Source organism: Pseudomonas gessardii, assembly GCF_001983165.1.
GTDB classification, from domain to species: Bacteria; Pseudomonadota; Gammaproteobacteria; order Pseudomonadales; family Pseudomonadaceae; genus Aquipseudomonas; species Aquipseudomonas gessardii.
The window spans coordinates 55,644-106,031 of the sequence record NZ_MNPU01000019.1 but is presented as its reverse complement, the minus strand read 5'-3'; the positions used below and the strand labels follow the sequence as shown (position 1 = coordinate 106,031).

Here is a 50,388-nt window from a genome sequence, read left to right as displayed (position 1 = left end):
CCTCTGGCTAACACTTCCCCTTGCCGGGTGTGTAGAGGACTTTCACCTCCCAGTCACCAGCGTGGCCACCACAGCCAAGCTGGTTGCGCTTGCGCGCAACGCGCCATGCCTGGCGCACCAAAAAAAAGCCCGCTGGGGCGGCGGGCTTGATATGCAACGTTTGTAACGGATGAGGCTTCACCCTACGTCTGTGGATGTGAATAAATCGTGAAAAAACTGTAAGAAAAATAGGGTATCCGTGTTTTTGTGTAAAACGCTTCAGATCTTCCACGCCTTGGCGCTGTTCGCCAATCGTGCGTGCATCGCGTCGACGTTTGCCGCCAGTTGCGCGGTCAATAACCGATAGCCGTCCAGCGCACTGTGTACCGGGGCCTCCAGCGGGGCCTGGGGCTCAGGCGCAGCAATACGGGTGCGCTCCAACCGCTGCGTGGCACCCGATTGCAGGGCGCGCGCCATCCCGATCAACTGCACGTGAATCTGCCGATGCTGGGTCTTGAGCGCCAATTGCAAGCGCGCCATGGCTTGTTCATCCCGTGGATCAGGGCGGGTATTGCCGAGAATTTCCAGGGTGCTGATGCACATGCGCAGATGGCGTTGGATCGCATCCAGCTCGGTCATGGAAATCCGCACCTCCTTGGACACCGAAGGCATCAGCGAACGCAGTTGCAACATGGCCGCATTCAAGCGATTGAGCCGCTTGAGATGTTCATCATCGGTGACTGACTGGCCGCTGATGATCCGGCTGTAGATAGCGGCGCAGTCGCGCAGCGCACTGGCCAGGTTGTAGCGCCAGGAGTACACCGCATACAGCGGCAGGGCGAAGGAAAACGCCAGGGCCAGGGCGATGCCGATCAGAATGTCGACGGTACGCCACAGGCCATCGGACAGCGGGTTATCGCCGTGGCCGGCGACGATAAACACGGTGATCCCCGACAGCAGCGCGGTGTACCCACCCTTGCCGATGGCGTGATAGGAAAAGAAGCCGCACACCACTGACATCAACAGGTAGGTCAGCAAGGGTTGGCCGAGGTAAGCCTGTTGCGCCACCAGCAACAGGCCGACACTGGCCCCGATCAGCGTACCGTAGGCCCGCTCCACGGCTTTCTTGCCGATATTGCCGTGGTGCTGCAGGCCACCAATCACCACCAGCATGGTCACCGACGCCCATTCGCCATGGGGTAGGTTGAGACCGGTGGTGAGCAGGATGGTCGCGAGCAGGCCGATGGAAACCCGTATGGCGTGGATCAGTTTGGCATGGCGATAGCGGCGATAGGGGTCGAGCAGTGGCCGCAACAGGCGACGGGCGAAGGGCGGCAGATTCATCGGGATTAAGAAGGCCTCATCTTTAGATGTTATGCGGGTCCAGTGTGGGAGCGGGCTTGCTCGCGATCGCGGAGTGTCAGCCAACAAATCTGGTGCTGATACACCGCGATCGCGAGCAAGCCCGCTCCCACACAGCCCGTTCCTACATGGGAGCAGTTTAGAAAATATAGTCGGTGGTCAGGAAGCTCGACGCCCGGTCCCGAATGATATCGCTGATCAGCGCTTTGTTGCTGTCCTGGAACTTGGTGGCCACCAGGGTGCGGATCGAGAACACCCGCAGGGCGTCATGCACCGACAAGGTGCCCTCGGCCGAGTTCTTGCGGCCATTGAACGGGAAGGTGTCGGGGCCGCGCTGGCATTGGGCGTTGATATTGATTCGGCCCACCTGGTTGGCAAAGGTGTCCACCAGGCGCCCGATTTGCGCCGGGTCAGTGCCGAAGAGGCTCAACTGTTGGCCGAAATCCGACTCCAGGACGTAGTCGATCACCGTGTCCAGGTCGCGGTAGGGCACGATGGGGACCACCGGGCCGAACTGTTCCTCGTGATACACGCGCATCTGCGGGTTCACCGGGTACAGCACCGCCGGGTAGAAGAAGGAGCCACGGCTGGCGCCGCCATTGGCATTCACCACCTTGGCCCCCTGTTGTTCGGCATCGGCCACCAGGCCGTTGAGGTAGTCCACCTTGCCCACTTCCGGCAACGGCGTCAGCGCCACACCGTCTTCCCAGGGCATGCCCGGCTTGAGGGTGGCCAGTTTGTGGTTGAATTTCTCGATGAAACGCTCGACCACGGCCTCATGCACAAACAGGATTTTCAACGCGGTGCAGCGCTGGCCGTTGAAGGACAGCGAGCCGGTGAGGGCCTCGTTGACGGCGTTATCCAGGTCGACCTCAGGCAGTACGATGCCGGGGTTTTTCGCATCCAGCCCCAGGGCCGCACGCAGGCGATGGGGGCGCGGGTGCAGCTTTTTCAAATCACTGGCCGCCTTGTTGGTGCCGATAAACGCAAAGATATCCACCTTGCCGCTGGCCATCAGCGCGCTGACGGTCTCGCGGCCACTGCCATAGATCACGTTGATAACCCCGGCTGGGAAGCTGTCGCGGAAGGCTTCCAGCAGCGGGCGGATCAACAGCACGCCGAGCTTGGCCGGCTTGAACACCACGGTGTTGCCCATGATCAGCGCCGGGATCAGTGTGGTGAAGGTTTCGTTGAGCGGGTAATTGTAGGGGCCCATGCACAGCGCCACGCCCATGGGCACACGACGGATCTGCCCCAGGGTGTCCTGTTCCAGCTCGAAGCGGCTGGAGCGGCGGTCCAGTTCCTTGAGGGCATTGATGGTGTCGGTGATGTAGTCGCAGGTGCGGTCGAATTCTTTCTGCGAGTCCTTGAGGTTCTTGCCGATTTCCCACATCAGCAGTTTCACCACGGCATCGCGCTGTTCGCGCATGCGCCGCAAAAACGCCTCGACATGTTGGATCCGCTCGACCACCCGCATCGTAGGCCACTGGCCCTGGCCCCGATCATAGGCCCGCACCGCGGCATCGAGGGCGAGCAGGGCGGTTTCGGCATCCAGCAGGGGCGTGCTGCCGATTATCACTGGCGTGTCGCCGTCAGCGCCCGCCAACTGGACCGGGCTGCGCACCTGGGCCAAGGGGCCGTTCCAGGTGCGCAACTGGCCATCGACCAGATAGTCGCGCTGTTCGATGGGGGCGGCGAGGCGAAATTGCTCGGGAATGTCGTTGGCGGTGGGAAACAGATTGGCAAGCAGGTGAGTGGTGGTCATGTCGCTACCCCTGGAGTGGTTGCACAGCGTGGGTCAGAGATTCCCCCATCCGAGGGCTCTGTTGCAAGGCTTACACGTATTTCCCTACGCACCGTGGGGCTGTGCCGGGTAAACTACGCGGCTTTCTTGAAGGAGTTCATATGAGTCAGTACCAGCCGGGCATTCTTGCCGCACCGGTGCCGTTGCAGGCACGCCATCTGTTTTTTGCCATCGAATCCATTGACGCCGTGCCGGCAGCGCTGGATGCGCTGGTGCAACTGGTCGACTCGGCAGGGGTGGTGGGCTTGGGTGAACCGCTGGTCAAGGCCCTTGGCGCGCAGGTCGACGGGCTGCGCAGTTTCCCGCCTATCTCGGCGCCTGGTGCCGACAACCCATCCACCCAGCAGGCGTTGTGGTGCTGGCTGCATGGCGCAGACCGTGGTGAATTGCTGCTGCGCAGCCGGGCTTTTGAGAAAGCCCTGGCGCCGGCTTTTCGCCTGGTGCAGATGACCGAAGGTTTCCGCTACAAGAGCGGCTTTGACCTGACCGACTACGAAGACGGCACCGAAAACCCCCGCGACGATGCCGCCGTCCAAGCCGCCGTTGCCGACAGCGGCGCCAGCTTTGCCGCGATCCAGCAATGGCAGCACGACCTGGACGGTTTCGCCGCCTTGCCGGCCCAGGAGCGCGACCACATCATCGGGCGTCGCCATGGCGATAACGAAGAGCTGGAGGACGCCCCCGAGTCTGCCCACGTCAAGCGCACCGCCCAGGAGAGCTTCGCCCCCGAAGCCTTTGTGGTGCGCCGCTCGATGCCCTGGGCCGAAAATGGCCAGGCGGGGTTGATGTTCCTCGCATTCGGCCATTCCTTTGATGCCTTCGAGGCCCAGTTGCGCCGCATGAGTGGCCTGGAAGACGGGATTGTCGATGGCCTGTACCGCATCAGCACGCCGCTGACCGGTGGTTACTACTGGTGCCCGCCGCTCAAGGACGGGCATCTGGACCTGGGCGTGCTCTTCGCCGCCTGAGCCCTTTGCCGGAGCCCGCAAGCGGGCTCCTGTCACCTCAGGTGTCGCTCATGGCCTTCAACCACGCCGGGTCCAGGCGCGTTTGCTCAGTTTCGATTCCCTGCGCCTTCATCTGTGCCTGGTGTTCTTGGATTTCCCTGACCAGTTGCGCCTGTGCGCTGGAATTGGCATCCAACTCGTGCATCTGCGTCAGCCCCAGGTGGTAGAACCGCAGCAGCTTCAGCGCCGCCGGATTGTTGGCCTGTACCCGCTCGGTGACCTTGTGCATGACGTTGGTCACCCGCATCAGGTTGCGCTTGAGCTGCCAGCCATAGACCGCGGGGGCCAGCCAGGCTTGTGACCAGAACGGGCCGCGGACCAGGGCGATGGTCAGGACCACGCCCGCCACCACACCGCCGATATTGAAGCGAAAGTTGTCGCCGCCGGGCTCGCCAAACAGCATCACCGCCAGGCTCGACAGCAGCATGGCCAGGGCGATGAAGATCACCGCGACGATCAGCGTGCTGCGGCGTGTCTGCTGGCGATAGGTTTGCGGATCGACAGGTTTGATCTCGAACATGCGGGATGCAGTCTCCATAAGCCAAGTAGGGGTATTGCGCGGCGCGGCATCTTCTCATGATTTGTGGCGGGGGGTGAGAAGAAACCAGGCCGCCAATGCCTACAAGTGCTTGGGGGCGATCCAGGTAACGTCAGTGATGCCGTATTTCTCCGCCCATGGCCGGGTGGTTTTTTTGGTGCGCTCATGACCAGGACGCCCAATGCGCCCGACGTGGGCCACCCCGGCGTCACAGCTAGCCCAGTGCCATGCCTCTGCGTTATTCATGACCTCCGCCCGCACCACAAAGGACTTGGGTTGGCCATGCAGCCTGTAGTGGATGGTGTAGATCGTTGCCGTGCCCATATTGCCTCCCTGTTTTGTTATGGAATGGATGCGGATTGATTCAGAAAGGTTCAGAAAGTTTGTGCTGCATTCTTGCAATCTATTGCCACAGATCAGTATTGGCAGCGACGACGGTTACAGGTATTAGTGAAGCCTTCGCCCTGCGCCCAAGGATCGCGTCATGCTCAAGGATTCTTCCCGCCTGACCCACAGCCGCCTGTACCTGCAACGCCTGGGTTACGACACGCCGCCAGCACCAACCCTGGAGACCCTGGCGCAGTTGCAGTTGCGTCATGTCTGTACCTTCGCCTTTGAAAACCTCTCGGTCCTGTCACAGTTGCCGGTGCCCCTGGACTTGGCCAGCATCGAGCAGAAAGTCCTGTTCGATGGGCGGGGCGGCTATTGCTACGAACTGAACCAGATGTTCCTGGCGTTGTTGCAAGAGCTGGGCTTTGATGCCCGCGGCATCACCGGCCGCGTGGTGATCGGTGGGCCGCCCGATGCGCATACCTCACGCACCCATCGCCTGGCCCTGGTGACCCTGGCGGGTGTGCGCTACATCAGCGATGTCGCCTTTGGTGGTATGGTGCCAAGCAGCCCATTGCAACTGGATAACCTGGCGCCCCAGGCCACGGCCCATGAACCCTATCGCCTGACCTTGAACGACGCCAGCTACACCCTGTGGGCCCAGGTCGGCGAGGAGTGGCGCGGGCTGTACGTGTTCGACCTGCAGTCGCAGTCGCACTTCGACTATGAAGTCGGCAACTGGTATGTCTCCACGCATCCCGACTCGCCATTTGTGAACCACTTGAAAGTGGCGCTGGTCGGGCCTGGGCTGCGGCGTACCCTGAACAACGGCCACTATGCGATTCATTACCTGGGCCGCGACAGCGAGAAGCACAGGATTACGGACGTGGATGAGCTGTTGGCCTTGCTGCGCGAAGCCTTTGCTTTACGTGTCCCCGATTACCCGCCACTGCGCGCGAAACTGGCGCAACTGTTGGCCGATAGCTGATGGACCGGCTCCAGGAGGCTTGATCCAGAGCCTTCACTGAAGCGTTTTACCTCCGTTTGACCGAGCAAATTAAATCGAACCTTTCGCAAAACGGGGGGCTCGAACCGATTCCTGAATAATTTGCCCACCCAAGAAGGAGATGTAAGACGATGTCCAAGCAATTCGGAAAATTCCTCAAGAGTTCCTCGCTCCTGGCCCTGGTTGCCGCACCGGCCATGGTATTTGCTGCACCGCCCACCGATCCGATTTCCACGTTCGGTATCCTGGGCAGCTACAACGACTTCAAGCTCGAAGGCGGCAGTGAAAGCGACAAGGACCAGATGCCGCAAGCGGGCCTGTTCTATAACTTCGGCAACAAGCTGACCGCCGAATCCGGCTTTATCTACCAGGCTGGCGTGGACGCCAAGTTCGGCAAGAAAAGCGACAACAAGCTCAAGGAAGGCCAGGCCGACCTCGACCTGGGTTGGCGCGCCGCGCTGGATGCGCGCAATTTTGTCGATGTACTGGTCGGTGGTGGCTACAACTGGACCCGCTACGAGCCGGAGTCCGGCGACTACGACATGCAACTCACCAGCAAGTCGCCGTTTGCCAAGGCCGCCCTGGGTTACAACCATCAGTTCGACAGCATGACCCTGCGCGTCGAAGCAGGCGCCCGCTATACCCTCGATGGCCGCGCCAAGCTCAAGGTCGACGGCATTGGCAGCGACACCGTGGACCTCAAGGACCGCACCAACCCCTACGCCGAAGTCAGCCTGCTGATGAACCAGAACGGCGACCTGCCGGTGATGGCGGGCCTGTATTACACCCGTACCGAATACAAGCTTGATGCGGACTCCGAAGTGGCCGATAACACCAAGCTCAAGCGCGACGAGTACGGCTTCAAGGTCGGCCTGGCGTTCTAAGCCGCCTGCTGCAGGCGCCGGCGTTCTGTCATGGATCGCCGGTCGTCCAACCCTGTCCGCCCAAGCCCCCCTTTGTGTCCCCCAATACCCTCAACGCCGCGGCCCTGCTGACTTAGTGTGAACCCAGCTGTTCACACCACAAGAGAGGCTGGCTATGTGGTCTATGACCCCCCGCCGCATGGGTTTGCTCCTGGCCTTGCCGGGCCTGCTGGCAGCCTGTGACGACAAACTGCAACATCCCCCGCAGCCTGCCACGGCAAGCCGTGCCATGCCTGGCGACCCGGCACTGGCCCGGGTCTACGACACCAGTTGCAAACTGTGTCACGCCAACCCGGCATCCGGCGCACCACTGACCGGCGATAGCCAGGCCTGGCGCCCCCGCGTTGCCCAGGGCGCGGACACGCTGCTGGACCATACCCTCAACGGCTACAACGGCATGCCGCCGATGGGCCTGTGCATGCAGTGCTCCGAGGAGCAATTCCTGGGGCTGATCAGTTTTATGGCCGGTACTCACATCCAATAACAACAATGGAGTAGGTGATGGTGCTTTCACGCAGGCAACTGTTGCAGCGCTCGGCCGCAGCCGGCGCATTTCTGGCAATCAGCAGCACCCCGGCGCTGGCCCAGTTGGCCCGGGCGCCGCGCTTGATCCCCTGGCGCAACTGGTCGGGTGCACAACAGTGCCTGCCCCTTGAACGGTTGGCACCCAGGGACCTGGATGAGTTGGTGCAGGTCATTCGCCAGGCGCCGGGCAAGATCCGCCCGGTGGGGGCGGGCCATTCGTTCAGTGCCTTGGTCCCGACCGATGGCACGCTACTGTCGCTGAGTTTTTTCAATGGTTTGCTCGATCACGACCCCGGCAGCCTGCAAGCCACCTTCGCCGCCGGTACGCCCATGTCCCGCATGGGGCCGGCGCTCAAGGCGATCGGCCAGGCACTGCCGAACATGGCAGACATCGACTACCAGACCCTGGCCGGTGCCATTTCCACCTCGACCCATGGCACCGGAGTCGGCTTTACCTCGTATTCGGCCGGTGTCACCGGCCTGCAACTGGTGACGGCCCAGGGCGAAGTGCTCGATTGCGATGCCGAGCGTGAGCGCGAGGTGTTCAACGCCGCAAGGGTGTCGCTGGGTGCGCTCGGCGTGAGTACCCGCGTGCGTCTGCAAAACCGCACGCCTTACCGCCTGCGGGAGCGCCAATGGATTGCCCGCACCGAGGAATTGTTGGAGGACGTGGCGAACACCACCCGGGAGAACCAGCACTGGGAGATGCTGGTGGTGACCCATTCCGACTATGCCTTGTCCATCGCCCTTAACGAAACCACCGATGCCCCGACCCCGCCAATCGACCCGGCAGAGGCGGGGGGCAATGAGTTCGTGTCGATTATCGAAAACCTCGATAAGTATGCCAGCGACTTTCCCGAAACGCGCCGCACGCTGCTCAACAGCCTGCGCTATTTCGCCCGTTTCCAGGATCGGGTGGCCGAATCGTTCGAGGTCTACGCCAACGTGCGCAATGTGCGTTTCAACGAGATGGAGTATTCGCTGCCCGCCGAACATGGCCCGGCCTGCCTGCGGGAAATCCTCAAGCTGATCCGCGACCAGGGTTTGCGCACCTGGTTTCCCATCGAGTATCGCTACGTCAAGGCTGACGATATTCCCCTGAGCATGTTTGAAGGCCGCGACAGCTGTTCGATCTCGGTGCACCAGCACTACACCATGGACCATCACAACGTCTTCGCCGCCGTCGAGCCGATCTTCTGGAAATACGCCGGTCGGCCGCACTGGGGCAAACTGCATAGCCTCAATGCCCGCGCCTTGCAGGCCCTGTATCCACGCTGGCAGGAGTTCGCGCGGGTGCGCCAGGCCCTGGACCCCGGCGGCAAATTCCTCAATGCACACCTGTCATCAATCCTGGGAGTTGCCTGATGAACCGCAGACACTTCATGGCCGGCACCCTCGGCGCCGGTGCCTTGCTGGTGGCGGGCGCGGCGCTGTTGCGTCCGGCTGACCGGGGCTTGCCCTACAGCGAGTATTTTCGCCAGTTGAACCAGCAGCTCAAAGCCCATGGGCCGATGCGTCCGGTGTTGCTGATTGATCTGGATCGCCTGGATCACAACATCGACATCGTGATGCAGTCGGTCCAGCGCGCTGGCAAGCACCTACGGCTGGTGGAAAAATCCCTGCCTGCGCCGGGCCTGTTGGCCTACATCGCCAAGCGCGCCGGCACTCAGCGTCTGATGTCGTTTCACCAACCCTTTCTCAACCACGATGCCCGAGTGTTTCCCGACGCCGATATCCTGCTGGGCAAGCCGTTGCCGGTGCGTTCTGCCGAGCTGTTCTATCAAGGCCACCAAGGGCCATTCGACCCCGCCCGACAATTGCAGTGGCTGTTGGATACACCGCAGCGCCTGCAGCAATACCTGGCGCTGGCCCAGGGCCTGGGTACACGGCTGCGGATCAATATCGAACTGGATGTGGGCCTGCATCGCGGCGGTATCAGCGATAACGCGGGGTTGGGGCAAATGCTCGGGCTGATCAGCGCACATCCGCAGCACCTGGAGTTTGCGGGCTTCATGGGCTATGACCCGTTTGTCGGCATGGGCGTGCCGGGCATCCTTGGCTCGCCCCAGGCGTTGTTCGACAAGGTCATGCAGCGTTACAACGGCTTTGTTGACTTCACCTGCCAGCAATTTGCGCCCCTGTGGCGTGATGGCCTGACGCTCAATACCGCTGGCAGTCCCAGCTATCGGATGCATGAGCAGGAGCGGTTGAGTAGCGAAGTCTCGGTGGGCACGGCCATGCTCAAACCTACGCACTATGATTTGCCATCCCTCAGCGAGCATGTACCGGCGGCCTATATCGCCACGCCAGTGCTCAAAAGCACCGGCGTGGTCAATATCCCGGCGCTGGATGACAAGTCCCGGTTGCTGTCCTGGTGGGATCGCAACCAGCGCGCCACGTTCTTTATTTATGGCGGTCATTGGCTGGCCGATTTCGAGTCGCCCTCGGGGCTGCAAAGTAATGGCTTGTATGGTCGCAGCTCCAATCAGGAGATGGTCAATGGCTCGCCGGGGGTTGGCCTGGACGTCGACGACCAGGTGTTCTTGCGCCCGAGCCAGACGGAGTCGGTGCTTCTGCAATTTGGCGATTTGCTGGCGGTGCGCGGCGCCAGCATTGTCGAGCGCTGGCCGGTCTACACCGGCTGAAATAACGCCCCCCCTACAACGCAAACGGAATCGTCAGCTTGGCCCACACCATATCGCCTTGCGGCCGGTTCTCTACCTCAAACTCCTTGGCCCAGCGGATCTCTGCACTGGCGTACTTAAGAAAGGTGAAATACACCGCCGGACCAATCGCCAACACCTGGCCCCGCACACCGTCATCGACGTCTTCGCCATAAATATTGGTGACGGTGCGCCCGTATTGCCTATCGTCAGTCGTCTGCTTGAGGTAGTAGCCATTGATGCCCAGGCTTAAGTGGTCGGGGGGCAAGCGCACGGGTCGGATTCATGTCTGGGCTCATTATTATTGTTGGAGGGGGGCCTTCATCGGGGCCTTGCCCATAGAAATAAGCCCTTGGCGCCCCAGAGGGCAGGGTATTGGCGGCCACAGAGGGGGGCTTTGCCGGACACTGTTCATTCAGAGTGCGGCGAGCCTTGCAAGCACCTATGATTGTCGGGATGTTTCTAAAACAAGAACCGGGCAGACAGTCGGGAATCGCAGATCCATGCACCGCAAAACCGTTGATCCACACTATGAGCTGGCGCGGGTGTCGCCTTTTCTCCTGCAAACCCTGGGGCAGGTTGTGACGCAAAAAGGTGCGAATGCCGGGCATCTGTGTCGTGGCCTGGGGTTTACCCTGGCGGACCTGGACGACCCGGCGCTGCGCATCTCCTATCGCCAGGCCGTGGCGATGATCCAGCGTGCGCTCAAGGCCTTGCCGGACCAGGGGCTGGGCCTGTGTGTCGGCAATCAGAATGTGCTGGGCACCCTGGGCCTGCTGGGGCATGTCATCTCGTTGTGCAAGACCCTGCGCGATGCCTTTGCCGTGGGCGAGCGGCACCAACACACCTCTGGCGGCATCGCCACCTCACGCACCCATGAAGGTGCGCAGGAGGTCATGGTCGATGTCGAATGCCTGTTGCCCTATGCCGAAGTCCAGGTGTTTGCCGCCGAGGAGTTCTTTGCCAGCCTCATGGTCTACGGGCGGACCCTGGTGGGCAGCGAATTCAAGCCATTGCGCATGGAGTTCATGCACGCACCGCCGGTGTATGCCGCCGAGTACCCGCGCTTGTTCGGTGACGATGTGCGCTTTGGCTGCCTGCACAATCGCATGGTCCTGGAGGCCCGCTGGCTGGACGTGCAGTTGCCAAATCATCATGCCCTGGCCTTGCGCCAGGCCCTTGGCCTGCTGGAACTGGAAAGTGCCCAGCTGCACCGGAAAATGGACCTGATCCAGGCCGTGGAGCGGGCTATTTCCCGTGATTTACAGGGCAGTCAACTGGAAAAGGTCGCCAGTGACCTGAACATGAGCGGGCGCACCCTGCGCCGGCGCCTGACCGATCATGGGCTGACTTTTGAAGCGTTGCTGGAACAGGTACGTCGCGCCCGGACCATGGGGTTGCTGGGCAACCCTGGCCTGTCCATCGAGCGTATTACCCAAGAGGTGGGCTACAGTGACGTACGCAGCTTTCGCCGGGCGTTCAAGCGCTGGACGGGGCTCAGCCCCAGTGCGTTTCGGGGGGTGGCCACGGATTGGCATTGAACCCCGCTGCCCGTGGATCAAACGCTATCGCTGGTGGCGATGTCGTTTGATCCACGGCCGGGTTCAGCCGGCTACCGGGCTGCGCCAGTCGTCAGAGCCGGACGTGCCCGAGACCTCATGGGTCCAGACGATTTTACGGTAGGTGAAGTGCACATCCTCCAGGTGGGTGAAGTGTGCATTTGCCGGGTCCTGGCAATTGGGCATCCGTGACTGGATGTCCACGATGATCGCGTCTTCCAGTTCAATGGTGAAGTAATGCTCCTGGGTCCCGGCGGATGACGTGCGATACCACTCAAGGCGGCACTTGACCATTTCCCCCGATGTCAGCGCGCTGAACAACAGCGGTGAGGATTTATCGAACACCTTGCTGATCATCAGCGGCTTGTGTACCCGCTGGCCGGTGGGCTGGCCCGACTGTGGATCCCGGGGAATGATGACCTGGTGCTGGAATGCCTCGACCAGGATCTGGTCCTCGTGGCCTTCCTGATAGATATTGCCTACCGAATCCTGGGTGAATGTGCCTGCCGTGATCAGACCCTGCTTGGTGCCGGTGATCGAGAGGTATGCGGGTGTTGGCATGACGGGTTTCCTTGCCTGATAGATAAGTTTGCGCTGTTGGGCGCCATGGCTCACTAACAAAAAGTGTGCCGGATAACCGTCGCCTAATAAAATAAGGGCGTTGTTTAAGCGTGGGCGTGCAATGGCGCCTCGGTTGTATGTTTTTTTGCTCTTGAAGTTGAGTTTGTTTGCGCAGTAGTGCGCAATTAATTGCCCAGTGCGTATGTGTCGCGGTATTGAGAGCTCAGTATTTAGTTTAAGTGCAGCGTAATTGAAAAGACTGGGCAATTTTTTGCGCACGCCTGAATGAAGCCTCTTGTCTGCGGATGCGAGCGGCCTTGCGTGTTTCAAGGGCGCCCGTTGAGTAGGCTGACAAACAATGAATCAGCATTGTTTTTGTAGGAATCTCCTTAACTAGATCTGGGTGGCTTGCCCAATAAAATATTGCTGGCTATGGTTTGCACTTATCGCTACACGGAAATGGAATTCACTCAGTATAAGCTCGGTGTTTATATAGGTGTTCGCCATACTTTAATTGAGCATAACCAGCACAGTACGGCCCACCATGGTTTATCCAGACAAGCTTTCGGCTTATTACCTGGAACTTGCCCAGTCACCGATCTCGGCTGGCGGTTTTGCAGGGGAGGACATACGTTTTTCGGCGGGGTATGAAGCGCTGGAAAATGAGCTGGACAAGGCCCGGTCGATCCATGGCAACAGCCAGCCGGACTGGCAGGGTGTGAGGGACAAAAGCGAAGCCTTGTTGCGTCACGAGTCCAAGGATCTGCGGGTGGTTGCCTGGTTGACCTGGGCTTTGTATCAACGTGAATCCTTTCCTGGCCTGCTCGCCGGGCTCGGCATGTTGCGTGAACTCTGTGAGCACCACTGGGCGACGGTACACCCCATCAAGCTGCGTACCCGTATTGCGGCTTTTGCTTGGCTGGTGCAGCGTATTGAGCCGGCGCTGGCGCAGAGCTTTGCGCTCAAAGACCAGCGTTCCCTGTTCCAAGGCATGGCAGGGCACTTGGCACGCCTTGATGAGCTGTGGGTCGGGCACCTGGGGGATGATGCCCCGTTGCTACTGGCCGTTCGCAGGCAGCTCGAGGACAAGCTGCAACAGGCCCTGGAGAGTGACCCGCCGCCATCAGGCGTGAGCGGTGTGCTCGCCCAGGTCAAGCAGGTGGCAACCCAACTGCTGGCGCCTGAGCCGGTGGTGAACAATGAGAAAGACGTGCACAAGCTCTTGCGCACGCTGCAGGACAACGCTCGCCCCCTGTGCGCCTGGTGGTTGCGCCAGAACACCACTGACCTGCGGGCCTTGCGCTTGAACCGGACACTGACGTGGCTGGGGATCACCGCTCTTCCCGATAGCAACAGCGAACAGATAACGCCGTTGCGAGGGTTGGCGCCCGACAAGCTCAAGCGCTATCAGGAGCGTTTTGCCCAGGGGCATTACGCCGACCTGTTGCTGGAGCTTGAAGCCAGCCTGGCGAGCGCGCCTTTCTGGTTTGACGGTGTGCGCATGGTCTGGGAGTGCCTCCAGGCGCTACAGGCCGAGCTGGCGATGGTCGAGGTTGAGATTCAGTTCGCCTTGTTGTTGCAACGACTGCCCGGGGTTGCCCAGTTGCGTTTCCATGATGGCGCGCCCTTTGCCGATGCTGCCACCCGTGGGTGGATCGACACCCAAGTTAGCCACCACCTGCAAATCCGGGTGCCGGTCAGCACCCGTGCCAGTGCCGGCCCGGCGCCATGGGAGGAGGCCTTGCAGGCGATTGCTCCGCTGCTGCGCAAGGAAGGATTGAAGGCCGCTGTCCAGGCCTACAAAAACGCCATGCAGGCCGCTCGGGGGGAGCGCGCCCGGTTTTACTGGCGCCTTGGCCTGGCTCGGTTGTGTGTCCAGGGGGCCAAGCATGACTTGGCCAGGGTCCAGCTTGAACAGCTCGAACAGGAGCTTCAGCACTGCGGCCTGTATCGCTGGGAGCCTGACCTGACCCTTGAGGTGTTGCAACTGCTGTACGCCTGTTACGACGTATTGCCCCAGGGCCATGGCCTGCGCGAGCGCAAGGATGAGATCCATCGCAAGTTGTGCCAGGTCGATCTTGAAGCGGTACTCGAATAGGTTTTCCGTCATCACGCAAAGGAGAAACACCATGGCCAAAGAAGGTTCGGTCGCCCCCAAGGAACGTATCAACATCACGTTCAAGCCGGCCATAGGCGGTGCCCAGGAAGAGGTCGAGCTGCCCCTGAAGCTGCTGGTCCTGGGTGACTTCACTCAGCGCGAAGATACGCGCAAGGTTGAAGACCGCAAGCCCATCAGTATCGACAAGAACACCCTGGACGAGGTGCTGGCCAAGCAGGCCTTGAGCCTGTTGCTGAGTGTGCCCAATCGACTGCAGGAAACGGATGAAGCCGAGGAGTTGGCCGTCCAGGTGCGTATCAACGCCATGAAGGACTTCAATCCGGCGCATCTGGTCGAGCAGGTTCCGCAGTTGAAAAAACTGATGGCGCTGCGCGAGGCGCTGGTCGCGCTCAAAGGCCCCCTGGGTAACGCGCCGAGTTTTCGCAAGGCCATAGAAAACGCCCTGGCCGATGAGCAGTCCCGTGCGCGGGTATTGGCCGAACTGGGGCTGAACAGCCCTGCCGCATGATCTTCTCAGTAAAAGGACACTGATCGCATGACCACGAGCCCGACCGCCCACGCAACCCCCCTGGATACCGAATACAGCATTCTCGACGACATCATCGCCCAGACCCGCCTGACGGCCGATGATGAAACCTACGGCATCGCCCGGCGCGGTGTCTCGGCCTTTATCGAGGAATTGATCAAGCCCCAAAACCGAGGCGAGCCCGTCAAGAAGCAACTGGTGGACCGGATGATCGCCGAGATCGATACCAAGCTCAGCCGGCAAATGGATGAAATCCTCCATCATCCTGAATTCCAGGCACTGGAGTCGGCGTGGCGTGGCCTGCAACTGCTGGTGGACCGCACCGACTTCCGGGAAAACATCAAGATCGAGCTGCTCAACGTCTCACGCCAAGACCTGCTGGATGATTTCGAGGACTCGCCGGAGGTCGTCCAGTCCGGGCTCTACAAACATACCTACAGTGCCGAATACGGTCAGTTCGGCGGTCAGCCCGTCGGCGCGATCATTGCCAATTACTTCCTTTCACCCAGCGCACCCGACGTCAAGCTGATGCAGTACGTGTCCAGCGTCGCCTGCATGGCCCATGCGCCGTTCATTGCCGCCGCCGGGCCTGGTTTTTTCGGGCTGGAGAGCTTTACCGGCCTGCCAGACCTGAAGGACCTGAAAGACCACTTTGAAGGGCCGCAATTTGCCAAGTGGCAGAGCTTCCGCCAGAGCGAAGATGCCCGCTACGTTGCCTTGACGGTGCCACGCTTTCTCCTGCGAACGCCCTACGACCCGGTGGATTGCCCGGTCAAGACCTTCTCCTATAGCGAACATGTGGTCAGCAGCCACGAACATTATCTGTGGGGCAACACCGCCTATGCCTTTGCCACGCGCTTGACTGACAGCTTTGCGCGCTTTCGTTGGTGCCCCAACATCATCGGCCCGCAAAGCGGGGGCACGGTGGAAGACCTGCCGCTGCACCATTTCCAGAGCATGGGCGAAATCGAAACCAAGATCCCCACCGAAGTGCTGGTCTCCGATCGGCGCGAATACGAGTTGGCGCAGGAGGGCTTTATCGCCCTGACGATGCGCAAGGGCAGCGACAATGCCGCGTTCTTTTCCGCCAGTTCCGTGCAGAAACCCAAGCGCTTCGGGATCAGCGCCGAGGGCAAGGCGGCCGAGTTGAATTACCGGCTCGGCACACAACTGCCCTACATGATGATCGTCAACCGCCTGGCGCACTACTTGAAAGTCCTGCAACGCGAGCAACTGGGTTCGTGGAAGGAGCGCACCGACCTGGAACTGGAACTCAACAAATGGATTCGCCAGTACGTGGCCGACCAGGAGAACCCCAGCGCCGAGGTGCGGGGGCGGCGTCCGCTACGCTCGGCACGGGTTGTCGTCAGTGATGTAGACGGCGAGCCAGGCTGGTATCGCATCAGCCTCAGCGTCCGCCCTCATTTCAAGTACATGGGGGCGGATTTCACCCTGTTCCTGGTTGGCAAGCTCGATAAAGAATGAGCCGGGGGCTTGAGATGAGTCACTACAGCGGTTTCCTTGAGCGCCTTGCAGGCACTGCGCCGCTGTTGGCGGGGCGCACGCCACTGGCCTGCGTCGCGGCGTCGGTGGCCACCCACCTGGGCAACATGCTCAGCACCCGGGCGGGTAGCGTGCAGACGCTGCCCGACTATGGCTTGCCGGATCTCAATGACATGCGCCTGAGCCTGCACGAATCCCTCAGCCAGGCCCGTTTTCTGATCGAGCGGTTCATCACGGCCTACGAGCCGCGCTTGAGCCATGTGCGGGTCACGGCGCTGCCACAGGGTCGCGATCCGCTGGCCCTGGCCTTTGATATCCAGGGGGCGTTGCATATCGACGGGGTCGTGCAGGTGGTGGTGTTCAGCGCAAGCCTGGCTGGCAATGGGCGAGTAGAGGTCACCCCAGGTGTCTGTTAACCGCTATTACCAGAGCGAACTCAACGCCTTGCGACACTTGGGGCGGCGCTTCTGTGAGCGTAATCCGGCACTTGCCCCATTCCTCGGGGACAGTGGCCGGGACCCGGATGTCGAGCGGCTGCTTGAGGGCTTTGCGTTCCTGACGGGCCGCTTGCGGCAGAAACTCGACGACCAGTTGCCGGAGCTCAGCCATTCGCTGATGCACCTGTTGTGGCCCAACTACATGCGACCGTTACCCGCGTTCAGCATGTTGCAGTTCGCGCCGTTGCTGCGTGCCGGGCCCGCGATCACCGTCGAGCGGGATACGCCAGTGGAAAGTGTGGCGATTGACGGTGAGCGTTGTCGCTTTCGCACCTGCTATGCAACGGATGTGCTGCCCCTGCAAATAAGTGCGCTGGATTACTCGGCCCAGGGCGAGGGCGCCTTGCTGAACCTGCGCCTGGAGATGACCGCCGAAGGGCATATGGGCGAACTGGTGCTTGAGCACCTGCGCTTGCATTTTGCCGGGGAGCGCTATGTCAGCCAGATGCTGTACGTGAGTCTGCTGCGCCACCTGCAAGGCATTGACTTGCTGCTGCTCGATGGCGAGTGCAAACCGCTGCTTGCGCGCAATGGGCAAGTGTTGTCATTGCCATTACCGGCATCGGTGGTCCGGCCAGCAGGTTTTTCGGCAGACGAGGCGCTGCTTCCCTATCCGCCGAATGCCTTCACTGGGTATCGGCATCTACAGGAATATTTCGCCTTTCCTGACAAGTACCTGTTTGTCGACGTCGGTGGCCTGGATATTCTGCAAACCTTGCCGCATGACCTGCTCAAGCAGGCCCGGGGGTTTGAGTTGCGCTTCAAGCTTCGCCAGCGCAATCCCGGGCAGGTGCTCCCCACGGCGGACAACGTAAAGCTGTTTTGCACGCCGGTCGTCAACCTGTTCAAGCACGACGGGGTGCCGATCCGATTGGATGGCAAGCAGGATGAATATCTGCTGCTGGGAACCGACTATGCGCCAGGCCATTGCGGGGTTTTTTCCGTGGATCAGGTCACCGGATGGCGCCCGGGTGGCCTGGGCTACCAGGCGTATGTGCCATTCGAGTCGTTCGAGCACGACCAGCAGACCGCGTGCTACAGCATTCGCCAGCGGCCGTCCCTGCAACACAGCGGCCTGGATACCTACCTGAGCTTCGGCATTCGCCAGTTCGGGGATCAGGAAACCCTGTCCATCGAGCTGACCTGCACCAACCACGACTTGCCACGCAAATTGCGTATCGGTGACATCAATCAAGCCTGCGAGCAAACACCCGAGTTCCTGTCCTTCAACAACATCACTGCCGCCACCCCCGGTATCGCGCCCCCGCTGGACAGCGGCTTTTTGTGGAAGCTGATCAGCAATATGTCGCTCAACTACCTGTCCCTGAGCGATATCAATGCGCTGAAAGTGGTGCTCAAAACCTATGACTTGCCGCGCTACCACGATCGCCAGGCCGAAAAAATCAGCCTTCGACGGCTGGACGGGTTGCGTTCGATAAGCCAGCGCCCGATCGACAGGTTGCATGGCGGCTTGCCGATTCGAGGGGTAGCAATCGATCTGACCCTTGACCCCCAGCACTTCCTCGGAGAGGGCGACCTGTTTGTCTTTGCCTCGGTCCTCAATGAGTTTTTTGCGCTGTACGCGAGCCTCAACTCGTACCACGAACTGCGCGTTACCAGCACACAAGGAGAGGTGTACCTATGGCCATCCCGGATGGGCCAGCAGGCCCTGCTTTAACCGAGTTGTCCCGGACCATCCGTGAGTATTCGCTGTTCCAGGCGGTCTTGCAGGTGATTGAGCGTTTGCGTGAGGCCCACCCATCCCTTGGTGATGAGGCGCTGTATGACCTCCTGGAGTTCCAGGCCAATCCGGGGTTGGGGTTTCCCGGCAACGATATTGACCGCGTGACGTTCTTTATCGAGCGTGGGCAATTGCGGGCACGTTTGCGCCTCAATGTATTGGGCCTGGTGGGGGCGAATTCGCCACTGCCGGCATTTTATGCTGAGCACGCCTTGGCCGAGCGGGCGGGGGGGAATCCGGTCGCCGACTTTCTTGACCTGTTCCACCACCGTTTGCATCGGCTGATGCTGCCTCTGTGGCGCAAGTACCGTTACCCGGCACGCTTTCGAGCGGGCGCCAGCGATGCGTTTTCCGCGCAGATGTTCGCCCTGATAGGCCTGGGCGGCCGGGCCATCCGGGGGGCGACGCCATTGGACTGGAAACGCCTGTTGCCCTACCTGGGGTTGCTGGGCATGCGCGCCCATTCGGCGGCGCTTATCGAAACGGTGCTGCGTTACTACTTCAAACACCCATCGTTGCTGATCGAGCAATGCGTCCAGCGCAAGGTGGTGATTGCCCGTGGGCAGCGCAACCAACTGGCACATGCCAGCAGTTTGCTGGGGCGGGACCTGGTCCTTGGGCGACAGGTCGTCGACCGTGCCGGCAAATTCAGGGTGCATCTCCAGGACCTCGACTGGCAGCGTTTTCATGAGTTTTTACCCGACGGCGCGAACCACTCGCCGCTCTGCGCGCTGATTCGCTTCGCCGTGCGAGACCCTCTGGACTATGACCTGCGCCTGGTCCTGCGCCCCGGGGAGATACGGGCGCTGCACATAGGCCAACGCAATGTGTGCCGGCTGGGCTGGACCAGTTGGATGGGGCCGGCGCGCGCGGACGGTGTGCTCACACTGGCCAGTAAAACTCACTAGGGACAGATGACTATGATGAATGTGGACTTGCAGCAATTGATTCGTGTGCTGGCGACACAAACTCGCCATGACCTGGAGCGCGCCGCAGAACGCTGTGTGGCCCGGGGTGGCTCGCAAGTCCTGGTGGAGGACGTCTTGCTGGCGCTGCTGGAGCACCCACAAGGGTTGCTGGTGCGTGCGCTGCAAGAGGCCGGCATCGAACAGGGCGAACTGCAAGCCACGCTTGTGCCCAGGATGGGGCAGGGCACTTCGCGCAATCCGGTGTTTGCGCCGTTGCTGGTGCAATGGTTGCAACAAGCGCTGGTTGTTGCCCAGCTGGAGTTGGCGCACTCCCAGGTCAGTGAGGCGGCCTTGATCCTCGCCTTGCTGCGTAACCCGTTGCACCACGCTGGTAGTCGTTATCAGGTGCTGCTGGCCCGTCTCGATGCGCAGCGCCTGCTTGAGTTCGCCTTGGGCGAGGAGGCCGAGGTTTCCCGGGTGTACGCCTGTGGCAACCCTGAAGCGTTGTTGCCGCGTTTCACCCATGACCTGACCCAGCAGGCCCTGGATGGGCGGGTCGACCCGGTCTTGTGTCGAGACGCCGAGATCCGGCAGTTGATCGATATCCTGGCGCGTCGGCGCAAGAACAATCCGATCATTGTGGGTGAAGCCGGTGTCGGCAAGACCGCGCTGGTCGAGGGTTTGGCCAGGCAGATTGCCCAGGGGCAGGTGCCGCCGGTGCTCCAGGATACGCGCCTGCTGATCCTCGACATGGGGCTGCTGCAGGCCGGTGCCAGCATCAAGGGCGAGTTCGAGCGGCGGCTCAAGGGCGTTATCGAGGAAGTGAATGCTTCCGCGGTGCCGGTGATCCTGTTCATTGACGAGGCGCACACCCTGATCGGGGCCGGTGGTTCGCCGGGCAGCGGCGACGCGGCAAACCTGCTCAAGCCGGCGCTGGCCCGTGGCGAACTGCGCACCATCGCGGCCACCACCTGGTCAGAGTACAAGAAGTACTTTGAAAAGGATCCGGCACTGGCCCGGCGCTTTCAGCCGGTGCATGTCCAGGAACCCAGTGTCGATGATGCGGTGACGATCCTGCGTGGTCTCACCTCGGTGTATGAAACCAGCCATGGTGTGTACGTGCGTGATGACGCCGTGGTTGCCGCCGCGCAGCTATCGGCACGCTACCTGGCGGGGCGACAGTTGCCCGACAAGGCTGTGGATGTGCTCGACACGGCCTGCGCGCGTGTGCGCATCAGCCTGGTGACCGCTCCGCCGGCGTTACAGGCCGTGGCTGCCCAACTGGCGGAAAGTACCCGCCAGCACCAGGCACTTTGCCGCGACCGGGACGCCGGGCTGCCGATTGACCCTGGCGCACTGCAGGTACTGGCCGCGCGCCTGGAAACCGTCGGTGGCGAACATGAACACCTCAAGCAATGCTGGACACGCCAGCGTGAGATGGCCGAGCGGGTACTGGCCTTGCGCCTACAGTTGAGCCAGGCCCGCCAGTCCGGGCAGGCCATCGAGCTGCTTGAGCAGCAACTGTGCCAAGCCCACGGCAGCCTGCTGGCAGAGCAATCACAGCAGCGCCTGGTCAATTTTGAAGTATGCCCGCGGCTGGTGGCGCAAGTGATCAGTGCCTGGACCGGCATTCCGCTCAGCCAGGTAGCCTGCGAGCACAGCGTCAAGGTCCTCGACTTCGCCACCGATCTGCGCACGCGCATTCTCGGCCAGGAGCAGGCCGTGCAGAGGCTGGACCGCTCGATGCGTGCCGCCGCCGCCGGGGTGAACCGGCCCGATGCGCCCGTGGGCGTCTTTCTGCTGGTCGGTCCCAGTGGCGTTGGCAAGACGCAGACGGCGTTGGCGTTGGCCGACCTGTTGTATGGCGGCGAACGGTTCATGACCACCATCAACATGTCCGAATACCAGGAGAAACATTCACTGTCACGCCTGATGGGGGCTCCGCCCGGCTATGTCGGTTATGGCGAAGGCGGCGTGCTGACCGAAGCGGTCAGGCAAAAGCCCTATTCGGTGGTGCTGCTCGATGAGGTCGAGAAGGCGCACCTTGGGGTCATGAACCTGTTCTACCAGATCTTCGACAAAGGCTGGGCCCATGATGGCGAGGGGCGTGAGATCGATTTTCGCAACACGCTGATCCTGATGACCTCCAACCTCGGCAGCGAACACATCATCGAGCTGTGTGGCGCTGCGCAGCGCCCCAGCCCGCAAGCCTTGCAAGCAGCACTTGCGCCGCTGCTCAACCAACACTTCAAGCCGGCGCTGCTGGCCCGCATGTGCGTAGTGCCGTACTACCCGATCAACGGTGCGGTGCTGCGGGAGTTGGTAGAAAGCAAGTTGCAGCGCCTGGGCCAACGTCTGCTGCAGCGGCATCTGGCATTCAGCCATTGCCCGCGATTGGTCGATTACCTGGCAGAGCGCTGTACCCGCAGCGAGAGCGGGGCGCGGTATGTCGATCAGTGGATCGACGCCAATCTATTGCCCCAGATCGTCGATCGCCTGCTGGAGGCAATGGCCAGGGACGAACATGTGCAGCGCGCCCACGGGACGCTGGATGGCGACGGTCACGTCATCTGCGAGTTTGCATGATGAGGGCAGCCCCGTTGTCACAGTCGCCGGACTATACCGAACAACTGGTGCAGTGGCTCTTGCGCCTGGGCCTCGATAGCGATCGGGCAAGTGTGCCTGGCAACCTTGCCCAGGCCGCGGTGCAGTTGAGCCAGTGCACGCTCAGCCAGGTGTACCTGTCAGATGAGGCCGGCCATGGCCTGCTCCTGGCTGCCGAATACCGGCGGGAAGAAGGGCCCTGGGATATCGGTGTGGGCGCAGAGGTGGACCAGCAGGGCCAGCAATTGCTGCAGTTCGCCCTGGAACATCAGCGGCCCCTGAGTATCCGTGGCCTGCAAGACAGCATTTATGACACCGCCTTCATTCCCAGAGGCCTGGCGCCCTGGCAGTCGCTGCTGTGCGTGCCTATCACCCATCGACACCTTCCCGCGAGGGGCGTGCTGCTATGCGTGACTGAACACTCCCGGGATCTGCTGGGGTACGCCACAACACTGGGGCCGTTGGGGGCTTTTGCCCTGCGCCAGCGGGCGCTGCTGCCGGAAGCCAGCCCGCCATCGCCGGCCCGTCCGGGGCTCGCTCGCGTGCTCCGTCCCGCAGGTCTTGGCCTGATAGGCAACAGCGCGGTGATGGACGAGACCTGCCGCCTGATCGGCAAGGTGCTGGACAGCACCTATACCGTGCTTTTGCACGGCGAGACCGGTACGGGCAAGGAGGTGGTCGCCCGGGCGATCCATGCCATGGGCCCGCGTCGATCCAAGGCCTTTGTCGTACAGAACTGTGCCGCATTCCCGGAAGGGTTGCTGGAAAGCGAACTGTTTGGCTATCGCAAGGGCGCCTTTACCGGTGCCGACCGGGATCGTCCCGGTCTGTTCGATACCGCCGATGGCGGCACGTTGCTACTCGATGAAATCGGCGATATGCCGATGTCGCTGCAAGCCAAATTGTTGCGGGTCTTGCAGGAGGGCGAAATACGTCCGCTGGGTGCCAGTACCGCCCATAAAGTGAATGTGCGGATCATTGCGGCCACTCACCGTGACCTTGGCGCAATGGTCGCCCAGGGGAGTTTCCGTGAGGACCTCTACTATCGATTGGCCCAGTTCCCGATCGAACTGCCGGCCCTGCGCCAACGCGAGGGCGATGTACGGGCGCTGGCTCGGCATTTCGCAGGCAAGGCCTGCGCCGCCCAGGGGCGAGCGCCGGTGTCCTGGTCGAACCAGGCCCTGGATCAGCTGTCCAGCCACAGTTTTCCCGGCAACGTGCGCGAGCTCAAATGCCTGGTGGAACGTGCCGTGTTGTTGTGCGACGACGGGGTGATCCTGCCGCAACACCTCTTGTTGCCACTGGCGTCACCTGCACAGGCCAGCGACGCAACGTTGCGCCAACGCCTGGAACGCGTCGAGCGGGGCTTGCTGATTGATTGCCTGCACAAGAACCGTGGCAATCGCACCCGCACCGCCCGTGAGCTGGGGGTCGCCCGGCGCACCCTGTTGTATCGCCTGGCACGGCTGAATATCCCCTGCGGTGACGTCAAGGGCGAGTGCTGAATGTTCCGCGCGCGAATTTATTTCAATGGGAGAGGCGTGATGAGTGTTTTTCGATGGCCGGCAGTGGGGATGGTTTTACTGATGTGGGCGCTGAGTGGTTGCGCGGCGAACTACGTGTTTGACGACGATGACTATCGGCCGCTGGGTGACCCGCGGTCCAACCAGCGCGGGCAATAAGCCAGGAGTCCCTGTATGCAGTTGGTATTTGAGGTCTGTGGCAATGGGCAAGACATGCCCGGCTCGACCCGCAGCAAAATCTTTGATGGCGCTGGAGGGGTGATCGGCCGTGGTGCCGATTGCGATTGGGTGATTCCCGATCCCAGTCGCCAACTGTCCAATCATCATGCCTTGGTCAGCTTTCGTGACGATCAGTACTTTCTGACTGACATCAGCACTAATGGCATTCGCCTGGGAGACGGCACCGTGCGCTTGCGCAAGGGCCAGGCCCGGCCGATCAGCCAAGGCATGGTGTTGCGGATGGGGCCGTTTGATCTGCGCACGCAGTTGCTGGAGGCCGCTGACACGTCGAATCATCACGACAACCTGATCCCCGATGACGCGTTCCTGCAGTTGGATCCTGTGCGTGCCCTGGATGACCAACAGGCCCGGCCACTACCGGAACCGAGCAGCACGCCCTCGAACTGGGCGGACACCAGCACGGTGGAACGCCACCATGTGCCTGTGCCGACCCTGGTCGAGCCTGCTGTGCAGGTGTCTGCGCCTGTAGAAACTACCCCGCCAGCCCATGACCATGGGCTGTTCTGGGAGGCGTTTGCCCAGGCGCTGGGCGTGCGCCTGGACCCTCTTGACGAGCCTGGGCGGCAAGCGCTGGCCATCAAGGTCGCAGACTTGCTCAAGCAGGCCATCGAAGGGCTGCAACAGAACCTGCACACCCATGCAGAGCTGAAAAGTGCGCTGGGCGCCTCGCTCGGTCAGACGCCAGCCCGCGACCTGGGGCTGTTGAGCGAGGGAGGGCAAGCGCTGGAGGCCATGTTGCAGGGGGCTGGCGAACTGACGATTACCCAGGCATATCGCGATTTACAGGTGCACCAGGTTGCACTGCTCGCCGGCTGTCGGGCGGCCATGCGCGGCGCCCTGGCGGCGTTTGCACCTGGCCAGTTGCTGGTCCGTTTTGAACAGCAGGGCAACACCCCGCGGATCCCCACCAGCGGTGCTTATTGGCGGGCTTACCTGCGCCATTATCAACGCCTGGTCGAGGACGACGATTGGGAAGAGCGCCTACTGAACGAGGACTTTGCCAACGCCTACAGGGAACAGGTGCGCCTGGTTTCCACCCTTTATAGCCCTTGTTCTGGATGAGCCCCATGCCACGTGCCACCTCTGTTCTGTTATTGGCTGTGATGGGGCTGTTGCCCGGTTGCAGCAACCTGTCTCCCTATTCGACGCTGACCAAGCTGGACCTGACGCTGACCGCCAGTGATCGGGTCAACCCGGATGTGAATGGCCGGCCGTCACCGATCGTGGTGCGCCTGCTGGAACTCAGAAACCCCGTGGCCTTCGAGAATGCCGATTTCTTCAGCCTGTATGGGCGTGCCGAAAACACCTTGCCCAAGGACCTGGTCAGCAGCGAGGAGTGGGAATTACGCCCTGGCGAGCAGGTCGCGATGAAGCTCCGTGCAACGCCAGGCAGCCGTTACCTCGGCGTGCTGGCGGCCTACCGGGATTTGCCCCAGGCGCGATGGCGCCATGTGGTGCCGCTGGCCGTCGAGTCGCGGACCCAGGTCGATCTGCTGCTCGACGAAGCCGGCGTGCGCGCAACGGCTTTACAGACCGCCAAGGCAGGTGACTGACATGCTGATCGATAAAGTGATCTGGCAGGAGGGCATGTTGTTGCGCCCTCAGCATCTGCAGCACAACGACCGCTACTACCACCAGCAACTGGCCCGCCGCAGCCAATTGGCACAGGGCTATGCCTGGGGCTTCCTGACGCTGGAAATCGACCCGCAATACCTCGATATGGGCAAGGTAGTGGTCAGCCAGGCCAGTGGTGTACTGCCTGACGGCACCCTGTTTGAACTGCGTGAGCCGGCCTCGCCGCTGGTACTGGAAATCCCTGCCAATAGCGGCAGCCAGGCGGTGTACCTGGCTTTGCCGATGGTCGCCGGCAATGCTGTCGAGGTGCGCCAGCCGGCGCAGGCTGACGTCGTGGCACGCTATACCGCGTACGAAGCCGAAGTGGGAGACGCCAATGCCGGCGAAGACACGCGCTGTACCATCACCTGCGCCCGCCCGGACTTCCGCTTGCTGCTTGGCGATGATCCTGGGGGGCAGACCTGCGTCAAACTCAAGGTCGCACAGGTCCAGGATTGCAGCGCCCAAGGCGTTGTTGCGCTTGATAGCGTGTTCTCCCCGACGTTCATGCACCTGCACGGCTCGCCGTTTTTGTTGTCTTGCCTCAAGGAGGTGATCAGCCTGTTGGCGTTTCGCGGTGACGCGATTGCCGAACGCTTGCAGGATGCTGGCCAGGCGGCCGGTGCGCAGATGGGGGATTTCCTGATGCTGCAGTTGATCAACCGGACCGAGTTGATCCTGCGTCACGACCTGGACCAGGCCCGCCTGGGCCCTGACCAGTTGTACCAGGCCCTGCTTGGGTTGTTGGGGGAGCTTTCGACATTTTCCAGCGATACCAAGCGCGCCAGTTTTGAAGGGCGCTACCGGCATAGCGACCAGGGGGCGAGCTTTCGGGAACTGATGGCGGCCATTCGTTCGGTCCTGTCGATGGTGCTGGAGCAACACGCCATTGAACTGGTATTGCAGCCCCGTCAATACGGTGTGCTGGTGTGCCCGGTCAATGACCTGAACCTGCTGGGCTCTGCCACCTTCATTTTGGCCGCCAGTGCCCGCTGCGATTCGGAGGTACTGCGCCTGCGGCTGCCGGCGCACCTCAAGGTCGGGCCGGTGGAGCGGATTCGCGAGTTGGTCAACCTGCACCTGGCGGGTATTAGCGTCAAACCGCTGCCCGTGGCGCCACGGCAGATTCCGTTCCATGCCAGCAAAACCTATTTCATGCTCGAACTCAGTGCCCGTGACCTGGAGCAGTTGGAGCATTCAGGCGGATTCGCCTTCCATGTCAGCGGCGAGTTTGCCGATCTTGAATTGAAATTCTGGGCTATCAGGAACTGAACCTATGACGATGGACAAGGCATACCCACAGGATGACAAGACGGTCCTGCTGGATCGGCATGGATTCGGCCCGGCACAGGGCGCCATGACCGATTTCGAGACACCACCGCGCTTTGAACAGCTTGAAGACCGGATGATCCATGCCGCCCATTTGCAGGGCACGCAGCCCTTCAGGCTTGGCCTCAACCCCCTGGTGACGGCGGCCTGGGACCTGTTGTCGGAGGTGGTCCGGCTCAAGGGCGGCTCGGCCCGTGAAGGCCTGCACTCGCTCAATGACCGACTGTCCTCGGGCATCACGCTTTTTGAACAGCGGGCCCGCCACGACGCAATCCCCGACAGCCAGATCATGGCGGCCCGCTACGTGTTGTGCAGCGTCATTGACGAGGCCGTGGGCACCACGGCGTGGGGGCGCCAGAGCGACTGGTCGCAAATGAGCCTGTTGAGCAGCTTTCACAACGAAACCTTTGGTGGCGAAAAATTTTTTGAGCTGCTGGAGCGACTGTCCAGGGACCCGTTCAAGCACCTGGCGATGCTGGAGTTGATGTACCTGTGCCTGGCACTGGGCTTTGAAGGCAAGTACCGGGTGATGGAACGCGGGTTGCTGCAGTTGGAGGGCATTCGTGACGCCTTGTACCGGCAGATCATCCATGTGCGTGGGGACGCGCCGCCGGCCACGGATCCCCGGCCACCGTCCAGCCGCAAGCCGGGGCCGGCGCTGCGTATTGTTCCGGCCACCTGGGTCTGGGTATTTGTCGGGGTGGGCCTGGGCATGATGTATGCGGGGTTCGCCTGGGTGCTTGGGGAGCAACGCGAGAGCGTGCTCCAACCCTATCTTCAGACCACCCCAGACATCACCCGGACACCGAAGTAACGCAGGGAGCGAATCATGAAACCTCTATTCAAAACGCTGGTTGCAGCCCTGGCGCTGACCTGGGTCTGGAGCCTGCTGCTGGTGCTGTTACTGGCCTGGGCCGTGTGGTGGTTCGGGCCGCTCCTGGCGGTCGACGACAAGCGTTTCTGGCTCGGTGCGACTTCGCGCTTACTGACCATCAGTGGCTTGTTCCTGGCCTGGGGCCTGTTGATGGTCTTCGTCAATCGGCGTAACCCTGGGCAACTGCCTGGCGATGATGGCGGCCCGGAGCAGGTACCGCCAAAACAGCGCAAGGGGCTGGTCGAGCATGAGCAGAACAACGTGCGTGGCCGCTTCAAGGAGGCGCTGCAAGCCCTCAAGACATCGCGCCGCTATGGCAAGCGCAGCGAACGCTGGCGCAGTGAGTTGCCCTGGCACCTGGTGATGGGATGCAGCGCCAGTGGCAAGACCCGTCTGTTGCAGGCCGGCGGGCTACAACTGCCATTGGACCGCACGGATGCCGGCGACCCACACGCAGCTGGCGGCATACGTCATTGCGAGTGGTATTTTGCCGAGGAAGGGGTACTGGTCGAAACCCCGGCGCGCTACCTGGCGCACACCGACAGTGAGGTCGACAGCAGTGGCTGGGCGACGCTGTTGAACCTGTTGAAAGCCCGTCGCCGTGCGCGCCCGCTCAGCGGCGTACTGCTGACAGTTTCGGTGGACACCTTGCTCAATGGCAGCGAGCAGGCACTGAGCGTTATGGCGCGCCAGTTCAACAGTCGCCTTCACGACCTGCAGCAGACCTTACATGTGCAGTTGCCGGTCTACCTGGTACTGACGCAGGCGGATCATTTGCCCGGGTTTGTCGAGTTCTTCGAGCGAACGGAGGGCCAGGCCAGTGATGGCCTGTTGGGCGAGCACATCGTACCTGGCCAGGCGGGAACCGATGTTGGCGAAGTGCGCCAGGCCTTTGAAGCCTTGCTGCAGCGTTTGAGTGGGGAATTGATACAACGCCTGCATCTGGAGCGCAGTGGTGAGCGCCGGGGGCGTATGTTGGATTTCCCCCGGCAGGTGGCGCTGATCGGGGAGCGGTTGTGCCTGTTTATTGAACTGGCGTTTTCTGCCCATCGTTACCAGCGCGTCAACGCCTTGCGCGGTTTTTACCTGACCAGCTCCGGCAGTGAGTCGGGCGCCGGGCAAAGCCGCCCACGGTTTATCCAGGGGCTGTTCAGCCGGGTGGTGTTCGGTGAGGTCGACCTGGCCGGCCTGGACCACCGGGAACGGGTGCGCATCCGTCGGCGTCAGCGCGGCTTGGCGCTGGCGGCCTTACTGGTACTCGGCGCTGCAGGTTCACTGTGGATGTACAGCTATTCGCAGAACCATCAACGCCTGGAGCAACTGCGTGAATTGGCGCGCACGCCTGTCCGTGGCCACGCTGCAGCAGACCAGACCCTGGCGATCGTGCCGCTCCTGGATAGCCGACTGGCAGCCACCCAGGTTTTTGCGTCACCGCAGGGCGCGGGTTGGATGCCGTTCACGGGGTTGTATCAAGGCGACAGGAGCCGCCCGGTGCTGGACACGGCCTACCAACAGGCATTGCTACAACACTTGATGGCCCGGGTCCGCGAGCTGTTGGAGCAGCAGGTGCGCAGCAGCTTGCACGACCGCCAGCAGCTACTCCTCAGCCTGCGCGCCTACCTGATGCTCAACCTGCCAGAGCGCCGGGACAAGCAATGGTTGGCGGATCGGGTCGCCGAATTGTGGTCGCTGCGTTACCCCACAGACCCGTCGCTGCAGAAGCGTTTGAACCTACATTTTGCCCAAGTGCTCGAGCAGCCCTTTGCAATGCCGCTCGACGAAACGCTGGTCGCCCAGGCTCGCCAGGTGTTGAAAGCACAGCCCCTGGCTGGCGTGGTCTACCGTCTGTTGCGTGAGCAGGGCAGCGAGCTTGAACCCTATCGCTTCACTCAACACCTGGACCCGCAGGAGCAAGTGTTCACCGGCATCGACCAGGCCATTCCGGGCTTTTTTACCCAGCAGGGCTACCGTCAGTTCTTTGCGGTGCAGGGTAGCCGGATGGTCGATAGCATCGTGCGCGACAACTGGGTGCTGGGGGAGGGCACGGAACTCAATGCCCTGGGCCTGCGCCAACTGCTGGTCGAACTGGAGCAACGCTATTTCAGTGACTATGCCCAGGCCTGGAGTGCCGCATTGGCCCAGGTGCGCTTACAGGACAGTGAGACGTCGCGGCAAATGGCCGAGCAACTGGCGAGCCTGACATCACCCCGTTCGCCGTTATTGCAGTTATTGCAGCAAATCAGGGAAAACACCCGTTTCTCAAGCCCTGTCGAGCGCCTGGACGCACTCCAGCCGGGTTCGCCAGTGGCCCAGGCCGCCTTGGACAATGCCACGCAACGGATGCCTGACACCGCACAGCGCGCTTTGCAGCGTCGGTTTGAAGCCCTGCATCAATTGCTCGATGAACAGGACAACCCAGGGCCTGAGTTGTCGCAGGTGCTGCAAACCCTCAACCCGTTGCAACTGCAATTGGCCACCCTTGGCCGGGATAACCAGCCTGACCGGGCGGCCTTTGAGATGGTCAAGCGGCGCATGCAGGGGCAACGGGACGCCCTGGGTAACCTGCGCAATGCCACGGAGCGCCTGCCGACGCCCCTCAACGGCTGGTTGGCGGGCGTAGCGGATGACAGTTGGCGCCTGGTGCTCGACGCGGCCTACCGGCACCTGAACCGGCGCTATCAGAGTGAGGTGTATGGGTTCTATTCCTCGGCGATCAAGCAGCGCTATCCGTTCAGCGCCCATGCCAGCAGCGATGTCGCGCTCAATGATTTTCGCGAGTTCTTCAAGCCGCAAGGGTTGATGGCGCGGTTCCTTGACGATGACCTGCGGCCCTTTGTCATCGGCGATGGCAACCGTTATCGGTTGCGCAGCCTGGATGGCCGCAGCCTGCCGATGTCACGGGCGTTGCTGGACCAACTGGCCAAGGCACGCACCATACGCGAGGCGTTCTTTGCCGATGACCCGGGGGAGCCGGGGGTGCGCTTCACCCTGGCGCCCTACAGCCTGGACCCCACGGTCAGTCGGGCGATCCTGCGGTTCGGCGACCAGCAGATGGAATACCGCCATGGGCCGATTGTACCGATGCTGTTCCAGTGGCCCACCGATGTCGAGGACGGTCGTAGCAGCCTGGTGCTCGAAGGCATGGCGCAACAGCCATTGGGCATTGAAAAAAACACCGGGCCATGGTCGCTGTTCCGCCTGTTCGATTTGCTGCAGGGCGAACCCTTGAATGGGCGTGATGCGCGCTTGCTCAAGGCCGATATCGGCGGCCTGCGCGCCCACTACCTGTTGACCAGCCAGCGGACGCCGAACCCGTTCGAGATGGCGGCGTGGCGGACCTTCCGCATACCGGAGCAACTATGAGCCCACGGCAAGATACCTGTCGCAACGCCGGGCGTACGGCGCCAATCACAGCGGCCCGACGCTGATGGAACAGCTCCCCCAGTCCTGCGATCCGCCCCCGGGGCAGCCACTGCCGGCGTTATTGGCCGGGCGCTATCGTCTTGAACGGGTGCTCGGGGTGGGCGGCATGGGGGTTGTCTATCGCGCCCGTGACTTGCTGCATGAGCAATTCGGTGAACCGAGGTCCCAGGTGGCCCTCAAGGTTCTCGGCGAGCACCTGGCCCCGTCACAGGACGCTCACCTGTTGCTCTACAGCGAGTTTTCCCTGACCCGCTACCTGCGGCACGAGCGTGTGGTGCGAGTGTTTTCATTTGAGGTGGATACCACGGGTGAAGTGGCATTCTTCACCATGGAGTTGATGAGCGGCATGACCCTGGACCAGTTGCTGCTCAACTGCCCGCGCGGGGTGCCTTGGCAGGCATTGCGCCCTATTGCCTTGGGGCTGCTGGAAGCGTTGGGTTATATCCATCGGCAAGGTGTATTGCACGGCGATGTGAAGCCCGGCAATGTGATGTTGGGCGCTGACGGGGTGCGCCTGTTTGACTTTGGCCTTGCCCAGGCGCTCGGGCCGCCGCTGTCCGGGCTGCCGGCCTTGAGTCAACAGCGTTTCACGGCCTGGACACCGGCCTATGCCGCACCGGAACTGCAGGAGGGGGCGCCGCTGTCAGCCAGTTCGGAGGTGTATGGCGCAGCATGCCTGTTGTATGACCTGGCACTGGGTGGGCGTGCGGCGCAAGGGGCGGGCCCGAGGCCGCGACTGGCGCCCCCTCGGCAACTGCCCCGGCGTTGCTGGCCGGCGTTGCGGGTGGCGCTCAGTGTCGACCCGCAACGCCGAACCATCACCGCTGACGAATTGCAGGCGGCCATGCAGTGTGAACATTCGGTGGTGGGTCGTTGGTTCGCGGATCGTGCCCGTTAGATGACGGGGTGATCAGCTGCTGCGTCAGTTCCCAGGCAAACAGATTCTAGGACGACGCTTGTTCGTAGCGGCTTTTGCGCCGGGCGCGTTTACGCAGCCGATTGGCCGTCCACTGTTGCAGTGGGTCCAGCAGGAAAAAGAACAGGTAGGCGGCGAGTACCAGGGTCAAGTCGATCCAGGTCTTGCTGATAGGCCCTTCCACGGCTTCGACGCCAGCCTTGATCAAAAACAGTACGGCGACCCCGCACAACCACAGCACTACGGTGAAAACCAAAGGTCGCGCGCGATTTGAAAACCTGCCTTGCATGTTCAATCCATCTCCCTGAGAACGCTGGGTCAGTCGGTGTACCGACCCCCATGGGTGTAAAAGTGGTCTGCGGATCGAGTCATTCGATACCGGCCTGTGGGTCGACAGACCCGTACAGCTCATGACCTGTCTGCGGTGCAGTTGGTTCCGAAAACCTGCGGCACCCGCGTGGGCGGCAAGGCCCTGAAGGGCAGCATTGTTTCAAAAAGCCTGGAACATTACACCCTCATCTGCATGCCTGCTGACGCCCAGGGGCAACGCCTCGACGCCAAATGTGGCAAACCCCTTTCATTGGCGGGGCCTGGGCGTGTAGCGTTAAGCCCTCGTCGCAGGCTCCGGTTGAGGGGTTGCCCCCGGTGTGACGGCCCGCGGGCAAGGAGACAATCATGGCGCAAACGCTGTTCAAGCTCTTCTTTACCCAACGCCTGGCCGCCCTGGCGAGCACGGAGTCGCTGCGAGCCATCCGTGAAGGTCTGTTATGGATCTTGCCGTGCCTGCTGGTCTCGGCAGGGTTCCTGCTGTTATCCGAATGCGCCCGGATCCTGGGGTTTTCATCGCCAGTGGTGGCATTCCTGGCGGGCCTGCATGCCAAGATCAGTTCTGTGATCCCGCTGCTGGTGGCGGCTTCCATCGGCTATATGCTGGCGGTCCAGCACCGATTGCCACAGTTGCCGGTGGCGTTCCTGTGCCTGATGTACGTGGTCATTGCCACCTTTGTCTTGCGTGACTATCCACGTGCGGCGGCGACTTTCATCCTGTTTATTGCCATTGCCTCGCCGCTGATCAATGTGCCAGCGATTGCCTGGTTGCATCGCTACCGCTGGACCCGCCTGGTCAACGAGGACCTGGTGGGGCACAACCTCAAGGGCACCATCAATATGGTGGTGCCGGGGGCAATCACGGCATTGCTGCTGGTGGTGACATTGTCGTTGCTGTTGCAGGTGCCCCCGGTGGCGCAATTCCAGGGGCCGCTGATGCTCGATGCGCTGCAGTCGCCCTATGGCAGTGGCCTGTTTGTCACGGCGATCAATTCGCTGCTGTGGTTTTTTGGTATTCATGGGGTGTATGCGCTCCAGCCGCTGTTTGATGCATTGGACCAGGCGGTGGTGCTCAACGGCATGGCGCAGGCGGCGGGGGAGCCTATCCGCTACGTGCTCAATGGCGGCCTGCTGGGCAGCTTTGCCTTTATTGGCGGGGCCGGCGGTTCCCTGTGCCTGCTGCTGGCGATTCTGCTGTTTTCCAAGAGCCAGTCCATGCGCCTGCTGGCAATGGCCAGCCTGCCGCTGTCGCTGTTCAATGTCAGTGAAGTGTTGCTGTTCGGCTTGCCGATCATCCTCAACCCGCGCTTGTTTATCCCTTTTTTGGCGGTCCCGGCGCTCAACACCCTGCTGGCGTTGTTTGCGGTGCAGGCCGGCTGGGTCTCGCCGGCGGTGGCCAGCGTGCCGTTTACCGCGCCGGTGCTGCTCAATGCCTACCTGAGTACCCAGGGCGACCTGGCGGCGGTGGCCCTGCAACTGCTGTTGCTGGGGGTCGGGACCTTGGTCTATGCGCCCTACGTCTGGGCGATCCACCAGCAGGCGGTGGAGGGCGGCACCGTTTACCTCAAGTCATTCGACATGACCTTTCGCGGGCTCGAAGAAAAAGGACGCCTGCAGGAGTTGGACCCGGTGCTGACCTCTCACCGGGCCTTGGCACGGCAGGCCCGTGAATTGAGCCGGATCCAGCAGATCAGCGACTACGAGTTCTACCTGGAGTACCAGCCCCAGGTGTCCTCCCTGACCGGCTTGTGCACGGGCTGCGAAGCGCTGATGCGGGCCCGGGATAGCCAGGGCAAGGTGCACTCGCCCTGGGAGTTCCTCCAGTGGCTGGCCCAGGCCCGGTTGATGCCGGATGTGGACTTGTGGGTGGCCTCCCAGGCGGTGCGTCAGTACCAGCAGTGGCAGAAAACCGGTTTTGCGCTGCCGATCACCATCAATGTCTCCAGCGCCACCCTGACGACCCCGGCGTATGGCCGGCAATTGGTGGACATCCTGTCCCAGGCCAACGGCCAGGTGTCGGTGGAGATCACCGAGGATGCCCTGGTGGGGGATATCCAGGTGACCCGGCAGATGATCGAAAAACTGCAGGCCATTGGGGCCAAGGTTTATATCGACGACTTCGGCACGGGCTTTTCCGCGCTGAGTTACCTGCACCAGTTCCCGGTGGATTTCATCAAGATCGACCGCAGTTTTGTGGTGGCCCAGCAAGACCCCAAGGGCGCGCAGGTCTTGACCGGCATGCTGCGCTTTTGTGAAGCGCTGAACCTGGGGGTGGTGGTGGAAGGGGTGGAAACCGCCGAGCAATTGGCCTTTCTCCAATCGGGCGGGGGCCATGGGGGGGCAGAGCTGATTATCCAGGGTTGGTATTTCAGTCAAGCGCTGCCCGGCGATGCACTCCAGCGTTTCGTTCTGGAGCGGGCGCTCAAGGCGAATGGGGCCGGTATGTAGCCTCTTTTACCCGTCTCTCAATGGCAACGTAGGACTTCTCGCAAATGGAAAATGCCCTCTGGCGCGGGGGCTTTTTTCATGTAGATTATTTAATACGAGTTATGAAAAATCTTTTTGAAAATATATTCATCATAGTGTGATTGACGCTTCTTCTTTTGCTCCTGGCAGGATATTTAATCGAACTTTTAAATGTTTATTTGGGAGTTAAACCGATGGCTGCGCTGCGCTTTTTTATTGGCTATGGCTTCCCTATATAAGTCAGATAGTTCGCGATGCTTTAAATCTATTCGAGCCTGTAGTTGCAAGAAACTGTTGGCTTAAAAGTTATCCAGATAAATGCACTCTATTGTGCAGTTGATTGAATTGAAGTTTGGCTTGAAAGAGCGGGCTACGGTTTAACCGTGACTTCTCGATCATGGCCATTACCCCGGCGAAATAACTCGCCATCCATGTGAGGAAAAATAATGAAAAGCTTGAAAAACCTTATCTCGCTGTCTGCTTTTGCTATTTGCCTGGGCGCCGCCTCGATGGCCAGTGCTGTGACCGTTGCCCCAGCGGGCGCCGCGTTCAGCACCCCGGCGGGGGCCATTTCGGTTTCCTCGCCGGCCTCATTTGGTGTTCCGGTGTCCTGCACCATCAACTTCTCCGGCTCGGTTGCCTCCAATGGGGCTTCCGCGACGATTACAAACGCTACAGTCAGTGGCAGCAACCCTTTATGCGGCGTGCCTACTATGTTGGGCTTGCCTTGGACCCTGACCCCAACCGGTACCGGCTCAAACGTGTTTGCCGGGACCGTGTCGGGTGTCAACTTCAATATTTTGGGTAATTGCGCAAGTTCGCCTACCACGATTGCGGTGACGTTCAATAACTCTACCAACACGCTGAGCATTCCTTCGACGCAGACCGTTGGCAAGTGCAAGATCAGCGCACTTAACGTGAAGCCAACCCCGGCCTTCACGGTTTCTCCATAAGTCTCATCCGATACGGAATGTTATGAGCATCCGTTGAAAAAGACAGGTGCCTTTTATAGGCACCTGTTGCTGTCGTTCATATCGAGATCGTCAGCCATGGGTGAATAACAATAAATAGGAGTCGCGTGCATGAGTCATAAGAAACAACCGATCCAAGTATTGCTCGGCCTGATACTGTTAGGGGGGCTTATGGTCGCGGGGTCTATCCAGGCGGGCGGCTTTTTGACACCCACTTATGGCGCTTCAGGATGGGGGCGCGCGTTTGGCGGGGGCTCGCTGTTCCAGAACGATCCATCGGCAGCCTATAACAACCCGGCGGCCATGGCGTTCATTGACAAACCCCTCTCGCAGTTCACCATCACCTACGCCAATATCGACATCAAATACAGCGGCGCTGCCTATGACTACGCTGGCAATCCCGGGTCCAGTATCGTCTACGATCCAGATGCCGACCTCACGACCTCGACCCTGCGCACCGGTAACGGTGGCCAGGGCGGGTTCGAGGCCTGGGCCCCGACCAGCTTTATGGTGGTCCCGATCAACGAGCGCTTTGCCTTTGGCCTGAGCCAGGTGGTGCCCATGGGCGCCCGTACGACCTGGGACGAGGACTGGAAAGGCCGCGACTTTGCGGTAGACACCAAAATCGAAACCGTGGGCTTGACCGGCTCGCTGTCGTTCAAGGTCAATGACCAGTTTGCCGTGGGCGGTGGTGCCATTGTTCAGCACACCAAAGGCTTTGTGAGCCAGAACGTTGATCTGTATGCCGCCGCCGCACAGTCGCCAGACCTGGGCTATCTGCCGTTTCCGGCAGGCCAGGGCCACGCCTTGATACGCGTCAAGGTCGACAACACCTCCCTGGGCTGGTTTGCGGGAACGACCTGGAAGCCCACGTCACAAGACACCCTGGGCCTCAACTATCACGCCAAAATCAAGAACCGACTGGAGGGGCAATACAACATTTACGCCGACCCCCTGTCGACCGACCTGATGACTCTCCCCGTGTCGGATGGCAAAACCCTGGTCGAACTGGCGTATCCCGGCCTGCGTCTCTACCCCGGTGGTGCCAATGCCTCTGCTCAGTTGGACATTCCCGCCCATGCCTCCCTGGACTGGGTCCACCAGTTTTCTGAGCGCCTGACCCTGGGGGCCAGCGCCACCTGGATCCAGTGGTCATCGTTCAAGGCGCTGACCTTGAAGTCTGATGGCAGCACCCTTGTGTCGATCCCGTACAACTACAGGAACAGCTGGATGTATGCCTTCGGTGGCGACTACAAGCTTACCGACGACTTTACCGTGCGCACCGGGCTGGCCTTTGACCAGACGCCGACCCGTAACGCGACCCGCGACCCACGTATCCCGGATGGTGATCGGATCTTTGCCTCCCTGGGCTTTAGCTACAACATCCGGGCCATTGCGGGCTTGAGTATCGACGGTGCTTATTCGCGGCAGTTTGTGCAGACGGTGAAACTCAAGAGCAAGAACGTTGACCGCCTCGGTGCGGCCTCGCTGGATGGCAAGTCCGAGGCCAAGGGCGAAGTGGTCAGCGTGTCGGCCACTTACGCCTTTTGACCAGCCACGGGGCCCCTGGCAGGAGCCGGCCGGGCTCCTGCATCAATGGGAAGTCCCTTCGGCAAACTCGATCTTGTTGCCCACGTTGTACTTGCCCGAAGGTTTGTTCATGGGCAGACGCTTGACCTCCTGCAACGTCTGGCTGTCATACACAATCAACGCGCCCTCGCGGTCCCAGATGCTCAACAGCAGATAACGCCCATCCTGGGTGAATTCCACATGCGCTGCGGTCTTGCCCGGCATGGGCCGCAGGGTATGGGCGATTTCCAGGGTCTGCTTGTCGATCAAGTGAATGGCATCATTGCCCGGCGCAAAAAACACATCACTCCACACATAGCGCGAGTGGCTGTGGCTGCGCATAAAGAACCCCGGTCCAAGGGTGGGAATCTCCTTGATCAGCTTCCAGGTCTTGAGGTCCAGCACCGAGATCTGCCCCTTGCTGATATTCGGCGTGGCAAACACCCACTGCCCGTTGCGTTGCCAGTAAGTCCCCGAGCCCAGGTGCGGCATGCCCGACAGCGCGATATCGGTGACCACTTTGCCGCTATCGAGGTCGATCACTTGCCCGCCACCGGCCTTGCGCGAGGTGGCGAGCAGTTGCCGGTAGTCGGGGGAAAAGGAAAAGTCATCGAGCACATCCTGGGCCTGGATGCGCCGGGGCTCGAAGTTCGGGGTAGGGGCCGCGTAGGACAACTCCCAGACCTCATTCACATCCTTGAGGGCGACGATAAAACTGTTGCGCGGCGGCGCGGTGTACACCGCGCTGACCCGCGAATGCGTCGGCAGGGTCTTGACCAGCGACAGGTCGCGCGCGTCCAGCACCACCAGGTTGCCTGGCAGGTAATTGCCCACCAGCACCCAGCGCCCGTCCTTGCTCACCGCCAGGTTGCGGGTATTGAGGCCGGCGCGGACCTCGGCGATCAGCTTGAGGTTGTGCAGGTCATACAGGCTGATCCAGCCATCGCGTGAGGCGAAGTACACAAAGCGCCCGTCCGGGGAGAACTTCGGCCCGCCATGCACGGCAAAGTGCGAGGCAAAACGGTCGAGCACTTCAAAGCGGTCGCCGTCGAGAATAGTGATGTGATGATCGCCGGACTCCACCACCACAAACAGGTTCAGCGGGTCGGCGTGGTGTTGCGGGGTACTCGGCAGTTGGCTGAGGTCGGCCAATTGGCGATGGCTGCTACGGATATCCTGTTCGTTCCAGGTCGCGGGCGTGGCGGGCGGCTGTTGCAGAAAACTCACCAGGCCGTCGATCTGTTGCGCCGTCAGCAGCGGGGCGAATGCCGCCATCTGGCTGGCCGGGCGGCCGTGTTCGATCACCTGGCGTATCTCGGCCGGCTTGATCCGCCCCAGGCTCTCGGGCAACAACGCCGGGCCGCTGCTGCCGACCCGGTTGACGCCATGGCAGCTCTGGCAGTGCTGCTGGTAATCGGCGGCGGCATCGGTTGCACCATGGGCGGCGCTGGCCCAGAGCAGCGGCACCAGCCACAGGCGTTTCATACCGCCACCCTGGATACCGCCAGGTGCGCGGGCGCGAGGCTGGCGGGGTAGTGCAGGGCGGCGTCGGCAAACAGCTCGACCACCTGCCCGATCACCGTCAAGGTCGGCACGCCGGGTTCGCACATCAATGCCAGGGCCGGCAGCAGGCGCAGGGTGCCGCGATGTACCTGCTGGTCGGCGCGGGCACCGTTGCAGATCAGCGCCGCCGGTGTATCGGCGGGCAGGCCGGCACCGATCAGGCGCTCGGCGATCATCGCCAGGTTCGACAGGCCCATGTAGAACACCAGGGTCTGGCTGCTGTCGGCGAGGCTGTCCCAGGGCAACTTCAATTCGCCGTCGCGCTGCAAATGCCCGGTGACGAAGCGGCACGAGTTGACCAGGTCACGGTGGGTCAGCGGGATACCCGCGTAGGCGCTGCAGCCGGAGGCCGCCGTGATGCCGGGCACCACCTGGCACGACACACCTTGGGCCAGCAGGTATTCCAGCTCTTCGGCACCGCGACCAAACACGAACGGGTCGCCCCCCTTGAGCCGCACCACCCGTTGGCCCTGCTGGGCCAGTTCGGCCAGCAGCTCGTTGATCTGTTCCTGGGGCAGGCTGTGATAGCCGCTGGCCTTGCCCACGTAATGCCGGGCACAGGTCAGTGGGATCAGGGTCAGCAGTTCGGCGCTGATCAGACGGTCGAACACCACCGCATCGGCCTGCATCAAAAGGCTCCAGGCGCGCAGGGTGAGCAGGCGCGGGTCGCCGGGGCCGGCGCCGACCAGGGCGACTTCGCCGGGGTGGAAGGGGCTGTGCAGCACGGAGGGTAACGCGTGGGATGAGTGCATGAGACTTCCTTGGTTCATCATCAGGTTGGCGGCCCCCGGTTGTGTCACCAGGTGGCCGGCCGGTGGTTCAGCGTGCCGAGCAAGGAATCAGGGTGGGTGGCGTTCGGGCGATTTCCGCGTCGCTGAGGTAGCAACCGGGGTCCGGGCCCCAGAGGTCGCCACCGGCCCAGGCGCGGGTGCGCGTGTTGCCGTTGCAGATGCCCAGCCAGCGGCACTCGGTGCAACGGCCACCGATCTGGCGTGGGTATTGGCGCAGGCGCAGCAGCAACGGGTCGGGGCGCTCCAGCCAGATCTCGCGAAACGAGGTATGGCGCACATTGCCCACCGAGTGTTGCCACCAGTACGTGTCCGGGTGCACTTCGCCGGTGTTGTCGATATTGGCGATGCCACTGCCCGAGGCATTGCCACCCCAGGCGTGCAGCAGGTGTTCGAGTTGCGGGTAGTGTTCCGGCAAGTGTTGGTGCACCCATTGCAGCAACAGCACGGCGTCGGCGTCGTTGTTGCCGCTGACAAAATCGCTGGCCACCCCGTTCTGGATGTCCTCCCAGGCCTGCTGGAAAATCATCAGCATGGCCTCGCGGCTCATCTGCTGGTGCGCATCCAGTTGCCGGCTGCGCTTGCCGCGCCCGCTGTAGTTGAGGTGCGAGAGGTAGAACTTCTGCACATCGTATTCACGCATCAAGGCCAGCAATTGCGGGAGTTGCGCGTGGTTTTCCTGGGTCAGGGTGGTGCGTAGGCCCACGCGGATACCGGCCTGGCGGCACAGGCTGATGGCATGCATCGAGCGCTCGAAACTGCCCTCGCTCTGGCGGAACGCATCATGGGTGGCCTTCAAGCCATCGATGCTGATGCCCACATAGTCAAAACGCGCCTCGGCGATCTGCTGGATATTGCCTTCATCGATCAGCGTGCCATTGCTCGACAGGGCGACAAAAAAGCCCTTGGCGCGGGCATAGGCGCTGAGTTGGAACAGGTCTTCGCGCAGCAAGGGCTCGCCGCCCGAGAGGATCAACACCTTGACTCCGGCCTCGTGCAGGTCATCGATCACCTTCAGTGCGGCCTCGGTGTCCAGCTCATCGCGGAACACGCTGTCGGCGCTGGTGGCATAGCAGTGCTTGCAGGTCAGGTTGCAGCGGCGCAACAGGTTCCAGATCACCACCGGCGCGCGCTGGCTGCCGGGTTTGGCGCTGCGTGGAGGCGGGCATTGGCCGGCCAGGGTGCGCAGGTAATGACTGATCCTAAGCATAAGAGGTTCCTTCTTCAGCGCGCATGTGCAGGAGCGAGGGGAGAGCTCAGGCGCAAGCCGGTTTTTTTCAGGATGCGACTGCTTACCAGCATCTCGTCCGCCCGGCTGGCATCGCCCAGCAAGAAGCGCAGGTGTTCGCGGTAACTGTCGATTTCTTCGCGGCTGCGACCATGGACCATGGCGAACAGGTTGTACGGCCAATCCGCGCGCCGGGGGCGGCGGTAGCAGTGGCTGACAAAGGGTTGGGCGCCGATCAGCTCGCCCAGGCGCGGCATCTGTTCATCGCACACATCCCACACGGTCATGCCGTTGTGGCGGTAGCCCAGGCGATAGTGATTGGGCACGGCAGCGATCCGGCGGATCGCGCCTTCACCCTGCAAGCGCTTGAGCAGGTCGAGGGTGGATTCGACGCTGATGCCCAATTGCTCGGCGAGCCAGGTCCAGGGGTCTTCCACCAGGGGCAGGCCGGTTTCGGTCAAATGGATCAGGCGCTGGGCCAGGGTTTCGTCAAACCGGGAAGTACAGACCGACATGGTAAGTGTGCTCCTTGGGCAGGTTAAGCACCTCAAGCCCGGTGATGGCGTGGATGTGTGACAGGGTCTGGTCGAGGTCGTCGCAGGTTGCGCAGGCCAGCACAAACCACATGTTCCAGGGATGCTCGCGGCGGTAGTTGTGGGCCACTTGCGGCAGGTCGTTGAGTTGCGCCGCGACCTGTTCAAAGCGGGCTTCGGGCACCGCCAGGGCGGCCAGGGTGAACGCGCCGCCCAGGCGCTCGATATCGAACATAGGCCCGAAGCGCGTCAGCACGCCGTCTTCGAGCAGCAGGTGCAGGCGGTCGAGCAGTTCGTCGGGCGTGCTGTGCAGCTCTGCGGCCACCGCCTGCCATGGGTGGCGCACCAGGGGTAAGCCCCGTTGCAGGCGGTTGATCAGTTGCCGGTCGAGTTCATCCATGGGCCCATACCTGTGACGGCGGCGGTGCGAAACGCCCGCCGCATTGCTTGAACATGCGCGTGCTGAACAGCAGGTGGTGGGGCAGGTCACTGAGCAGATGCTGTTGCAGCAGCTCCTCGACCTGTGCCTGTACCGCTTCGCGCTCACGACCATGGACCATGCAGAACAGGTTGTAGCGCCAGTGCGGCAAACGCCGTGGCCGCTGGTAGCACAGGGTGATGCCCGGCGCGTGGCCCAGGCGCTGGCCAACTTCATCGATCAGCGCATCGGGCACATCCAGCACCAGCATCGCATTGGCCACATAGCCCAGGGCGCGATGGTTTAGCACCAGGCCGACCCGACGGAACAGGCCCTGCTCCTGCCACTGTTGCATCTGCTGCAGCACTTGCAGGTGATGGGCGCCGATCTGCTCGGCGAGGTTTTCATAGGGCCGCGAAACGCGCGGCAGCCCGCGCTCCAGGCACTGGCGCAGGTCAAGCAATTGTTCATGGTTCAGCGGGGCGATCACGGATGGACTCCCAGGGCAAAACCCAGGTCGATGCGATAAGAGGTGAGCATGGGCAGGTCCAGGGGGATCAGGCCGGTGTCCTTTTCCAGCTCCTCCAGAATCTGTTCCAGATGACGGCGATTGGGCCCGGTCAGCACAAACCACAGGTTGTAGTGATGCTCGCGGGCGTAGTTATGATTGACCTCGGGGTAGCGGCTGATGCGCGCCGCCACCTGCTCCAGGCGCTCGGCGGGCACCGCCAGGGCGGCCAGGGTACTGGCGCCGGCGCGGCTGTGATCGAACACCGGCCCGACCCGCGACAGCGCGCCCGCCAGTTCCAGGCGTTGCAGGCAGGCCAGCAGCTCGCGCTCGCTGCAACCTAAGGTCTGGGCCATTTCCAGGTAAGGCTCGGCGCACAGCGGCATGCCGTGTTGATAGCGGTCGATCAGGCGTGCGGTCAGTTCATCCAGTTCCATCTCAGTACCCCATTTTTTGCGCGCGGCTGCTGAAGAAGATGCCGCTGGGGCTGTCGGCCGGCAGGGTCTTGAGCAAGGTCAAACGATAAGGATCCCAGACCTGCACCTGCTGGCCGTCGCGAACCGACAGCCACAGCTGCTCACCGCGCCCGGTGAATTCCATGTGCAGCACACCGGGGCCGGGGCGCAGGTTCGCGACCACCTGGTGGGTTTCAGTGTCGAGTACCTGCACCCGGTCGTTGTCCGGGTAGGCGAAGTTGACCCACAACTGGCGCCCGTCGGGCCGTGCGGTGACAAAAATCGGCTGGCCGGCCACGGCGATGGCAGCGGTCTGTTGCCAGGTGCGCGCGTCCATCACCAGCACCTGGTGGCGGCCCACGGCGGGCACGAAGGCCTGGTTGCTGGCCACGGCCCAGCCTTCCAGGTGCGGCATCTTGTACACCGGCAGTTTTGCCTGGCCGCGGCCGTAGTCGGCGAGCACGCGCTTGACCCCCAGCTCGGGGTGCCATAGGTCGAGCTGGGCCATGCCGTCCTCGCCAAACAACCCGGCCATGTAGTAACGGCCATCGGCGGTGATCAGCGCGTCATAGGGTTGGCGGCCAATGCCGGTGAAGCGGGTGATGGCCGGGGTGTTGCCCTGGCTGAAATCGGCGCTCCAGATCTCGTCGGTATCGAACAGGCTGAACACAAAGCGTTGCCCCGGCGCATCCACCAGGCCCACCACCCGCGAGCGCTTGCCATCGGCCAGGGGCGTGGCCGGGATATCGGCGACCTGTTGCAAGGTCGCGGCGTCGAACACCTTGACGCCGCCGGGCTGGTAGTTGGACACGGCAATCAGACGCCCATCCTGGCTGATCGCACCGCCGATGCTGTTGCCGCCCTGGATCAGGCGTTTGTCGATGCGCTGGGTCAGCAGATCGACCTTGGTCAGCCCGCCGTCACGGCCAAACAGGTAGGCGTAGCGCTGGTCCCGGGAAAATACCGCCGAGGCATGGGACAGGTCGCCCAGCCCCTCGACCCGGGCCAGGCGGGCCTGGTTGCTGCTGTCGATAATCAGCAGGCTGCCGCTGGCGCGTTCTATCACCAGGCCCAGGTCGCCGCTGCCGCGCAACGGTGGCTGGACACAAGCGGTGAGCAACAGGCCGGCAACGCAGGCAAGCAGGGGACGGATCATGGTGCGGGGGTTCCTTGCAGGAGGCGATCGACCAGCCAGGCAATATCGCCGGCATCGAGCAACGGCGCCCAGCCAGGCATCGCCAGGGCAGGGCGGCCATAGGTCACGGTGGCAATCAGGGTGTCGCGGGTTTGCCCGGCCAGGGCTTGCGGGGTCAGGGCCGGGCCCAGGCCGCCGGTCAGGTGCAGGCCGTGACAGGCGCCACAGTCCTGGGTCAACAGGTGTTCCAGCTGGACCTGGCGCGCTGGCGCCGGTGCTCCGTGCACCGGCGCGGGAATGAGGAAGAGCAGCGCCATGGCCGAACCGATCATCGAGACTTGCATGGCGTGCTCCTTGTGCTTATTTCAGGCTCAACACCCATTGGGCGAGGGTCAGGGCTTCGGCATCGGTGACGGGGTTGGCCGGCATCGGAATCGGCCCCCAGTTACCCTGGGTGCCGTTCTTGATACGGCCGGCCAGGGTTTTGTCTGCGTCCTTGACCCCGGCGTTCTTCGCCGCGACTTCCTTGAGCGCCGGCCCCACCATCTTGCTGTCGATGGTGTGGCAGGCCGCGCAGGGTTTGCTCTTGAACAGCGCTGCGCCATCGTCGGCGACAGCGGTGGGCAGGCTCAGTGCCGCGCCCAGGGCCACGAGTGCAAGCAGGATATTTTTCATTCGGTTGCCTCTTGTTGATGAAGCTCAATAGATATCGAATTGGGTGTTGTAAACGTTGAACTTGCCGGTCGGGGTAATCAGGCGCTTGTCCTTGATCACGTTCTTGAGCTTGAGGGTCTTGTCATCGACCACCACCAGCGCCGACTCCTCTTCCTGGCCGTTCCACACCGAGAACCACACTTCGTCGCCCGCCTTGTTGTATTCCGGCTGCACCACGCGCAGGGCGCCTTGCTTGATGCCCGACCACTGGGCAATCGGCAGCACGGTGTAGCCGGCGTCGAGCTTGTCGATATTGAACACGGCCACCGACTGGCTGAGCTTGGTGTCGGGGTTGAGGGTGGTGTCGACGTACAGGTGCCGCGAGTTGGGGTGGGTCTTGATAAACAGCGAGCCACCGCCCTGGCCATTGAGCGAGGTCACTTGTTTCCAGGCGTATTGCGGGTGCTTGACCGGGTCGGTGCCGATCACCGAAACCCCACCGTCACCCAAGTGGCTGGTGGCCCATACCGGACCGTATTGCGGGTGCACAAAGTTGGCGCCACGGCCAGGGTGCGGGGTCTTGCCCACATCCACCAGGGCGGTGAGCTTGCGCTCCTTGGAGTCGATCACCGCCACCTTGTTGGAGTTGTTCGCCGCCGTCATGAAGTAGCGATGGGTGCTGTCCCAACCACCGTCATGCAGGAACGGCGCGGCGTCGATGGTGGTGATGGTGAGGTTCTTGATGTCCTGGTAATTGACCAGCATCACCTTGCCGGTTTCCTTGACGTTGACGATGAACTCCGGCCATTCGTGGGAGGCGATGATCGCTGCCACACGCGGTTCCGGGTGGTACTCCTGTTTGTCCACGGTCATGCCGCGGGTCGAGACGATCTGCTTGGGCTCCAGGGTCTCGCCGTCCATGATGGTGAACTGCGGCGGCCAGTAGGAACCGGCAATCGCGTACTTGTCTTCATAGCCCTTGAACTTGGAGGTCTCCACCGAGCGGGCTTCGATGCCCACCTTGATCTCGGCGACTTTGGTCGGCTCGGCGGGCCACAGGTCGATCATGTCGATCTTGGCGTCACGGCCGATCACCAGCAGGTAGCGGCCCGAAGCGGAAATCCGTGAGATATGCACGGCGTAGCCGGTGTCGATCAGCTTGACGATTTTCTTGCTGTCGCCGTCGATCAGGGCGATTTTGCCGTCGTCACGCAGGGTCACGGAGAACAGGTTTTCCAGGTTCAGCGTGTTGAGTTGCTTCTTCGGACGGTCTTCGGGTTTGACCAGCACCTTCCAGGTCTTGAGCGTCTCGGCCATGCCCCATTCCGGTGGCGTCGGCGCGGTGTGCTGGATGAAGGTGGCCATGCTGGTGATCTGCGCCTTGGTCAGCGCATTGGAGGTGCCCCAGTTCGGCATGCCGGCGGGGGAGCCGTAGGTGATCAAGGCTTCCAGGTACGCCTGGCCCCGGGCCTGGGTGATGTCCGGGGTCAGCGGTTTGCCGGTGGCGCCTTTGCGCAACACCCCGTGGCAGCCGGCGCAGCGCTCGAAGTAGATCTGCTTCGAGGCATCGAACTCGGCCTGGCTCAAATCGGGGGCGCCGGGGCTTTTGACCATGGCCGCCGCGAAGGCCTGGGTTGAGAGGGCCAGGGCCAGCGCGCAGCTGAGCCTGGCCAGCGTCAGTACGTAGGGTGTTTTGTTGCGAGTCAGCATTCCATATCTCCTCAGGCAAGACCTTTGCGATCCGGGTAGAGCGCAGGTTCTTAGTGCCAGCAGAGACTATGTCGCGGCGGGTGGATGACCGCTTGACGGCGATCAAGTTTGCCTTGAGTACGGCTTGCCAGGTTGTCGCAGGCCCCCGTAGCGTGGCCGTCAAACCCGTTGTCCATGCAAGGTGCCCCATGAGCGAACCCTTCTACCAAGCCGTCAATAACGAACACGAGCTGTTCGAGCACGCCTGGCGCCACCGCATGCCGGTGCTGATCAAGGGCCCGACCGGCTGCGGCAAGACCCGCTTTGTGCAGCACATGGCCCACCGCCTGCAATTGCCGCTGTACACCGTGGCCTGCCACGACGACCTCAGCGCCGCCGACCTGATCGGCCGTCACCTGATCGGCGCCCAGGGCACCTGGTGGCAGGACGGCCCGCTGACCCGCGCGGTGCGTGAGGGGGGCATCTGCTACCTGGACGAAGTGGTCGAGGCCCGCCAGGACACGGCCGTGGTCCTGCACCCGGTGGCCGACGACCGTCGCGAGCTGTTCCTGGAGCGCACCGGCGAAGTGCTCAAGGCGCCGCCGTCATTTATGTTGGTTGTGTCCTACAACCCCGGTTACCAGAACCTGCTCAAGGGCATGAAACCCAGCACCCGCCAGCGTTTTGTGGCGATGCGCTTTTGCTATCCCGCGACAGTGGAAGAAGAGCGCATCGTCGCCCGCGAAGCCCAGGTGGACAGCGCCTTGGCGGCCCAGGTGGTGCGCCTGGGGCAGGCCTTGCGCCGGCTTGACCAACATGACCTGGAAGAGGTGGCGTCCACCCGCTTGCTGATCTTCACCGCCCGCCTGATCGCCGCCGGCATGCCCCCGCGCCAAGCCTGCCTGGCCTGCCTGGCCGAAGCGCTGAGCGACGACCCGCAAACCGTCGCGGCGCTGATGGACGTGGTTGATGTTCACTTCAGTTGAACGGCGGCTGCCGGGTGACCTGGCGATGTGGTTGTTCATCCTCGCCGAACTCTCGGTGTTCGCGATCCTGATCCTCGCCTTTGCGGTGACCCAGGCACTACGGCCCGAGGTCTTTGCCGAAGGCCGCGCACAGCTGGACACCTCCACCGGCCTGGCCATGACCCTGAGCCTGCTGACCGCCGGCCTGTTGGCGGCGTTGGCACAGCAACAGGCACTTGCCGGCCACCCACGGCGGGCGGGCGGGTTGTTGGCGCTGGGGCTGTCGGTGGCGATGGGGTATGTGTGGATCAAACTCGGCGAGTACGGGCACCTGGCCGCTGCCGGGCTGGGCCTGGAGCACAGCACATTCTTTACCCTGTACTGGATTCTGACCGGGTTTCATTTTTTGCATGTGCTGCTGGGGATGGTGATCCTGGCGTGGTTGGGCTTGCGCTGCTGGCGTGGAGCTTATGGGCCGGGGCGCCAGGCGGGGTTGGAGTCCGGGGTGTTGTATTGGCATATGGTGGATCTGGTGTGGGTCGTACTGTTTCCGTTGGTGTACGTGTTGTGACGATGCTGGCGTGCTGGGCCGCGTTGGTGCTGCTGAGCGTGGGCACCGTCATGTCCGGCGCTGCGGGGTGGTGGTGGATCGTGCTGCTGGCAGCGGTGACCAAGGCCTGGGTGATTGCCGATGGGTTTATGGAACTGCGGCATGCGCCCTGGGGATGGCGCGCGGCGATGTGGGCGTGGCCGGTGGTGTTGGAAGGGGGGATTGTGGTGATGCGTTGAGGCGCTCCACCCGTCTATCCGGCAAAAAGAACATGGTGCCGCGCAGGGATATTAAATAGAATGAATCTCATTTGAGATTCACTCGCGCCGCCCAGGGTTCGCTTGCCATGACTGATGCTGTATCGCCAACGACCACCGCCGAACCCAGCCTGAGCACCTTGTACCGCGACCACCGCAGTTGGCTGGAAAGCTGGCTGCATCGGCGCCTGGGCAATGCCTGGGATGCCGCCGACCTGAGCCAGGACACCTTCCTGCGGGTGCTGGCCAGCGCCCAGCCGGTAGCGCAATTGCAGGAACCACGGGCCTATCTGGTGACGGTGGGCAAGCGCTTGCTGGTCAATTTTCATCAACGCCGCAGCCTGGAGCAGGCCTATCTGAATGCCCTGGCATGCCTGCCTGAAGCATGCGTGCCCTCGCCGGAGCAGCGCTGGTTGATGCTGGAAACCCTGCAGGCCCTGGATGAATTGCTCGACGGCCTGGCGCCGGTGGTGCGCCGGGCGTTTCTCTGGAGCCAGCTCGAAGGCCTGGGCTACCGGGAGATTGCCGAGCGCCTCAAGGTCTCGCAGCGCACGGTCAAGCGCTATATGGCCCAGGCCTACGAGCATTGCCTGTTGGTGGAACTGTGAGCCGTACCCCAGCGGATGTGGCGCGGGCCGCGGCGCACTGGCTGGCGCTGTTGGAGTCCGGCACCGCTGGCGAGCGCGACCACACCGACTTGCAGCAATGGCGCGACAGCCACCCCCAGCACGAACAGGCCTGGCAAAAGGCGCAACTGCTGCGCCAGCGCTTTGCCGACCTGCCGGCCTCCCTGGCCATGGCCAGCCTCGACCGCCCGCAACCGGGCCGGCGTGCCGTGCTCAAGCGCGCCCTGGGCGTGGCGGCACTGGTGCCGGCGGCCTGGCTGCTCAGTCGCCAGCTCCCCCTCGACGTATGGCGTGCTGACCTGCACACCGCTACCGGCGAGCGCAAACGTGTGCCATTGGCCGATGGCAGCGTCCTGCAACTGAACACTGCCAGTGCCGTGGATGTGGACCTCGCCCGGCGACGCCTGACCCTGGTCGATGGGGAAATGGCGCTGAACGTGCCAGGGACGGCGGCGCTGACGGTTCACACCCGTTATGGCCAGGTTATCGCCAGCCAGGCTGAGGTTTGTGTGCGTCAGTGGGCAAACGCTTGCCTGGTGTCGGTGCTCAAGGGCCAGGTCCACGTGCTCGATGGGGCTGGGCGTAGCGCCCGGGTCCAAAGCGGGCAACAGATACGCCTACAGCCCACAGGGCTGGGCGTACCAATGCCATTCGACGTGCTGCAACCGGGCTGGCGCGACGGGGTACTGACCGCGCAGAACCAGGGGCTGGGTGATTTCCTGCGTGAGCTGGACCGCTATCGCCCGGGCGTCCTGCGCTGGGATCCGAGCCTGGAAGGCTTGCGCGTCACCGGCAGTTTCCGCCTGGACGACACCGACCGCATCCTCAGCCTGCTGGCCACCACCCATGGGCTGCAGGTGCAGTTTCGCACGCGGTATTGGGTCACGCTGGCACCGCGTAGACCCCTGGCTTGACCACGATTTAATTGTTGATGCAGATCCAATGTGGGAGCGGGCTTGCTCGCGAAGGCGCAGGGTCAGCCAACTCATTTATGTCTGATACACCGCTATCGCGAGCAAGCCCGCTCCCACACAAGCCCGCCCCACAGGGGATTCCACAGGTTTTGCAATCCCGTGTCCCCTTTTTTCGGCTCGCCTGTCATCCAAGGCAAGTGAACGAAAACAGAGAGCCTTTTAATGCCCGTCGTCCCGCCATCGTTGTTGCGCCTGAGTTTGCTGCTGAGCCTGAGTGCCAGCCCGTTGTTGATTCCTGTGAGCTGGGCCGAGGACGCGGCCCGACGCAGTTATCAGGTGCCCGCCGGCAGCCTGGGCAGTGCCTTGACTCGCTTTGCCGGGCTGGCCGGGGTCAATCTGTCGGTCGATCCGGCCCTGGTCAGCGGCCGCCAAAGCGCCGGGGTCTGGGGTGAGTTTGCCGTCGAGGAAGGCTTCGCGCGCCTGCTGCAAGGCTCGGGCCTGCAATTGCAGGCGGTGGGGGAGCGCGCCTACACCCTGATCCCCGCGCCACAGGGCGGTGTCTACCAGTTACCGGCCACCTCGATTCTCGGGGCGGCGGCCACACCGGTCGCCGAAACCTACGCCGGTGACCAGGTCACACGCAAAGGTGCCCAGGGTATGCTCGGCGACGGCGATTTTATGGATACGCCGTTCAACCT

At 62.2% G+C, this 50,388-nt stretch carries 48 protein-coding genes and 1 pseudogene (1 of these 49 cut by a window edge); 31 read left to right on the top strand and 18 right to left on the bottom strand.

All coding sequences use genetic code 11. The features are described from left to right. Nucleotides 1-258: 258 nt before the first annotated feature. Nucleotides 259-1,323 carry an FUSC family protein gene (locus BLL38_RS15345; protein ID WP_076963312.1) on the bottom strand — a complete coding sequence of 355 codons (1,065 nt, stop codon included), beginning with the start codon at nt 1,321-1,323 and terminating at the stop codon, nt 259-261. Nucleotides 1,324-1,480: 157 nt separating this feature from the next. Further along, nucleotides 1,481-3,106, bottom strand: coding sequence for an NADP-dependent glyceraldehyde-3-phosphate dehydrogenase (locus BLL38_RS15340; RefSeq protein WP_076963311.1), 1,626 nt, complete (start codon nt 3,104-3,106; stop codon nt 1,481-1,483). A gap of 140 nt (nt 3,107-3,246) precedes the next feature. Between BLL38_RS15340 and BLL38_RS15335 the strand changes: the two genes are divergently transcribed. Beyond that, a complete protein-coding gene (locus tag BLL38_RS15335; RefSeq protein WP_076963310.1) occupies nt 3,247-4,113 on the top strand; it encodes a Dyp-type peroxidase in 867 nt (288 codons plus the stop codon). Between the two features lie 37 nt (nt 4,114-4,150). Here the strand turns inward: BLL38_RS15335 and BLL38_RS15330 are convergent, their stop codons facing one another. Both BLL38_RS15330 and BLL38_RS15325 read right to left on the bottom strand, forming a co-directional pair. Continuing rightward, complete coding sequence (locus tag BLL38_RS15330; RefSeq protein ID WP_076963309.1) at nt 4,151-4,672, bottom strand: DUF3087 domain-containing protein; 522 nt, start codon at nt 4,670-4,672, stop codon at nt 4,151-4,153. Nucleotides 4,673-4,771: 99 nt separating this feature from the next. After that, nucleotides 4,772-5,014 carry a DUF6555 family protein gene (locus BLL38_RS15325; protein ID WP_076963308.1) on the bottom strand — a complete coding sequence of 81 codons (243 nt, stop codon included), beginning with the start codon at nt 5,012-5,014 and terminating at the stop codon, nt 4,772-4,774. Between the two features lie 160 nt (nt 5,015-5,174). Here BLL38_RS15325 and BLL38_RS15320 point away from each other — a divergent pair, with 160 nt between their 5' ends. From BLL38_RS15320 to BLL38_RS15300, 5 genes are all read left to right on the top strand, one after another. After that, a complete protein-coding gene (locus BLL38_RS15320) occupies nt 5,175-6,008 on the top strand; it encodes an arylamine N-acetyltransferase family protein (RefSeq protein ID WP_076963307.1) in 834 nt (277 codons plus the stop codon). Nucleotides 6,009-6,157: 149 nt separating this feature from the next. Beyond that, nucleotides 6,158-6,910: an outer membrane beta-barrel protein gene (locus BLL38_RS15315; protein WP_076963306.1), complete on the top strand. Its 753-nt coding sequence runs from the start codon at nt 6,158-6,160 to the stop codon at nt 6,908-6,910. A 154-nt stretch (nt 6,911-7,064) separates the two neighbouring features. After that, the gene (locus BLL38_RS15310) at nt 7,065-7,433 is read left to right on the top strand and encodes a c-type cytochrome (protein ID WP_076963305.1); all 369 of its coding nucleotides are present in this window, start codon (nt 7,065-7,067) and stop codon (nt 7,431-7,433) included. A gap of 77 nt (nt 7,434-7,510) precedes the next feature. After that, the gene (locus BLL38_RS15305) at nt 7,511-8,839 is read left to right on the top strand and encodes a D-arabinono-1,4-lactone oxidase (protein WP_162493900.1); all 1,329 of its coding nucleotides are present in this window, start codon (nt 7,511-7,513) and stop codon (nt 8,837-8,839) included. A gap of 68 nt (nt 8,840-8,907) precedes the next feature. Next, the gene (locus BLL38_RS15300) at nt 8,908-10,119 is read left to right on the top strand and encodes a DSD1 family PLP-dependent enzyme (protein ID WP_162493901.1); all 1,212 of its coding nucleotides are present in this window, start codon (nt 8,908-8,910) and stop codon (nt 10,117-10,119) included. Nucleotides 10,120-10,132: 13 nt separating this feature from the next. On the opposite strand, the pseudogene BLL38_RS15295 reads toward BLL38_RS15300, so the two are convergent. Then, nucleotides 10,133-10,396, bottom strand: a pseudogene (locus tag BLL38_RS15295) (transporter); the annotation flags it as partial. A 244-nt stretch (nt 10,397-10,640) separates the two neighbouring features. Here BLL38_RS15295 and BLL38_RS15290 point away from each other — a divergent pair. Beyond that, on the top strand, nt 10,641-11,678 hold the full coding sequence (locus BLL38_RS15290; RefSeq protein WP_076963302.1) for an AraC family transcriptional regulator: 1,038 nt from the start codon (nt 10,641-10,643) through the stop codon (nt 11,676-11,678). A 63-nt stretch (nt 11,679-11,741) separates the two neighbouring features. Here the strand turns inward: BLL38_RS15290 and BLL38_RS15285 are convergent, their stop codons facing one another. Beyond that, nucleotides 11,742-12,257, bottom strand: a complete 516-nt coding sequence (locus BLL38_RS15285) for an Hcp family type VI secretion system effector (RefSeq protein WP_076963301.1) — start codon at nt 12,255-12,257, stop codon at nt 11,742-11,744. Nucleotides 12,258-12,801: 544 nt separating this feature from the next. Here BLL38_RS15285 and tssA point away from each other — a divergent pair. The 15 genes from tssA (at nt 12,802) to BLL38_RS15210 (ending at nt 32,056) form a co-directional block, all read left to right on the top strand. Continuing rightward, nucleotides 12,802-14,355 (top strand): type VI secretion system protein TssA, encoded by a 1,554-nt coding sequence (gene tssA, locus BLL38_RS15280; RefSeq protein ID WP_076963300.1) that lies wholly within the window; start codon nt 12,802-12,804, stop codon nt 14,353-14,355. 31 nt (nt 14,356-14,386) lie between these two features. After that, the gene (gene tssB, locus BLL38_RS15275; protein ID WP_076963299.1) at nt 14,387-14,884 is read left to right on the top strand and encodes a type VI secretion system contractile sheath small subunit; all 498 of its coding nucleotides are present in this window, start codon (nt 14,387-14,389) and stop codon (nt 14,882-14,884) included. 27 nt (nt 14,885-14,911) lie between these two features. After that, on the top strand, nt 14,912-16,387 hold the full coding sequence (gene tssC / locus BLL38_RS15270; RefSeq protein WP_076963298.1) for a type VI secretion system contractile sheath large subunit: 1,476 nt from the start codon (nt 14,912-14,914) through the stop codon (nt 16,385-16,387). A gap of 14 nt (nt 16,388-16,401) precedes the next feature. Next, entirely contained in the window at nt 16,402-16,821 is a 420-nt protein-coding gene (tssE, locus tag BLL38_RS15265; RefSeq protein WP_076963297.1) for a type VI secretion system baseplate subunit TssE, read from the top strand. Beyond that, the gene (gene tssF, locus BLL38_RS15260; RefSeq protein WP_076963296.1) at nt 16,811-18,580 is read left to right on the top strand and encodes a type VI secretion system baseplate subunit TssF; all 1,770 of its coding nucleotides are present in this window, start codon (nt 16,811-16,813) and stop codon (nt 18,578-18,580) included. The genes tssE and tssF overlap by 11 nt, the downstream gene beginning before the upstream one ends. Continuing rightward, nucleotides 18,544-19,551 carry a type VI secretion system baseplate subunit TssG gene (tssG, locus tag BLL38_RS15255; protein ID WP_076963295.1) on the top strand — a complete coding sequence of 336 codons (1,008 nt, stop codon included), beginning with the start codon at nt 18,544-18,546 and terminating at the stop codon, nt 19,549-19,551. Before tssF ends, tssG begins: the two co-directional genes overlap by 37 nt. A gap of 12 nt (nt 19,552-19,563) precedes the next feature. Beyond that, entirely contained in the window at nt 19,564-22,137 is a 2,574-nt protein-coding gene (tssH, locus tag BLL38_RS15250; protein ID WP_076963294.1) for a type VI secretion system ATPase TssH, read from the top strand. Further along, the gene (locus BLL38_RS15245) at nt 22,134-23,660 is read left to right on the top strand and encodes a sigma-54 interaction domain-containing protein (RefSeq protein WP_090412679.1); all 1,527 of its coding nucleotides are present in this window, start codon (nt 22,134-22,136) and stop codon (nt 23,658-23,660) included. The genes tssH and BLL38_RS15245 overlap by 4 nt, the downstream gene beginning before the upstream one ends. A gap of 39 nt (nt 23,661-23,699) precedes the next feature. Continuing rightward, a complete protein-coding gene (locus tag BLL38_RS15240) occupies nt 23,700-23,837 on the top strand; it encodes a type VI secretion protein TagU (RefSeq protein WP_076963320.1) in 138 nt (45 codons plus the stop codon). A 15-nt stretch (nt 23,838-23,852) separates the two neighbouring features. Beyond that, entirely contained in the window at nt 23,853-24,980 is a 1,128-nt protein-coding gene (tagH, locus tag BLL38_RS15235; protein ID WP_076963292.1) for a type VI secretion system-associated FHA domain protein TagH, read from the top strand. 5 nt (nt 24,981-24,985) lie between these two features. Next, entirely contained in the window at nt 24,986-25,471 is a 486-nt protein-coding gene (tssJ, locus tag BLL38_RS15230) for a type VI secretion system lipoprotein TssJ (protein ID WP_083743068.1), read from the top strand. A 1-nt stretch (nt 25,472) separates the two neighbouring features. Then, nucleotides 25,473-26,804, top strand: a complete 1,332-nt coding sequence (gene tssK, locus BLL38_RS15225; protein WP_076963290.1) for a type VI secretion system baseplate subunit TssK — start codon at nt 25,473-25,475, stop codon at nt 26,802-26,804. 4 nt (nt 26,805-26,808) lie between these two features. After that, complete coding sequence (icmH, locus tag BLL38_RS15220) at nt 26,809-27,675, top strand: type IVB secretion system protein IcmH/DotU (RefSeq protein ID WP_076963289.1); 867 nt, start codon at nt 26,809-26,811, stop codon at nt 27,673-27,675. A 15-nt stretch (nt 27,676-27,690) separates the two neighbouring features. Continuing rightward, a complete protein-coding gene (gene tssM, locus BLL38_RS15215; RefSeq protein WP_076963288.1) occupies nt 27,691-31,098 on the top strand; it encodes a type VI secretion system membrane subunit TssM in 3,408 nt (1,135 codons plus the stop codon). A 64-nt stretch (nt 31,099-31,162) separates the two neighbouring features. Beyond that, on the top strand, nt 31,163-32,056 hold the full coding sequence (locus tag BLL38_RS15210; RefSeq protein ID WP_076963287.1) for a serine/threonine-protein kinase: 894 nt from the start codon (nt 31,163-31,165) through the stop codon (nt 32,054-32,056). A 46-nt stretch (nt 32,057-32,102) separates the two neighbouring features. Here the strand turns inward: BLL38_RS15210 and BLL38_RS15205 are convergent, their stop codons facing one another. Then, a complete protein-coding gene (locus BLL38_RS15205) occupies nt 32,103-32,330 on the bottom strand; it encodes a hypothetical protein (RefSeq protein ID WP_236309728.1) in 228 nt (75 codons plus the stop codon). Between the two features lie 419 nt (nt 32,331-32,749). Between BLL38_RS15205 and BLL38_RS15200 the strand changes: the two genes are divergently transcribed. The 3 genes from BLL38_RS15200 (at nt 32,750) to BLL38_RS15190 (ending at nt 37,389) form a co-directional block, all read left to right on the top strand. Continuing rightward, the gene (locus tag BLL38_RS15200) at nt 32,750-34,849 is read left to right on the top strand and encodes an EAL domain-containing protein (RefSeq protein WP_076963285.1); all 2,100 of its coding nucleotides are present in this window, start codon (nt 32,750-32,752) and stop codon (nt 34,847-34,849) included. Between the two features lie 464 nt (nt 34,850-35,313). Then, nucleotides 35,314-35,820, top strand: a complete 507-nt coding sequence (gene praB, locus BLL38_RS31430) for an alkane oxidation protein activator PraB (RefSeq protein WP_076963284.1) — start codon at nt 35,314-35,316, stop codon at nt 35,818-35,820. Nucleotides 35,821-35,949: 129 nt separating this feature from the next. Beyond that, nucleotides 35,950-37,389 (top strand): outer membrane protein transport protein, encoded by a 1,440-nt coding sequence (locus tag BLL38_RS15190; RefSeq protein WP_076963283.1) that lies wholly within the window; start codon nt 35,950-35,952, stop codon nt 37,387-37,389. A gap of 42 nt (nt 37,390-37,431) precedes the next feature. Here BLL38_RS15190 and BLL38_RS15185 read toward each other — a convergent pair whose 3' ends face one another. The 11 genes from BLL38_RS15185 to nirS form a co-directional block, all read right to left on the bottom strand. Next, nucleotides 37,432-38,892: a cytochrome D1 domain-containing protein gene (locus BLL38_RS15185; protein ID WP_076963282.1), complete on the bottom strand. Its 1,461-nt coding sequence runs from the start codon at nt 38,890-38,892 to the stop codon at nt 37,432-37,434. Beyond that, nucleotides 38,889-39,722 carry a uroporphyrinogen-III C-methyltransferase gene (cobA, locus tag BLL38_RS15180; RefSeq protein WP_076963281.1) on the bottom strand — a complete coding sequence of 278 codons (834 nt, stop codon included), beginning with the start codon at nt 39,720-39,722 and terminating at the stop codon, nt 38,889-38,891. The genes BLL38_RS15185 and cobA overlap by 4 nt, the downstream gene beginning before the upstream one ends. A gap of 67 nt (nt 39,723-39,789) precedes the next feature. Further along, nucleotides 39,790-40,968 carry a heme d1 biosynthesis radical SAM protein NirJ gene (nirJ, locus tag BLL38_RS15175; RefSeq protein WP_076963280.1) on the bottom strand — a complete coding sequence of 393 codons (1,179 nt, stop codon included), beginning with the start codon at nt 40,966-40,968 and terminating at the stop codon, nt 39,790-39,792. Between the two features lie 14 nt (nt 40,969-40,982). Next, the gene (gene ahbB, locus BLL38_RS15170; protein WP_076963279.1) at nt 40,983-41,501 is read right to left on the bottom strand and encodes a siroheme decarboxylase subunit beta; all 519 of its coding nucleotides are present in this window, start codon (nt 41,499-41,501) and stop codon (nt 40,983-40,985) included. Further along, nucleotides 41,476-41,919 carry an Lrp/AsnC family transcriptional regulator gene (locus BLL38_RS15165; protein WP_076963278.1) on the bottom strand — a complete coding sequence of 148 codons (444 nt, stop codon included), beginning with the start codon at nt 41,917-41,919 and terminating at the stop codon, nt 41,476-41,478. The genes ahbB (BLL38_RS15170) and BLL38_RS15165 overlap by 26 nt, the downstream gene beginning before the upstream one ends. Then, complete coding sequence (gene ahbB / locus BLL38_RS15160; protein WP_076963277.1) at nt 41,912-42,427, bottom strand: siroheme decarboxylase subunit beta; 516 nt, start codon at nt 42,425-42,427, stop codon at nt 41,912-41,914. The genes BLL38_RS15165 and ahbB (BLL38_RS15160) overlap by 8 nt, the downstream gene beginning before the upstream one ends. After that, a complete protein-coding gene (locus BLL38_RS15155) occupies nt 42,424-42,882 on the bottom strand; it encodes an Lrp/AsnC family transcriptional regulator (protein WP_076963276.1) in 459 nt (152 codons plus the stop codon). The genes ahbB (BLL38_RS15160) and BLL38_RS15155 overlap by 4 nt, the downstream gene beginning before the upstream one ends. A gap of 1 nt (nt 42,883) precedes the next feature. Beyond that, a complete protein-coding gene (locus BLL38_RS15150; RefSeq protein ID WP_076963275.1) occupies nt 42,884-44,056 on the bottom strand; it encodes a cytochrome D1 domain-containing protein in 1,173 nt (390 codons plus the stop codon). Beyond that, nucleotides 44,053-44,379: a c-type cytochrome gene (locus tag BLL38_RS15145; RefSeq protein WP_090412681.1), complete on the bottom strand. Its 327-nt coding sequence runs from the start codon at nt 44,377-44,379 to the stop codon at nt 44,053-44,055. The genes BLL38_RS15150 and BLL38_RS15145 overlap by 4 nt, the downstream gene beginning before the upstream one ends. Before the next feature lie 16 nt (nt 44,380-44,395). Further along, nucleotides 44,396-44,710, bottom strand: coding sequence for a c-type cytochrome (locus tag BLL38_RS15140; protein WP_076963274.1), 315 nt, complete (start codon nt 44,708-44,710; stop codon nt 44,396-44,398). 24 nt (nt 44,711-44,734) lie between these two features. Further along, nucleotides 44,735-46,399 carry a nitrite reductase gene (gene nirS / locus BLL38_RS15135; RefSeq protein ID WP_076963273.1) on the bottom strand — a complete coding sequence of 555 codons (1,665 nt, stop codon included), beginning with the start codon at nt 46,397-46,399 and terminating at the stop codon, nt 44,735-44,737. Nucleotides 46,400-46,587: 188 nt separating this feature from the next. Here nirS and BLL38_RS15130 point away from each other — a divergent pair, with 188 nt between their 5' ends. From BLL38_RS15130 to BLL38_RS15105, 6 genes are all read left to right on the top strand, one after another. Then, nucleotides 46,588-47,364 carry a CbbQ/NirQ/NorQ/GpvN family protein gene (locus BLL38_RS15130; protein ID WP_076963272.1) on the top strand — a complete coding sequence of 259 codons (777 nt, stop codon included), beginning with the start codon at nt 46,588-46,590 and terminating at the stop codon, nt 47,362-47,364. Then, nucleotides 47,348-47,914, top strand: a complete 567-nt coding sequence (locus BLL38_RS15125; RefSeq protein WP_076963271.1) for a cytochrome c oxidase subunit 3 — start codon at nt 47,348-47,350, stop codon at nt 47,912-47,914. Before BLL38_RS15130 ends, BLL38_RS15125 begins: the two co-directional genes overlap by 17 nt. A gap of 2 nt (nt 47,915-47,916) precedes the next feature. Beyond that, a complete protein-coding gene (locus BLL38_RS15120) occupies nt 47,917-48,132 on the top strand; it encodes a cytochrome C oxidase subunit IV family protein (protein WP_076963270.1) in 216 nt (71 codons plus the stop codon). 107 nt (nt 48,133-48,239) lie between these two features. Continuing rightward, the gene (locus tag BLL38_RS15115) at nt 48,240-48,758 is read left to right on the top strand and encodes a sigma-70 family RNA polymerase sigma factor (protein WP_076963269.1); all 519 of its coding nucleotides are present in this window, start codon (nt 48,240-48,242) and stop codon (nt 48,756-48,758) included. Beyond that, nucleotides 48,755-49,690 (top strand): FecR domain-containing protein, encoded by a 936-nt coding sequence (locus BLL38_RS15110; protein ID WP_076963268.1) that lies wholly within the window; start codon nt 48,755-48,757, stop codon nt 49,688-49,690. Before BLL38_RS15115 ends, BLL38_RS15110 begins: the two co-directional genes overlap by 4 nt. A 222-nt stretch (nt 49,691-49,912) precedes the next feature. Next, nucleotides 49,913-50,388, top strand: the 5' end (the start) of a protein-coding gene (locus BLL38_RS15105) for a TonB-dependent receptor (protein WP_076963267.1). Its footprint extends 1,915 nt past the window's final position; 476 of the gene's 2,391 nt are visible here — the first part of the coding sequence; the start codon lies at nt 49,913-49,915; its stop codon lies beyond the right edge, outside the window.

What these genes read in the sequence shown, in the direction of transcription:
- BLL38_RS15345 (WP_076963312.1), bottom strand. Translation starts at nt 1,323, where the DNA reads ATGAATCTGCCGCCCTTCGCCCGTCGCCTGTTGCGGCCACTGCTCGAC.
- BLL38_RS15340 (WP_076963311.1), bottom strand. Translation starts at nt 3,106, where the DNA reads ATGACCACCACTCACCTGCTTGCCAATCTGTTTCCCACCGCCAACGAC.
- BLL38_RS15335 (WP_076963310.1), top strand. Translation starts at nt 3,247, where the DNA reads ATGAGTCAGTACCAGCCGGGCATTCTTGCCGCACCGGTGCCGTTGCAG.
- BLL38_RS15330 (WP_076963309.1), bottom strand. Translation starts at nt 4,672, where the DNA reads ATGTTCGAGATCAAACCTGTCGATCCGCAAACCTATCGCCAGCAGACA.
- BLL38_RS15325 (WP_076963308.1), bottom strand. Translation starts at nt 5,014, where the DNA reads ATGGGCACGGCAACGATCTACACCATCCACTACAGGCTGCATGGCCAA.
- BLL38_RS15320 (WP_076963307.1), top strand. Translation starts at nt 5,175, where the DNA reads ATGCTCAAGGATTCTTCCCGCCTGACCCACAGCCGCCTGTACCTGCAA.
- BLL38_RS15315 (WP_076963306.1), top strand. Translation starts at nt 6,158, where the DNA reads ATGTCCAAGCAATTCGGAAAATTCCTCAAGAGTTCCTCGCTCCTGGCC.
- BLL38_RS15310 (WP_076963305.1), top strand. Translation starts at nt 7,065, where the DNA reads ATGTGGTCTATGACCCCCCGCCGCATGGGTTTGCTCCTGGCCTTGCCG.
- BLL38_RS15290 (WP_076963302.1), top strand. Translation starts at nt 10,641, where the DNA reads ATGCACCGCAAAACCGTTGATCCACACTATGAGCTGGCGCGGGTGTCG.
- BLL38_RS15285 (WP_076963301.1), bottom strand. Translation starts at nt 12,257, where the DNA reads ATGCCAACACCCGCATACCTCTCGATCACCGGCACCAAGCAGGGTCTG.
- tssA (WP_076963300.1), top strand. Translation starts at nt 12,802, where the DNA reads ATGGTTTATCCAGACAAGCTTTCGGCTTATTACCTGGAACTTGCCCAG.
- tssB (WP_076963299.1), top strand. Translation starts at nt 14,387, where the DNA reads ATGGCCAAAGAAGGTTCGGTCGCCCCCAAGGAACGTATCAACATCACG.
- tssC (WP_076963298.1), top strand. Translation starts at nt 14,912, where the DNA reads ATGACCACGAGCCCGACCGCCCACGCAACCCCCCTGGATACCGAATAC.
- tssE (WP_076963297.1), top strand. Translation starts at nt 16,402, where the DNA reads ATGAGTCACTACAGCGGTTTCCTTGAGCGCCTTGCAGGCACTGCGCCG.
- tssG (WP_076963295.1), top strand. Translation starts at nt 18,544, where the DNA reads ATGGCCATCCCGGATGGGCCAGCAGGCCCTGCTTTAACCGAGTTGTCC.
- tssH (WP_076963294.1), top strand. Translation starts at nt 19,564, where the DNA reads ATGATGAATGTGGACTTGCAGCAATTGATTCGTGTGCTGGCGACACAA.
- BLL38_RS15245 (WP_090412679.1), top strand. Translation starts at nt 22,134, where the DNA reads ATGATGAGGGCAGCCCCGTTGTCACAGTCGCCGGACTATACCGAACAA.
- BLL38_RS15240 (WP_076963320.1), top strand. Translation starts at nt 23,700, where the DNA reads ATGAGTGTTTTTCGATGGCCGGCAGTGGGGATGGTTTTACTGATGTGG.
- tagH (WP_076963292.1), top strand. Translation starts at nt 23,853, where the DNA reads ATGCAGTTGGTATTTGAGGTCTGTGGCAATGGGCAAGACATGCCCGGC.
- tssJ (WP_083743068.1), top strand. Translation starts at nt 24,986, where the DNA reads ATGCCACGTGCCACCTCTGTTCTGTTATTGGCTGTGATGGGGCTGTTG.
- tssK (WP_076963290.1), top strand. Translation starts at nt 25,473, where the DNA reads ATGCTGATCGATAAAGTGATCTGGCAGGAGGGCATGTTGTTGCGCCCT.
- icmH (WP_076963289.1), top strand. Translation starts at nt 26,809, where the DNA reads ATGACGATGGACAAGGCATACCCACAGGATGACAAGACGGTCCTGCTG.
- tssM (WP_076963288.1), top strand. Translation starts at nt 27,691, where the DNA reads ATGAAACCTCTATTCAAAACGCTGGTTGCAGCCCTGGCGCTGACCTGG.
- BLL38_RS15210 (WP_076963287.1), top strand. Translation starts at nt 31,163, where the DNA reads ATGGAACAGCTCCCCCAGTCCTGCGATCCGCCCCCGGGGCAGCCACTG.
- BLL38_RS15200 (WP_076963285.1), top strand. Translation starts at nt 32,750, where the DNA reads ATGGCGCAAACGCTGTTCAAGCTCTTCTTTACCCAACGCCTGGCCGCC.
- praB (WP_076963284.1), top strand. Translation starts at nt 35,314, where the DNA reads ATGAAAAGCTTGAAAAACCTTATCTCGCTGTCTGCTTTTGCTATTTGC.
- BLL38_RS15190 (WP_076963283.1), top strand. Translation starts at nt 35,950, where the DNA reads ATGAGTCATAAGAAACAACCGATCCAAGTATTGCTCGGCCTGATACTG.
- BLL38_RS15185 (WP_076963282.1), bottom strand. Translation starts at nt 38,892, where the DNA reads ATGAAACGCCTGTGGCTGGTGCCGCTGCTCTGGGCCAGCGCCGCCCAT.
- cobA (WP_076963281.1), bottom strand. Translation starts at nt 39,722, where the DNA reads ATGCACTCATCCCACGCGTTACCCTCCGTGCTGCACAGCCCCTTCCAC.
- nirJ (WP_076963280.1), bottom strand. Translation starts at nt 40,968, where the DNA reads ATGCTTAGGATCAGTCATTACCTGCGCACCCTGGCCGGCCAATGCCCG.
- ahbB (WP_076963279.1), bottom strand. Translation starts at nt 41,501, where the DNA reads ATGTCGGTCTGTACTTCCCGGTTTGACGAAACCCTGGCCCAGCGCCTG.
- BLL38_RS15165 (WP_076963278.1), bottom strand. Translation starts at nt 41,919, where the DNA reads ATGGATGAACTCGACCGGCAACTGATCAACCGCCTGCAACGGGGCTTA.
- BLL38_RS15155 (WP_076963276.1), bottom strand. Translation starts at nt 42,882, where the DNA reads ATGGAACTGGATGAACTGACCGCACGCCTGATCGACCGCTATCAACAC.
- BLL38_RS15150 (WP_076963275.1), bottom strand. Translation starts at nt 44,056, where the DNA reads ATGATCCGTCCCCTGCTTGCCTGCGTTGCCGGCCTGTTGCTCACCGCT.
- BLL38_RS15145 (WP_090412681.1), bottom strand. Translation starts at nt 44,379, where the DNA reads ATGCAAGTCTCGATGATCGGTTCGGCCATGGCGCTGCTCTTCCTCATT.
- BLL38_RS15140 (WP_076963274.1), bottom strand. Translation starts at nt 44,710, where the DNA reads ATGAAAAATATCCTGCTTGCACTCGTGGCCCTGGGCGCGGCACTGAGC.
- nirS (WP_076963273.1), bottom strand. Translation starts at nt 46,399, where the DNA reads ATGCTGACTCGCAACAAAACACCCTACGTACTGACGCTGGCCAGGCTC.
- BLL38_RS15130 (WP_076963272.1), top strand. Translation starts at nt 46,588, where the DNA reads ATGAGCGAACCCTTCTACCAAGCCGTCAATAACGAACACGAGCTGTTC.
- BLL38_RS15125 (WP_076963271.1), top strand. Translation starts at nt 47,348, where the DNA reads ATGTTCACTTCAGTTGAACGGCGGCTGCCGGGTGACCTGGCGATGTGG.
- BLL38_RS15120 (WP_076963270.1), top strand. Translation starts at nt 47,917, where the DNA reads ATGCTGGCGTGCTGGGCCGCGTTGGTGCTGCTGAGCGTGGGCACCGTC.
- BLL38_RS15115 (WP_076963269.1), top strand. Translation starts at nt 48,240, where the DNA reads ATGACTGATGCTGTATCGCCAACGACCACCGCCGAACCCAGCCTGAGC.